The 57,671-nt window shown below is 56.6% G+C and carries 51 protein-coding genes and 1 other annotated feature (2 of these 52 running past the window's edge); of the genes, 18 read left to right on the forward strand and 33 right to left on the reverse strand.

The genetic code is table 11. The features are described from left to right. The 7 genes from carA to ribF all read right to left on the reverse strand — a co-directional run. Nucleotides 1-510: the beginning of a glutamine-hydrolyzing carbamoyl-phosphate synthase small subunit gene (carA, locus tag NP77_RS01795; RefSeq protein ID WP_039658803.1), read on the reverse strand. 639 nt of this gene lie to the left of the window's left edge; 510 of the gene's 1,149 nt are visible here — the first part of the coding sequence; its start codon is at nt 508-510; the stop codon falls past the left edge of the window. 469 nt (nt 511-979) lie between these two features. Then, nucleotides 980-1,795 (reverse strand): 4-hydroxy-tetrahydrodipicolinate reductase, encoded by an 816-nt coding sequence (gene dapB / locus NP77_RS01800; protein ID WP_039658804.1) that lies wholly within the window; start codon nt 1,793-1,795, stop codon nt 980-982. Between the two features lie 222 nt (nt 1,796-2,017). Continuing rightward, nucleotides 2,018-2,971: a 4-hydroxy-3-methylbut-2-enyl diphosphate reductase gene (ispH, locus tag NP77_RS01805; RefSeq protein WP_003854823.1), complete on the reverse strand. Its 954-nt coding sequence runs from the start codon at nt 2,969-2,971 to the stop codon at nt 2,018-2,020. Beyond that, on the reverse strand, nt 2,952-3,422 hold the full coding sequence (fkpB, locus tag NP77_RS01810) for an FKBP-type peptidyl-prolyl cis-trans isomerase (protein WP_003854824.1): 471 nt from the start codon (nt 3,420-3,422) through the stop codon (nt 2,952-2,954). Before fkpB ends, ispH begins: the two co-directional genes overlap by 20 nt. Before the next feature lie 3 nt (nt 3,423-3,425). Continuing rightward, on the reverse strand, nt 3,426-3,932 hold the full coding sequence (gene lspA, locus NP77_RS01815; RefSeq protein WP_003854827.1) for a signal peptidase II: 507 nt from the start codon (nt 3,930-3,932) through the stop codon (nt 3,426-3,428). After that, nucleotides 3,932-6,748 carry an isoleucine--tRNA ligase gene (gene ileS, locus NP77_RS01820; protein WP_039658805.1) on the reverse strand — a complete coding sequence of 939 codons (2,817 nt, stop codon included), beginning with the start codon at nt 6,746-6,748 and terminating at the stop codon, nt 3,932-3,934. Before ileS ends, lspA begins: the two co-directional genes overlap by 1 nt. Before the next feature lie 29 nt (nt 6,749-6,777). Beyond that, nucleotides 6,778-7,707 carry a bifunctional riboflavin kinase/FAD synthetase gene (gene ribF / locus NP77_RS01825; RefSeq protein ID WP_039658806.1) on the reverse strand — a complete coding sequence of 310 codons (930 nt, stop codon included), beginning with the start codon at nt 7,705-7,707 and terminating at the stop codon, nt 6,778-6,780. 306 nt (nt 7,708-8,013) lie between these two features. On the opposite strand from ribF, the gene rpsT reads away from it, so the two are divergent. Continuing rightward, nucleotides 8,014-8,277: a 30S ribosomal protein S20 gene (rpsT, locus tag NP77_RS01830; RefSeq protein ID WP_008925553.1), complete on the forward strand. Its 264-nt coding sequence runs from the start codon at nt 8,014-8,016 to the stop codon at nt 8,275-8,277. A 36-nt stretch (nt 8,278-8,313) separates the two neighbouring features. On the opposite strand, the gene nhaR is transcribed toward rpsT, so the two are convergent. The 4 genes from nhaR to dnaK form a co-directional block, all read right to left on the reverse strand. Then, nucleotides 8,314-9,231, reverse strand: coding sequence for a transcriptional activator NhaR (gene nhaR / locus NP77_RS01835; protein ID WP_003854832.1), 918 nt, complete (start codon nt 9,229-9,231; stop codon nt 8,314-8,316). Between the two features lie 31 nt (nt 9,232-9,262). Next, on the reverse strand, nt 9,263-10,441 hold the full coding sequence (gene nhaA / locus NP77_RS01840; protein WP_003854833.1) for a Na+/H+ antiporter NhaA: 1,179 nt from the start codon (nt 10,439-10,441) through the stop codon (nt 9,263-9,265). 198 nt (nt 10,442-10,639) lie between these two features. Then, nucleotides 10,640-11,785: a molecular chaperone DnaJ gene (gene dnaJ, locus NP77_RS01845; RefSeq protein ID WP_003854835.1), complete on the reverse strand. Its 1,146-nt coding sequence runs from the start codon at nt 11,783-11,785 to the stop codon at nt 10,640-10,642. Between the two features lie 104 nt (nt 11,786-11,889). Next, nucleotides 11,890-13,800, reverse strand: a complete 1,911-nt coding sequence (gene dnaK / locus NP77_RS01850; protein WP_003854836.1) for a molecular chaperone DnaK — start codon at nt 13,798-13,800, stop codon at nt 11,890-11,892. 302 nt (nt 13,801-14,102) lie between these two features. Here dnaK and satP point away from each other — a divergent pair, with 302 nt between their 5' ends. Further along, nucleotides 14,103-14,672, forward strand: coding sequence for an acetate uptake transporter (satP, locus tag NP77_RS01855; protein WP_008925552.1), 570 nt, complete (start codon nt 14,103-14,105; stop codon nt 14,670-14,672). A gap of 50 nt (nt 14,673-14,722) precedes the next feature. Here satP and NP77_RS01860 read toward each other — a convergent pair whose 3' ends face one another. The 3 genes from NP77_RS01860 to tal all read right to left on the reverse strand — a co-directional run bounded on the left by NP77_RS01860 (nt 14,723) and on the right by tal (nt 17,802). Continuing rightward, the gene (locus tag NP77_RS01860; RefSeq protein WP_039658808.1) at nt 14,723-16,030 is read right to left on the reverse strand and encodes an MFS transporter; all 1,308 of its coding nucleotides are present in this window, start codon (nt 16,028-16,030) and stop codon (nt 14,723-14,725) included. A gap of 105 nt (nt 16,031-16,135) precedes the next feature. Continuing rightward, nucleotides 16,136-16,723: a molybdopterin adenylyltransferase gene (gene mog / locus NP77_RS01865; protein ID WP_039658809.1), complete on the reverse strand. Its 588-nt coding sequence runs from the start codon at nt 16,721-16,723 to the stop codon at nt 16,136-16,138. 125 nt (nt 16,724-16,848) lie between these two features. Beyond that, nucleotides 16,849-17,802, reverse strand: coding sequence for a transaldolase (tal, locus tag NP77_RS01870; RefSeq protein WP_003854842.1), 954 nt, complete (start codon nt 17,800-17,802; stop codon nt 16,849-16,851). Between the two features lie 208 nt (nt 17,803-18,010). Between tal and yaaA the strand changes: the two genes are divergently transcribed. After that, a complete protein-coding gene (gene yaaA / locus NP77_RS01875; RefSeq protein WP_039658810.1) occupies nt 18,011-18,784 on the forward strand; it encodes a peroxide stress protein YaaA in 774 nt (257 codons plus the stop codon). 60 nt (nt 18,785-18,844) lie between these two features. Here yaaA and thrC read toward each other — a convergent pair whose 3' ends face one another. The 5 genes from thrC to NP77_RS01895 form a co-directional block, all read right to left on the reverse strand. Further along, on the reverse strand, nt 18,845-20,128 hold the full coding sequence (gene thrC / locus NP77_RS01880; protein ID WP_039658812.1) for a threonine synthase: 1,284 nt from the start codon (nt 20,126-20,128) through the stop codon (nt 18,845-18,847). 3 nt (nt 20,129-20,131) lie between these two features. After that, nucleotides 20,132-21,061 carry a homoserine kinase gene (gene thrB, locus NP77_RS01885; protein WP_039658813.1) on the reverse strand — a complete coding sequence of 310 codons (930 nt, stop codon included), beginning with the start codon at nt 21,059-21,061 and terminating at the stop codon, nt 20,132-20,134. Between the two features lie 2 nt (nt 21,062-21,063). Continuing rightward, nucleotides 21,064-23,526 (reverse strand): bifunctional aspartate kinase/homoserine dehydrogenase I, encoded by a 2,463-nt coding sequence (gene thrA, locus NP77_RS01890; RefSeq protein WP_008925548.1) that lies wholly within the window; start codon nt 23,524-23,526, stop codon nt 21,064-21,066. 26 nt (nt 23,527-23,552) lie between these two features. After that, nucleotides 23,553-23,671, reverse strand: a sequence feature (Thr leader region). Next, nucleotides 23,610-23,678 carry a thr operon leader peptide gene (gene thrL, locus NP77_RS22720; protein WP_071591720.1) on the reverse strand — a complete coding sequence of 23 codons (69 nt, stop codon included), beginning with the start codon at nt 23,676-23,678 and terminating at the stop codon, nt 23,610-23,612. It overlaps the preceding feature by 62 nt. 188 nt (nt 23,679-23,866) lie before the next feature. Beyond that, nucleotides 23,867-24,571, reverse strand: coding sequence for a tRNA/rRNA methyltransferase (locus tag NP77_RS01895; RefSeq protein WP_039658814.1), 705 nt, complete (start codon nt 24,569-24,571; stop codon nt 23,867-23,869). Nucleotides 24,572-25,180: 609 nt separating this feature from the next. On the opposite strand from NP77_RS01895, the gene arcA reads away from it, so the two are divergent. Continuing rightward, nucleotides 25,181-25,897: a two-component system response regulator ArcA gene (gene arcA / locus NP77_RS01900; protein ID WP_003854852.1), complete on the forward strand. Its 717-nt coding sequence runs from the start codon at nt 25,181-25,183 to the stop codon at nt 25,895-25,897. A gap of 88 nt (nt 25,898-25,985) precedes the next feature. Here arcA and creA read toward each other — a convergent pair whose 3' ends face one another. Beyond that, nucleotides 25,986-26,459, reverse strand: a complete 474-nt coding sequence (creA, locus tag NP77_RS01905) for a protein CreA (protein ID WP_033743110.1) — start codon at nt 26,457-26,459, stop codon at nt 25,986-25,988. 193 nt (nt 26,460-26,652) lie between these two features. Between creA and robA the strand changes: the two genes are divergently transcribed. Further along, nucleotides 26,653-27,537, forward strand: coding sequence for an MDR efflux pump AcrAB transcriptional activator RobA (robA, locus tag NP77_RS01910; RefSeq protein WP_003854854.1), 885 nt, complete (start codon nt 26,653-26,655; stop codon nt 27,535-27,537). Between the two features lie 39 nt (nt 27,538-27,576). Here robA and gpmB read toward each other — a convergent pair whose 3' ends face one another. Then, nucleotides 27,577-28,224, reverse strand: coding sequence for a 2,3-diphosphoglycerate-dependent phosphoglycerate mutase GpmB (gene gpmB / locus NP77_RS01915; RefSeq protein ID WP_003854857.1), 648 nt, complete (start codon nt 28,222-28,224; stop codon nt 27,577-27,579). 205 nt (nt 28,225-28,429) lie between these two features. On the opposite strand from gpmB, the gene yjjX reads away from it, so the two are divergent. Continuing rightward, entirely contained in the window at nt 28,430-28,948 is a 519-nt protein-coding gene (gene yjjX / locus NP77_RS01920; RefSeq protein ID WP_008925545.1) for an inosine/xanthosine triphosphatase, read from the forward strand. On the opposite strand, the gene trpR is transcribed toward yjjX, so the two are convergent. Then, nucleotides 28,949-29,269 carry a trp operon repressor gene (gene trpR, locus NP77_RS01925; RefSeq protein ID WP_003854864.1) on the reverse strand — a complete coding sequence of 107 codons (321 nt, stop codon included), beginning with the start codon at nt 29,267-29,269 and terminating at the stop codon, nt 28,949-28,951. Nucleotides 29,270-29,314: 45 nt separating this feature from the next. After that, on the reverse strand, nt 29,315-31,234 hold the full coding sequence (gene sltY / locus NP77_RS01930; protein ID WP_003854865.1) for a murein transglycosylase: 1,920 nt from the start codon (nt 31,232-31,234) through the stop codon (nt 29,315-29,317). A gap of 268 nt (nt 31,235-31,502) precedes the next feature. On the opposite strand from sltY, the gene atzF reads away from it, so the two are divergent. The 8 genes from atzF (at nt 31,503) to urtE (ending at nt 43,151) form a co-directional block, all read left to right on the forward strand. After that, nucleotides 31,503-33,299 (forward strand): allophanate hydrolase, encoded by a 1,797-nt coding sequence (gene atzF / locus NP77_RS01935; RefSeq protein ID WP_003854868.1) that lies wholly within the window; start codon nt 31,503-31,505, stop codon nt 33,297-33,299. A 2-nt stretch (nt 33,300-33,301) separates the two neighbouring features. Then, entirely contained in the window at nt 33,302-36,919 is a 3,618-nt protein-coding gene (gene uca, locus NP77_RS01940) for an urea carboxylase (RefSeq protein ID WP_039658818.1), read from the forward strand. A gap of 9 nt (nt 36,920-36,928) precedes the next feature. Further along, nucleotides 36,929-37,630, forward strand: coding sequence for a GntR family transcriptional regulator (locus NP77_RS01945; RefSeq protein WP_039658820.1), 702 nt, complete (start codon nt 36,929-36,931; stop codon nt 37,628-37,630). Between the two features lie 27 nt (nt 37,631-37,657). Further along, complete coding sequence (urtA, locus tag NP77_RS01950; RefSeq protein ID WP_033763257.1) at nt 37,658-38,926, forward strand: urea ABC transporter substrate-binding protein; 1,269 nt, start codon at nt 37,658-37,660, stop codon at nt 38,924-38,926. A 98-nt stretch (nt 38,927-39,024) separates the two neighbouring features. Then, nucleotides 39,025-40,590, forward strand: coding sequence for an urea ABC transporter permease subunit UrtB (gene urtB, locus NP77_RS01955; protein ID WP_039658822.1), 1,566 nt, complete (start codon nt 39,025-39,027; stop codon nt 40,588-40,590). Further along, nucleotides 40,590-41,663 (forward strand): urea ABC transporter permease subunit UrtC, encoded by a 1,074-nt coding sequence (gene urtC, locus NP77_RS01960; RefSeq protein WP_039658823.1) that lies wholly within the window; start codon nt 40,590-40,592, stop codon nt 41,661-41,663. The genes urtB and urtC overlap by 1 nt, the downstream gene beginning before the upstream one ends. After that, nucleotides 41,660-42,451 carry an urea ABC transporter ATP-binding protein UrtD gene (urtD, locus tag NP77_RS01965; protein ID WP_008925538.1) on the forward strand — a complete coding sequence of 264 codons (792 nt, stop codon included), beginning with the start codon at nt 41,660-41,662 and terminating at the stop codon, nt 42,449-42,451. The genes urtC and urtD overlap by 4 nt, the downstream gene beginning before the upstream one ends. A gap of 1 nt (nt 42,452) precedes the next feature. After that, the gene (gene urtE, locus NP77_RS01970; RefSeq protein WP_003854882.1) at nt 42,453-43,151 is read left to right on the forward strand and encodes an urea ABC transporter ATP-binding subunit UrtE; all 699 of its coding nucleotides are present in this window, start codon (nt 42,453-42,455) and stop codon (nt 43,149-43,151) included. A 7-nt stretch (nt 43,152-43,158) separates the two neighbouring features. On the opposite strand, the gene NP77_RS01975 is transcribed toward urtE, so the two are convergent. The 3 genes from NP77_RS01975 to rbsK are packed head-to-tail and all read right to left on the reverse strand — an operon-like array spanning nt 43,159 to nt 46,421. Further along, nucleotides 43,159-44,172, reverse strand: coding sequence for an aldose 1-epimerase family protein (locus tag NP77_RS01975; RefSeq protein WP_003854884.1), 1,014 nt, complete (start codon nt 44,170-44,172; stop codon nt 43,159-43,161). After that, nucleotides 44,169-45,494 (reverse strand): L-fucose:H+ symporter permease, encoded by a 1,326-nt coding sequence (fucP, locus tag NP77_RS01980; protein ID WP_003854887.1) that lies wholly within the window; start codon nt 45,492-45,494, stop codon nt 44,169-44,171. The genes NP77_RS01975 and fucP overlap by 4 nt, the downstream gene beginning before the upstream one ends. A gap of 9 nt (nt 45,495-45,503) precedes the next feature. Next, nucleotides 45,504-46,421: a ribokinase gene (gene rbsK, locus NP77_RS01985; protein WP_008925534.1), complete on the reverse strand. Its 918-nt coding sequence runs from the start codon at nt 46,419-46,421 to the stop codon at nt 45,504-45,506. A 379-nt stretch (nt 46,422-46,800) separates the two neighbouring features. Here rbsK and deoR point away from each other — a divergent pair, with 379 nt between their 5' ends. Then, on the forward strand, nt 46,801-47,565 hold the full coding sequence (gene deoR, locus NP77_RS01990) for a DNA-binding transcriptional repressor DeoR (RefSeq protein ID WP_033743124.1): 765 nt from the start codon (nt 46,801-46,803) through the stop codon (nt 47,563-47,565). A gap of 179 nt (nt 47,566-47,744) precedes the next feature. After that, complete coding sequence (gene ettA, locus NP77_RS01995) at nt 47,745-49,412, forward strand: energy-dependent translational throttle protein EttA (protein WP_008925533.1); 1,668 nt, start codon at nt 47,745-47,747, stop codon at nt 49,410-49,412. 45 nt (nt 49,413-49,457) lie between these two features. On the opposite strand, the gene NP77_RS02000 is transcribed toward ettA, so the two are convergent. Further along, nucleotides 49,458-50,354, reverse strand: a complete 897-nt coding sequence (locus tag NP77_RS02000) for a LysR family transcriptional regulator (RefSeq protein ID WP_003854894.1) — start codon at nt 50,352-50,354, stop codon at nt 49,458-49,460. 186 nt (nt 50,355-50,540) lie between these two features. On the opposite strand from NP77_RS02000, the gene NP77_RS02005 reads away from it, so the two are divergent. Further along, entirely contained in the window at nt 50,541-51,542 is a 1,002-nt protein-coding gene (locus NP77_RS02005; RefSeq protein ID WP_003854895.1) for a zinc-binding alcohol dehydrogenase family protein, read from the forward strand. 45 nt (nt 51,543-51,587) lie between these two features. On the opposite strand, the gene nadR is transcribed toward NP77_RS02005, so the two are convergent. From nadR to serB, 3 genes are all read right to left on the reverse strand, one after another. Further along, on the reverse strand, nt 51,588-52,829 hold the full coding sequence (nadR, locus tag NP77_RS02010) for a multifunctional transcriptional regulator/nicotinamide-nucleotide adenylyltransferase/ribosylnicotinamide kinase NadR (protein ID WP_008925532.1): 1,242 nt from the start codon (nt 52,827-52,829) through the stop codon (nt 51,588-51,590). A 75-nt stretch (nt 52,830-52,904) separates the two neighbouring features. After that, nucleotides 52,905-54,287 (reverse strand): DNA repair protein RadA, encoded by a 1,383-nt coding sequence (gene radA, locus NP77_RS02015; RefSeq protein WP_003854897.1) that lies wholly within the window; start codon nt 54,285-54,287, stop codon nt 52,905-52,907. Nucleotides 54,288-54,300: 13 nt separating this feature from the next. Next, nucleotides 54,301-55,278, reverse strand: coding sequence for a phosphoserine phosphatase (gene serB, locus NP77_RS02020; RefSeq protein WP_039658828.1), 978 nt, complete (start codon nt 55,276-55,278; stop codon nt 54,301-54,303). A 107-nt stretch (nt 55,279-55,385) separates the two neighbouring features. Between serB and NP77_RS02025 the strand changes: the two genes are divergently transcribed. Then, the gene (locus NP77_RS02025; protein ID WP_008925530.1) at nt 55,386-56,036 is read left to right on the forward strand and encodes a YtjB family periplasmic protein; all 651 of its coding nucleotides are present in this window, start codon (nt 55,386-55,388) and stop codon (nt 56,034-56,036) included. A gap of 326 nt (nt 56,037-56,362) precedes the next feature. Here NP77_RS02025 and yjjG read toward each other — a convergent pair whose 3' ends face one another. The 3 genes in view from yjjG to NP77_RS02040 are tightly spaced (at most 18 nt apart) and all read right to left on the reverse strand, a layout consistent with a single transcriptional unit that may run on beyond the window. Beyond that, nucleotides 56,363-57,043 carry a pyrimidine 5'-nucleotidase gene (yjjG, locus tag NP77_RS02030; protein ID WP_039658830.1) on the reverse strand — a complete coding sequence of 227 codons (681 nt, stop codon included), beginning with the start codon at nt 57,041-57,043 and terminating at the stop codon, nt 56,363-56,365. A gap of 18 nt (nt 57,044-57,061) precedes the next feature. Continuing rightward, entirely contained in the window at nt 57,062-57,502 is a 441-nt protein-coding gene (gene rimI, locus NP77_RS02035; RefSeq protein WP_003850861.1) for a ribosomal protein S18-alanine N-acetyltransferase, read from the reverse strand. Continuing rightward, a protein-coding gene (locus tag NP77_RS02040; RefSeq protein WP_003850863.1) for a DNA polymerase III subunit psi crosses the window boundary here: on the reverse strand, nt 57,474-57,671 show its end. The gene runs 213 nt beyond the window's last position; the window shows 198 of its 411 coding nt (coding positions 214-411); its start codon lies beyond the right edge, outside the window; it ends in the stop codon at nt 57,474-57,476. The genes rimI and NP77_RS02040 overlap by 29 nt, the downstream gene beginning before the upstream one ends.

Genomic DNA, 57,671 nt, shown 5'->3' on the forward strand with positions numbered 1-57,671 from the left:
CCAGCTGTAAGTCTCAGTGGTGCAGACCTCTTTCGCCAGATCCATTCCTTTCAGTCCCGGGAATGCCTGGGCCTTTTGCAGCGCCAGTGCGGCATCCGGATTGTCGCCGGCAATAATGCAGCCGTTCTGCGCCCCTTTCTCACGCAGCAAGCGCGTCAGCTTGCGGGTATCGATATCGGCAATCGCCACAATGTTGTTGCGCTGCAGGTAGGCCGACAGGCCTTCTTCGCTACGGAAGTTGCTGGCAATCAGCGGCAGGTCACGAATAACCAGGCCCTGCGCATGAATCTGGCTGGATTCTTCGTCGGCGGCATTGGCACCGACATTACCGATATGGGGATAAGTGAGAGTAACGATTTGGCGGGAATAGGAAGGATCAGTGAGGATTTCTTGATAGCCGGTCATTGAAGTGTTGAAAACGACTTCTCCCACTGCCGATCCTGTTGCCCCGATGGCCCGACCGTGGAATTGGGTTCCGTCTTCCAGAACCAGGATTGCTGACTTTATCAAAACATCCTCCAGGGAATAAACAGTCAATATATCTGCATATTAATTCAAAATAGCCGCCTGAATCAATGCAAAAACCGCCTGAATTGTCGATTTTTGGCAAATTGCGCGCATTCTAATGACAGCCCTGGTCATTGTCTACCCTGCAGCGGGATTTTTTCACACTTATCTGCCTTATGAGGTAAAAAACAGGTATGAGCGGCAAAAAGAGAGGAAAACCCGGCAGAATAATCGTTTGCCAGGCGACATAAAAACGAAACCGGCTTAAGCGGCCCCTTATTTTTGACCAAATGGTCAAAAACGGCGTCCATCAGGGAAAATAAATGAAGAAAAGATGGGAAAACAACAACCAGAAAGTAATTTTGAATCAGAATGGATATTTTAAGATAAAATTAAGGGCAATGAAAACATTGCCCCTTTTCAATCAAGGTATTAACGATTGAAATAACCACATCACGATGGTTCACAACACTCACAACATCGACAAATCCAGCACGTCACGCATATCAAAAAAACCAGATTTCTTATCTTTTAGCCATAAAGCTGACTTAACGGCGCCATTTGCAAAGGTCATGCGACTTGAGGCCTTGTGGGTAATCTCTACACGCTCACCGATATCTGCAAACATCGCCGTATGCTCACCCACGATGTCACCCGCGCGAACCGTAGCAAAACCAATGGTCTGTGGCTGGCGTTCACCGGTGTAGCCTTCACGCGTATAAACCGCATGCTCGTCCAGTTTCCACTGCATGGCATCGGCTATCGCCTCACCCATCGCCAGCGCGGTGCCAGACGGCGCATCCACTTTATGGCGGTGATGGGCTTCGACAATCTCAATATCCGCATATTCACCCATGACTTTGGCAGCCTTCTCCAGCAGCTTCAGCACCAGGTTAACCCCCACGCTGAAGTTAGCGGCAAAGACAATGGCGATATCTTCCGCCGCCGCGCGAATGGCTGCTTTGCCTGCCTCATCAAAACCGGTGGTGCCAATCACCATCGCTTTTCCGTGCTCACGGCAGATCGCCATATACTCCAGCGTGCCTTCCGGACGGGTGAAGTCGATCAGCACATCAAAGTCGTTAGTCACCGCGCGTAAATCGTCAGCGATGAGGATGCCATTCTTTCCGATGCCCGCTAATTCACCAGCGTCGCTGCCGATCAGCGATGAGCCTGGACGGGCCAGTGCCGCACCCAGCTCAACGCCTTCTGCCTGCTGCGTCGCCAGAATCAGATTACGGCCCATACGGCCCGGCGCGCCCACAATAGCAATCCGGATAGTGTTCATATTTATTCATTCCTAAAACAAAACTATGCATCCAAAGCGTCATCAGGTTAACGGTGAGTTAACAGTCACGCCACTAATAATCCATGATAATAAGAATTTTATGCCAGCCGCCTGTGATTATCAGTAAAAGCAATCATCGCAGTGAACAACGGCATTTCAGCCGGGCTATAAAAACAAAAAAGACCGAACAGAGTCGGCCTTTTTATCAGTCATATCGAAGCGTTACTGCACGTTACGTACGTCGACGCGCAGCTCTTTAGGCACTTCAAAAACAATATTCTCTTCACGGCCAATCAGCTCAATCGCCGCTTCGCCACCCAGCTCACGTAACCGCTGGATCACCTGCTGCACCAGAATATCGGGGGCTGAAGCACCTGCGGTAACGCCGATGCAGGCCACGCCTTTTACCCACTCTTCCTGTATATCATCGGCAGAGTCGATCAGCTTTGCCAGTTTACCGGCACGCTGTGCCAGCTCGGCCAGACGGTTAGAGTTCGAAGAGTTTTTCGAACCGACCACCAGCACCACTTCCGCATCTTTCGCCAGCGTACGAACGGCTTCCTGACGGTTGGTGGTGGCGTAGCAGATATCATCTTTACGCGGCCCGATGATCGCCGGGAAACGCTGACGCAGGGCATCAATGATGTCTGAAGTGTCATCCACAGAAAGCGTGGTCTGCGTCATGAAGCTCAGATTGTTTTCGTCTTTGACGGTCAGTCTGAAGACATCTTCCGGCGACTCCACCAGATACATGCCACCATTGGGGTTGTTGTATTGCCCCATGGTGCCTTCAACTTCCGGATGACCCGCGTGACCAATCAGAATCGCTTCCACGCCTTTACGGCTGGCGCGTGCGACTTCCATATGAACTTTGGTGACCAGCGGACAGGTAGCATCGAACAGCATGGTCAGATTGCGCGCTTTAGCTTCGGCACGCACCGCCTGTGAAACCCCGTGCGCGGAGAAGATCAGAATGGCGTTATCCGGCACTTCGCTGATCTCTTCAATAAAGATGGCACCGCGCTCACGCAGGCTGTTCACCACGTAACGGTTATGCACCACTTCGTGACGGACATAGATGGGCGCGCCATACATCTCCAGCGCGCGCTCAACAATACTGATGGCGCGATCAACGCCAGCGCAGAAGCCGCGCGGATTAGCTAACAGGATTTGCATCGTTCGTCTCCAGTGCCGGATCGATTTCCAGCACTTCTACATCAAACTGAATACGGCGACCCGCCAGCGGATGGTTGAAATCGACGGTGATAGAATCACCGGAGACTTCGCGGATCACGCCTGGCATTTCACTGCCGCCCATGCCGCTGAACAGCATGATGGCACCCACTTCCGGTTCGCCTGCATCAATAAAGTCCCGACGCGAGAAATACTGGATCAGGTCAGGGCTGACGCCACCAAAGGCATCTTCCGGTTCCAGAGTAAACTGTTTAGTCTGACCCGCTTTCAGCCCCAGCAATGCCTGCTCAAGCGCTGCAGAGAGGCTGCCATCACCGAGACGGAACAGCGCGGGCTTGCCGTTTGCACGGGTCGATTCCGCCGTCGAGCCATCTTCCAGCTTCAGCGTAAAATGCACCAACACCGCGCTTTCGCGCTGCACGAACTCAGTCATCACTTACCCTTTCTGTTTAGCCTGTTTGCCGTTCGGGCTGAAAAAGCCCTCCAGCACCACCAGTGCAGCCCCAATACAGATGCCGCAGTCAGCGATATTAAATGTAGCGAAGTGCCAGTTACCGACATAAAAATCGATAAAATCGACCACAAAGCCATGGTATGAGCGATCAAACAAATTGCCGATCGCGCCGCCAATGATCAGAGCATAGGCGATATTGGCCATCTTCTGACTGGCATGATTGCGATACATCATCACCACCAGTGAGATCACGATAGCCAGCGCGATTCCCGCAAAGAACCAGCGCTGCCAGCCCCCTTTGTCCGCCAGGAAACTGAACGCCGCGCCATAGTTGTGCGCATAGAACAGGTTCAGGTAGGGCATCAGCGGCTGGGTTTCATGCAGCATCATGTTGTTCATCACCCACTGCTTACTGGCGAAATCGACAACAATCACCACCAGCACCAGCCACAGCCAGCGCAATCCGGTTGATAAAATAGGTTTACGCATCAGGCAAATTCACGCTGTTCGCCGTCACCGGCTACGTTAGTGTAACAACGACCACAGACCTCAGCATGCTCAGGATTCTGTCCGACGTCGGTAGTGTAATGCCAGCAGCGCTGACATTTCTCGCCTTCCGCCTTGTGCAGCGCGATTTTCAGACCTTTCAGCAGTTCACTCTGCTGCGCTTCATCGTTCGCCAGCGCGTAATCCGCCACCTGTGCGCCAGAAGTCAGCAGCACAAAACGCAGCTCATTACCCAGCGCATGCAGTTTAGCGGCCAGCTCCGGATCGGCATACAGCGTGACCGTTGCTTCCAGTGCACCACCGATACGTTTATCCGCACGTGCCTGCTCGATCACCTTGTTCACTTCGCCACGCACTTTCAGCAGCTCGGCCCAGTAGGCATCATTCAGCGCTTCATCTTCCGCCAGGCCAAACAGACCCTGATACCACTCTTCGGTGAAGACATACTGCGCACGTTCGCCTGGCAGGTAGCCCCAGATCTCATCCGCTGTAAAGGACATGATCGGTGCCATCCAGCGCACCAGCGCTTCGACGATGTGCCACAGCGCGGTCTGGCAGCTGCGACGCGCCAGGCCATCACCTTTCGCGGTGTACTGACGATCCTTGATAATATCGAGATAGAAGCTGCCCATCTCAATCGAACAGAACTGCATCAGACGCTGGATCACTTCATGGAAATCGTAGTTCTCGTATGAGGCAACGATATCAGCCTGTGCCGCCTGTGCGCGACCCACTGCCCAGCGATCGACCACGACCATCTCTTCCGGTTTCACCAGATCGGTGACCGGGTTGAAGCCGCTAAGGTTAGCCAGCAAGAAACGCGCGGTGTTACGGATACGACGATAGGCATCGGCAGAGCGCTTGAGGATCTCATCGGAGACCGCCATTTCACCCGAGTAGTCGGTTGAGGCCACCCACAGACGCAGAATATCGGCGCCCAGTTTGTTCATCACATCCTGCGGCGCGACCGTGTTGCCGATTGATTTCGACATTTTACGGCCCTGACCATCCACGGTGAAACCGTGCGTCAGTACCTGACGATAAGGCGCTTGGCCCTTCATTGCCGTGGAGATCATCAGCGAGGACATAAACCAGCCGCGATGCTGATCGGATCCTTCCAGATAGAGGTCTGGCGCATGTCCGCCAAATTCCGGACGCGCATCCACTACAGAATAGCTGGTTGAGCCGGAGTCAAACCAGACATCCAGCGTATCCGGCACTTTAACGTAGTGATCGGCGTCGTCGCCCATCAGTTCACGCGGGTCAAGATCCCACCAGGCCTGAATACCCTCCTGCTCAACACGCTGCGCCACTTTCTCCATCAGCGCCAGCGTGTCAGGGTGCAGCTCTTCGCTCTCTTTGTGAACGAACAGCGCCATCGGTACGCCCCAGGTACGCTGACGAGAGATACACCAGTCAGGACGGTTCGCCACCATCGATTCGATACGCGCCTGGCCCCAGTCCGGGATCCACTGCACGCCTTTGATCTCTTTCAGCGACTGCGCACGCAATCCTTTCTGATCCATGCTGATGAACCACTGCGGCGTGGCGCGGAAGATGATCGGCGTTTTATGGCGCCAGCAGTGCGGGTAGCTGTGCAGCAGTTTCTCAACGTGCAGCAGCGCGCCTTTCTCTTTCAGCAGTTCAACGATCATGTCGTTGGCTTTAAAGACATTGACCCCATCCAGCGTCGGATACGTGCCTGGCAGATAGGCGCCATCCGGTCCTACCGGATTCGCGGTTTCGATGCCATATTTCTGGCCAATAACATAGTCATCCGGGCCGTGGCCTGGCGCGGTGTGAACGGCACCGGTACCCGCGTCCAGGGTCACGTGCTCGCCCAGTACGACCAGCGACTCAAGCGCCAGGAACGGATGCTGGAACTTCTGCAGCTCCAGCGCAGCGCCCTGACATTCGCCCAGCACCTGCCATTCGCTGACACCGGCGCGCTTCATGACGCTTTCCACCAGCTCTTTCGCCAGGATCAGGGCGCGGCCGTCGATCTGGATCAGCTGGTATTCAAATTCAGGATGCAGGGAGATCGCGCGGTTAGCCGGTAATGTCCACGGCGTCGTGGTCCAGATAACCAGTGAGATCGGGCCATTAACCTGGGATACGCCAAACGCCCCACGCACTGCGTCGGTATCGACGGCATTAAACATCACATCAATCGACGGAGAGGTTTTGTCGTAATATTCCACTTCCGCTTCTGCCAGGGCAGAACGGCAATCCAGGCACCAGTGCACCGGCTTCGCGCCTTTGTGCAGATGGCCATTACCGATGATTTTACCCAGCGCACGAATGATGTTGGCTTCGGTACCGAAATCCATGGTCAGGTAAGGACGATCCCAGTCGCCCAGCACGCCCAGACGGATAAAGTCCGCTTTCTGGCCTTCAACCTGTTCGGCAGCATATTTGCGGCATGCGGCACGAAATTCCGCGGCGGTGACTTTCTCGCCTGGCTTGCCGATCATCTGCTCAACTTTGTGTTCGATTGGCAGACCGTGGCAGTCCCAGCCGGGCACATAAGGCGAGTCATAACCCGCCATGCCTTTCGACTTAACGATAATGTCTTTCAGAATCTTGTTAACGGAGTGACCAATATGAATGCTGCCGTTCGCATAAGGAGGGCCATCATGCAGGATAAAGGTTTTTTTCCCTTTTTTGGCTTCGCGGATGATGCCGTACAGGTTGTCAGCATACCAGCGTTGCAACATTCCCGGTTCGCGTTTGGCCAGATCGCCACGCATCGGGAATCCCGTTTCCGGCAAATTCAGGGTAGATTTATAGTCACTCATCAGATTCTCGATTCCGTTTTTCGCTCAGGTTAAAGCAGCCCAAAGAACTGCCGGGCCGTTACCACATCGTTCGCAATTTGTTCTTTCAACGCCTCCAGTGAGGCAAAGCGCTGCTCGTTTCGTATTTTCTGTTTCAGCACCACATCAATGTGACGACCATAGAGATCGATATTGATGTCGAGCAGGTGAACTTCAAGCTGCTGGCGTAAACCTTTTACGGTCGGACGGGTGCCGATATTAGCAACACCCGGCAGTGGCTCGGGCGTCAGACCCTGTACCTCCACGGCATACACTCCTTTCACCGGCGTGACGCTGCGGCGTAAAGGGAGGTTCGCAGTCGGGAAACCCAGCGTGCGTCCCAGTGCATCACCGTGCACGACGCGGCCGGAAATAGTGAAGGGATGACCTAACAGCGACTGCGCCAGCGCTAAATCATCCGCAGCCAGCGCCTGACGCACGGCAGTGCTGCTGATTCGCTTACCACCGTCACAGAAGGTTTCGGTGCTGACGACCTCAAAGCCATACTCCACACCGGCTTTCTGTAATAACAGGAAATCCCCCTGGCGACCAGCGCCGAAGCGGAAATCATCACCTACCGCAAGGTACTTTACATCCAGCTTGTCGACTAACAGGTCACTGATAAAGCGCTGTGCAGACAAGGCCGCAAAGCGACGATCAAACCGCACGCACAACACTTTATCCACACCCGCTTCCGCCATATAGCGCAGTTTTTCACGCAGGCGTGTCAGGCGCGCCGGGGCTTTATCACCGGCAAACAGCTCCAGCGGCTGTGGCTCAAATACCATCACCACGACGGGCAAGTTACGCTTACGTCCCTCTTCACACAGTCGCGACAGCAGCGCCTGATGCCCGCGATGTACACCATCGAAATTACCAATGGTCAGAACGCAGCCGCGATGCTGCTCGTTAAGATTATGAATACCGCGGATAAACTTCATGGCTGGCCCAAACCGGTGGAAATCGGCGGATTATACCCTTGAAAGCGGCTCAGGTTAACCCGTCTGCACGCCTTTCATGCTTTAGCGGCTGCATTTCCTGTTGCAGATGTGCATGTTAAGAATTTTGTCGCTAAATACTGTATTCAGTGAGGGGAAGCTGGTAGAATCTTGCGCCATCAAATACGTAATCGAGTGCCGTTCTTAGAGCGACGCTTATTTGCACAAATCCATTGACAAAATCAGGTTAGAAGGGCATAGTCCTCGGCCTTTGATTTGTCTCTATAGAACACATTTGGGAGTTGGACCTTGGCTAATATCAAATCAGCTAAGAAACGCGCCGTAACATCTGAGAAACGCCGTAAGCATAACGCTAGCCGCCGCTCAATGATGCGTACCTTCGTTAAGAAAGTATACGCGGCGATCGCTTCAGGCGACAAAGCTGCTGCGCAGAACGCATTCAATGAAATGCAACCACTTGTGGATCGTCAGGCCGCTAAAGGTCTGATCCACAAAAACAAAGCTGCACGTTATAAATCTAACCTGACTGCACAGATCAACAAACTGGCTTAATCGCCTCTTGTTAATCGCTTTGTTGAAAAAGCCGGCTTACGCCGGTTTTTTTTCGTCTGTACTCTGGCGGGGAAAGAGTCCGCTGAAGTCTGCGTGACAGAGACGCTGCACCGCCGGATGCTGAATCATCCGTTCGGCAAAGATGATATGGTACTCCTCTGACACGGTATCTAGCCGACCAACCTCTGTAACCGCATCACGCTGCCCGCTATCCTGCTCATCCAGCACTGGCGCGACAAATATGGCATTCTTACGCGCACCAAACGCCTTCATCAGTGCCGCATCATCAAACTCCCCCAGAATCTCCACCTGCAGCCCCTGAGTCGTAATCCAGTTGAGGATTTTCCGGCCGAGCATTGAGCGGCGTCCTGGAATCAGCAGCGGACGCGCTTCCAGACAGGCAGGAAAAGTGAGACCGGTGAGCGGCTGAGCAGACCAGAAACTGACCGGGCACTCCCCCAGCTTCACCGAAAACAGCCCTTCCTGTTGAGTGGGGTCGATGGAGCAGTCAGAGATAATCATATCCAGCTTATGCTGACTGAGCTGCTCCAGCAGCATTTCGTGGGTCGACTCAAAACAGCGCAGATGCGTCTTCTCCTCTGCAACCACCGCCGTTTCCAGCACCTTACTGACCAGCTGCTTAGAGAGCGCATCGGCGACTCCGACATCCAGCAACAGGTGGGACTCCTTGCGGTAGTTCACGATATCCAGCATCTCCTGACCCAGCATAAACATGCGGTCAGCATAGCGGAACACGAGTTGCCCCAGTTCAGTCGGCACCAGTCCCCGGCCCTGACGACGGAACAGCTTGCCCTGCAGGCGCTCCTCAAGCGTCTTAATCTGCCCGGTAATGGTCTGGGGAGTCAGAGAGAGTACCTCTGCTGCCGCTGTCACAGAGCCGCTTTTGCAGATCTGCCAGAAGTAATAGAGATGGTTAAAATTGAGCTGATTCATCGAAAAAAAGGAGGCTTTCGCCTCCTCTCCATTAACGCAGTTTAATCCGCAGCAGGGTATAACCAATAACCGCTGACAGCACAGAACCCGTCAGGATCCCCAGTTTAGAGAAGGTCACAAGCTGCTCATGTGCCGAATCGAAGGCGAGCGAACTGATGAAAATAGACATCGTAAAACCGATGCCGCACAGCACGCCAATCGCCATGATATCGCGGATGGTGGTGCCGTGAGGTAATACCGCCAGCCGCAGTTTGACAGCCAGCCAGCAGAACAGGGTAATGCCCAAAGGTTTACCGATTAACAGGCCGAGGATGATGCCAGACGGCTCCGGTGAAAAGACATCACTCAGCGTAATACCGGTCAGTGAAATACCGGCGTTCGCGAAGGCAAACAGCGGCAGAATAAGCCAGTTCACCCACGGCATCAGACCGTGCGCCAGATGTTCTGCGGGTGAATGCCCTTCTCTCTTTTCCAGCGGTATGAAGAAGCCCACAATGACGCCCGCCAGCGTGGCATGGACGCCGGACTTCAGCACGGCGGTCCAGAGCACGATCCCAACCAGCATATAGACCGAGATTTTACGGACATTAAAGTAATTGAGCAGTGCCAGCACAACAATCGCCCCTGCCGCAACGCCCAGGGAGAGCATTGAGAGGCCACTGGTGTAGAACAGGGCGATAATAACGATAGCCCCAAGATCATCGATAATCGCCAGCGCCATCAGGAAAACTTTCAGTGCTGCAGGAACACGGCTGCCAAGCAGGGCGAGGACACCCAGAGCAAACGCGATATCGGTCGCCGTAGGGATAGCCCAGCCGTTGCGTGCTATCTCATCACCATGGTTGAAGCCGAGGAAAACAAGCGCGGGCAGTGCCATACCGCCTAATGCCGCAATGACGGGAAAGATCGCCTTGTCACGGCTTGCGAGTTCGCCGACTATCAGCTCACGCTTCACTTCCAGACCAATCAGCAGGAAAAACAGCGCCATCAGCGCATCATTGATCCATAACAGCAGATTTTTACTGATATCCAGTGCACCGAAGCGGATTTGAACGGGTTCATTGAGAAACGCCTGATAGCCGTGAGCGGTTTCGGCAGAGTTGGCGAGAATCATGGCCGCCACAGCTGCCATGATTAACACCATGCCATTACTGGCGTCACTTTCAATGAAGCTTTTAAGCAGGTTTTTGAGACTACGAGGCTTATTCAACGTTTATCTTCCTGATCAGCGATAGAAAGATAAAGAGTGTAGCGGCTCATATAGTTCGTTAAAAGCAGCTTATGCCTCGCCTTTCCTTCGGTTTAACCGAATTAAGGGCGAAAAGCCGGTTGATGCTAATAACAGATGGCGTATAGCATCCAGCAAAAAAAACGGAGCCCGCGGCTCCGTTTTTTAGTCTGATACGGTTTAGCGTGTCAGATCGTCAAAGAATTTCTTCACACCGTCGAAGAAGCTCTTTGAGCGTGGGCTGTTATGCTCGCCGCTTGGGCCGCCAAAACTCTCTTCCAGTTCACGCAACAGCGTTTTCTGTTTTTCGTTCAGGCTGACCGGTGTCTCCACCACAACACGGCACAGCAGATCGCCGACCGCGCCGCCACGGACAGATTTGACGCCACGTCCGCGCATGCGGAACAGCTTGCCGGTCTGGGTTTCTGACGGCACTTTCAGCTTCACGCGACCATCCAGTGTCGGTACTTCAATCTCACCGCCCAGCGCCGCCATTGCAAAGTTGATCGGCACTTCACAGTAAAGGTTGTTCTCTTCACGTTCGAAGATCGGGTGCTTCTTCACCGAGACCTGAACGTAGAGATCGCCCGCTGGTGCGCCCTGCTCGCCCGCTTCACCTTCGCCACTCAGACGGATGCGATCGCCGGTGTCGACCCCTGCCGGGATTTTCACTGACAGCGTTTTCGACTTCTCAACGCGGCCATGGCCATGACAGGCGTTGCACGGATCTTTAATCACCGAGCCACGACCATGACAGGTCGGACAGGCCTGCTGAACAGTGAAGAAGCCCTGGCGCATCTGCACCTGGCCTGCACCGTGACAGGTTGAACAGGTTTGTGGCTGGGTGCCCGCTTTCGCGCCGCTGCCGTGGCAGACATCACACTCTTCCAGCGTTGGAATGCGGATCTCTTTGGTCACGCCGCGTACCGCTTCTTCCAGCGACAGCTCCATGTTGTAGCGTAAATCGGCGCCACGGGATGCGCGCTGACGGCGTCCACCACCAAAGATGTCACCGAACACGTCGCCAAAGATATCGCTGAAGTCTGCACCGCCGCCACCAAAGCCGCCGCCGCCGAATCCACCGCCACCCATGCCGCCCTGTTCAAAGGCTGCATGACCATACTGATCGTAAGCCGCACGCTTCTGCGCATCGGTCAGGATTTCGTACGCTTCCTTGACCTCTTTGAATTTAGCTTCGGCTTCTTTATCACCTGGATTGCGGTCCGGGTGAAATTTCATTGCCAGGCGTTTGTAAGCCTTTTTGATTTCACGCTCGTCCGCGGATTTGGCGACGCCTAAAATCTCGTAGTAATCACTCTTCGCCATGTTTATTTAGCCCTTAACATGATCGCACGGGCGTGGAGAGATCTCCTACGCCCGTGCTGGTTTCAACGGCTGTCAGGCCAACCGTCGCGCCCGGTCAGGGGCAATTATTTCTTGTTGTCTTTCACTTCTTCGAATTCAGCATCGACAACGTCGTCATCTTTCTTCGCTGACGCGTCACCGGCATCTGCTGCACCCGCCTGAGACTGCTGTGCTGCTTCCATCAGTTTGCCAGACACTTCCATCAGCGCCTGCATTTTGGCGTCGATTTCCGCTTTGTCTTCGCCTTTCAGCGCAGTTTCCAGCGCGGCCAGTGCGGCTTCGATTGGCGCTTTGTCATCAGCTGACAGTTTGTCGCCTGCTTCTTCCAGCTGCTTACGCGTGCTGTGGGCAATCTGGTCACCCTGGTTACGCGTCTGAACCAGCTCTTCGAACTTACGGTCAGATTCAGCATTCGCTTCCGCATCACGCACCATTTTCTGGATCTCATCATCGCTCAGACCTGAAGAGGCTTTGATGGTGATTTTCTGCTCTTTACCGCTGTTCTTGTCTTTCGCTGATACGTGCAGGATACCGTCGGCATCGATGTCGAAGGTCACTTCGATCTGCGGCATACCGCGTGGCGCATTCTGGATACCGTCGAGGTTGAACTGGCCCAGTGACTTGTTGTCATTGGCACGCTTACGCTCACCCTGCAGCACGTGAATGGTCACGGCTGACTGGTTATCTTCAGCCGTCGAGAAGACCTGGCTGTGCTTGGTTGGGATGGTGGTGTTCTTGCTGATCAGCGAGGTCATCACGCCACCCATCGTTTCGATACCCAGTGACAGCGGGGTAACGTCCAGCAGCAGCACGTCTTTCACGTCGCCACCCAGTACACCACCCTGAACCGCAGCACCCACAGCAACCGCTTCGTCCGGGTTCACGTCTTTACGTGGCTCTTTACCGAAGAACTCAGTCACTTTGGCCTGAACCAGTGGCATACGTGTCTGACCACCGACCAGGATAACGTCGTTGATGTCTGAAACAGACAGGCCGGCATCCTGCAGCGCAACTTTCAGAGGCGCGATTGAGCGTGCAACCAGATCTTCAACCAGTGATTCCAGTTTAGAACGGGTCACTTTGATGTTCAGGTGCTTAGGACCGGTCGCATCTGCCGTGATGTATGGCAGGTTAACGTCGGTCTGCTGTGCAGAAGAAAGCTCGATTTTTGCTTTCTCTGCGGCTTCTTTCAGACGCTGCATCGCCAGTGGATCGTTGTGCAGATCAATACCCTGGTCTTTTTTGAATTCAGCAACCAGATAGTTAATCAGGCGGCTATCGAAGTCTTCACCACCCAGGTGGGTATCACCGTTGGTCGCCAGAACTTCAAAGGTTTTTTCGCCGTCAACTTCGTCGATCTCGATGATTGAGATATCGAAGGTACCGCCACCCAGGTCATAAACCGCGATGGTGCGGTTGCCCTGGCCTTTATCCAGACCGTATGCCAGTGCTGCAGCAGTCGGTTCGTTAATGATACGTTTGACTTCCAGACCTGCGATACGGCCGGCATCTTTGGTCGCCTGACGCTGCGCATCGTTGAAGTAGGCCGGTACGGTAATAACCGCTTCAGTCACTGGCTCACCGAGGTAATCTTCGGCGGTCTTTTTCATTTTCTTCAGCACTTCAGCAGAGATCTGCGGAGGTGCCATTCTCTGACCTTTTACTTCCAGCCATGCGTCGCCGTTGTCAGCGCCGGTGATTTTGTACGGCATGATTTTAATGTCACGCTGTACTTCTTCGTCCTGGAAGCGACGACCGATCAGACGCTTAATTGCGAACAGGGTATTCTGCGGGTTGGTCACTGCCTGACGTTTAGCCGGTTGACCGACCAGAATTTCGCCATCCTGTGTATACGCAATAATTGAAGGCGTGGTGCGATCGCCCTCGGCATTTTCCAGCACGCGTGCTTTGGTGCCATCCATGATCGCAACACAAGAGTTGGTTGTACCCAGGTCAATACCAATAATCTTACCCATCTAAACATCTCCCACTTAAATTCGTTGCCAATTTGGGTTGTGAACCTTTTATGTGGGCGAGTTGTTTGCATTCAACCTGCCAGCACATGCTTTTTTTCCAACGTTCACAACGCTCGATGACAAGTAAATGGGGCCGCTTCGATGCGCATCAAGGGTTAAACCAAAAAAAATTTTTTATCGCTGGCCCTGCCGGGATCAAAGAACGCTGACACAACGCTGAATATGATGCGTCCCCTTGCTCCTCCCGGGGAGCAGGATGGAATCCGTTTATGTAATCAACACTCTTTCACTGCCGAGGAATTATGGCGAATTCAACGCTGGCTAACCCTGCCCCGCTGGGATTGATGGGTTTTGGCATGACAACCATTTTGCTGAACCTGCACAACACGGGCCTGTTTGCCCTGGATGTCGCAATTTTAGCGATGGGGATTTTTTATGGCGGGATCGCGCAGGTGCTGGCCGGTCTGCTGGAGTTTAAGAAGAACAATACCTTTGGGCTGACGGCTTTTACCTCATACGGCATGTTCTGGTTAAGCTTCGTGGCGATCCTGCTGTTACCGCAAATGGGTCTGGCAAACGCGCCTGATGAACGCTTCCTGGGTGTCTGGCTGGCACTGTGGGGCATCTTCACGCTGTTCATGTTTATCGGCACCCTAAAAGGTACGCGGATGCTGCAGTTTGTTTTCGGCTCGCTTACGCTGCTGTTTCTGCTGCTGGCCGTGGCTCATCTCATGCACCTGCCTGCGCTGGTGGTCTCTGCGGGCTGGGTCGGGATCATCTGTGGTGCCAGCGCCTGCTATCTGGCGATGGGCGAGGTGCTGAATGAAACCTTTGGCCGCACCCTTTTGCCGATTGGCGCAAAAATACGTTAAGCATATTTTCAGCCATAAAAAAACGCGGATCCTGGCTCCGCGTTCTTACTTTACAACGACTTAATCCCCTGATTCAGTCCCGGCTCATGGCTGACATCACGCCGCAGCCAGATCCCTGTCAGCAATCCCACCAGCGCCAGCGCCATCACATACCAGCACGGTGCCATCACGGAGACATTCATCAGCAGCGACACCAGGATCGGTGTCAGGCCGCCAAAGATCGCGTAGGAAAGATTGTAGGAGAATGAGAGTCCGGTAAAACGCACCTCTGCCGGAAAGGCGCGCACCATCACAAACGGCACCACGCCGACGATACCGACGCTGAGCCCCGCCACGCCATAGAGCAGGAAGAGCTGCTGCGGATAGAGGGCGCTCAGGTGATAAAACTGCCAGCTACAGATCGCCAGCAGCAGGCTGCCGACACACAGGGTACGACTGGCACCAAAGCGATCCGCAGCGAGTCCGGCAATAATGCAGCCAATGCAGAGCATTACGGTGGCAATGCTGTTGGCCTGCAGAGTCAGTGCGGGCGCGATGCCCTGCTGCTTCTGCAGCCAGACCGGCGACATCAGGATCACCACGACGATGCAGGCGGAGAGCAGCCAGGTCAGCAGCATGGAGATCACAATCGATTTTTTGTGCTCCGCCAGCACGGTTTTCAGCGGCAGGGTTTCAGCCAGCGCTTTGCGCTGCTGCATCTCAATGAAGACCGGTGTTTCATGCAGCCAGCGGCGCAGGAACATCGCGAGCAACCCAAATACGCCGCCCAGGAAGAATGGAATACGCCAGCCGCCGTCATGAATGGCCTGCTGCGACATCGAGGTATTGATCAGTGTCGCCACCAGCGACCCCAGTAAAATGCCGATGGTCAGCCCGGCCGTCAGTGTGCCACAGGCGATGCCGATACGTTTATAAGGCACGTGTTCAGCGACAAACACCCACGCGCCGGGCACCTCTCCGCCAATCGCCGCGCCCTGTAACATTCGCATCAGCAACATCAGCAGTGGCGCTGCAATCCCAATCGTCTGCCAGGTGGGTAAAGCGCCCATCATTAAGGTTGGCAGCGCCATCAGCAGAATACTCAGGCTGAACATCTTCTTGCGCCCGAGTTTATCGCCAAAATGCGCCATCACAATGCCGCCCAGCGGACGTGCCAGATAGCCTGCGGCAAAAATGGCAAACGTCTGCAGCTGTCGCAGCCACTCCGGAATATCTGCGGGGAAGAAGAGTTCGCCAATCACCGTGGCGAAGAAGACAAAAATGATGAAGTCGTAGAATTCCAGCGCGCCGCCGAGCGCGGCCAGCGCCAGGGTTTTGTAATCCTTACCGGTCAGACGCTGTGTGTGAGTCGGATTCATAATATTCCAGAGGCAAAGAGAGAACGTTGTAAAGATAGCCTTACTATACCGTCAATCTTTTGCCACACCAGCCAGGCTGTAGCTTATGCCTGAAATGGGGAATATTTAGTTATTTATCTCACGTATCGCGCTTTTAGGGCGAAATGCTGCTACGACCTCGCGATGCGTTTCGACATAAGGCCCTTCCAGCAGCTGTAAACAATAGGGTACGGAAGCAAAAATGCCGTGCACTTTTACGTTGCCCTGCTCATCCTTCAGCCCTTCCAGCGTCTCTTTGATCGACTTCGGCTGACCCGGAAGGTTGAGGATCAGCGACTGTTTGCGAATTACCCCAACCTGACGCGACAGAATCGCGGTCGGCACAAACTGCAGGCTGATCTGGCGCATCTGCTCACCAAAACCCGGCATTTCCCGATCGGCAACGGCTAAGGTGGCATCCGGCGTCACATCGCGCCGGGCCGGACCGGTGCCGCCAGTGGTTAATACCAGGTGGCAAAAGCGCTCATCGACCAGCTCGCAGATCGCGTGCTCAATCATCGGCTGCTCGTCAGGCACCAGGCGGGACTCAATCTCAAACGGGCTGCTGAGTGCGCGACTCAGCCAGCTCTCCAGCGCGGGAATCCCCTCATCCTGATAGATGCCGTTCGCGGCGCGATCGGAGACCGAGATCAGGCCAATGCGTAATGTATTCATGATTAGCTTCGCTGTGATTTACCGCGGTGCGGTGGAGTAAAAGGGGAATAGCAGAGAGGATAATATAAAGTGAAAGGGTCGGAAAAGGGAAAACCGTGGCAGCCTGCGCCGCCACGGTCAGCCGGTTACAGCAGTTCTGCCAGCATCTTCTCAAGTTTGCCCTGATCAACGGCAAAGTTGCGGATACCTTCTGCCAGCTTCGCAACGGCCATAGGATCCTGGTTGTGCTGCCACAGGAACTCAGACTCGGTCATGCGGGCCGGACGCGCTTTCACTTCGCCGCTGTAGCTCAGTTTACGCTCCAGGGTGCCTTCGCTCTCTGCCAGCTCTTTCAGCAGCGCAGGAGAAATGGTCAGACGGTCACAGCCAGCCAGCTCAATGATTTCGCCGACGTTACGGAAGCTCGCGCCCATCACGACGGTTTCATAGCCGTGCTGCTTGTAGTAGTTGTAGATTTCAGAAACTGAAACCACGCCTGGATCTTCGTGCGCGGCATACTCTTTCTTATCGGTGTTCGCTTTATACCAGTCGAGGATACGGCCAACAAACGGAGAGATCAGGAACACGCCCGCTTCGGCACAGGCACGCGCCTGAGCAAAGGAGAACAGCAGAGTCAGGTTACAGTTGATACCCTCTTTTTCCAGCTGCTCTGCAGCACGGATGCCCTGCCAGGTAGACGCCAGTTTGATCAGGATGCGGTCATTGCTGATACCGGCATCATTGTAGAGTTTGATCAGGCTGCGGGCTTTCGCGATGCTGCCTTCTGTGTCGTAAGAGAGACGCGCATCGACTTCAGTCGAGATGCGGCCTGGGATCAGTTTCAGAATTTCCAGACCAATGTTAACGGCCAGCTTGTCAGAAACCAGCTGCAGCTGCTCTTCTTTGTTGCTGCTCTGCTCACGCGCCCAGCTAATCGCTTCATCGATCAGTTTACGGTATTCAGGGATTTGTGCGGCGTTGAGAATCAGAGAAGGGTTGGTGGTGGCGTCTTGTGGCTGATACAGCTTCATGGCTGCAATGTCACCGGTGTCGGCGACTACGGTAGTAAGCTGACGCAGGGAGGTAAGTTTGTCCGTCATGTTCTTTTCTCTTAGTTAACTGTCAGTGTGAAAAAAGCTGTTGCGATAATATCACGCGTCAACGGTGGCGCAAGGTCAGGGAATGCCGTTTACGATAGCGCGAACAAATAGGAGTGATTCGTCATTCTTTGCGGCTTTTTTGGTACACTGCGAAGCCTGATAAGCCGCCAATGCCCTGTTAAACCAGGCATTAACCGAGGAAGCAACTATGTTGATGGTGATCTCTCCTGCCAAGACGCTGGATTATGAAAGCCCGCTGGCGACAACGCGTTTCACCCAGCCTGCGCTGTTAGAAAAGTCACAACAGCTGATTGAGATTGCGCGCGATCTGTCACCCGCCAGCATCGCCTCGTTAATGGGCATCAGTGACAAACTGGCGCACCTCAATGCCGATCGCTTTAACAGCTGGCACCCCGACTTCTCACCTCAGAATGCCCGTCAGGCTATCCTGGCGTTTAAAGGTGATGTCTATACCGGTTTGCAGGCCGACACCTTCAGCGAACAGGATTTCGATTTTGCTCAGCAGCATCTGCGCATGTTGTCGGGCCTGTATGGCGTGCTGCGTCCGCTCGATCTCATGCAGCCTTACCGGCTGGAGATGGGCATTCGTCTGGCGAATCCGGCGGGTAAAGATCTCTACACCTTCTGGGGCGATCTCATCACTGAAACATTGAATGCCGCACTGGTGGAACAGGGTGATAAGGTACTGATCAACCTCGCGTCAGACGAATATTTCAGGGCGGTTAAGCCGAAGAAACTGCAGGCACAGATGATTAAGCCGGTGTTCCTCGACGAGAAAAATGGCAGCTACAAAGTCATTAGCTTCTATGCTAAAAAGGCGCGTGGATTGATGAGTCGCTATGTGATTCAGCAGCGTCTGACAACGCCGGAACAGCTTAAGGCGTTTGATGTGGATGGCTATCGTTTTGATGCGATCAGCAGCAGCGAGAGCGAACTGGTCTTTAAGCGCGCAGAGCAGTAACACCCACGCACTCTACCTGCCATAAACAGGCTTCCCGCAACCGGGAAGCCTTTCACCGCATTACTTCAGCAGGAACGCCCGCAGCGAGGCGAAGTCACCTTTCATCTGATGTGACAGCAGCGGCAGATCGGCGCGCTCTGCTAACTCCGGCGGCAGCGTCAGGGTCTGCTCAAGAATCGCTTCCACGCTTTCGCGGAATTTCGCCGGATGCGCAGTGCCGAGGAACAGACCGTATTCGCCTTCCTGCAGCTGATCGCGCAGCAGACGCCAGGCGATGGCAGCATGTGGCTCGGAAACGTAGCCAATCTCCGCCAGTTCACGCATGGCAGCACGCGTGGTCTCATCAGAAACCGCACCACAGGCGAGATCGGTTAAGCGCCAGGTTTTACGGCGGAATAGCTCTTCCACACGTGGCCAGTTGTTAGGCTGGCTGACATCCATGGCGTTCGACAGCGTAGAGACCGTCTGGTTAGGCTGCCACTCGCCGTTGCCGAGGAAGCGCGGCACCGTATCGTTAGCATTCGTGGCAGCGATAAAGCGTTTGATGGGCAGGCCCAGTGATTTCGCCAGCAGACCGGCCGTCAAATCACCAAAGTTGCCGCTCGGCACAGAGACCACCAGCTGATTGCGTTTTTCCTGTGGCAGCTGTGCGACCGCCTCAAAGTAGTAGCAAATCTGCGCCAGCAGGCGGCTGATGTTGATGGAGTTAGCCGAGTTCAGGCCAATCGCCCGCTTCAGCGCTTCATCATCGAACGCCTGTTTGACCAGCGACTGGCAGGCATCAAAGTCGCCGTCGATAGCGATGGTTTCGATGTTGCCGCCCAGCGTACAGAAGAGTTTCTCCTGCAGCGGACTGATTTTGCCCTGCGGATAGAGGATCACCACACGCACGTTCTTCATGCCGTAGAACGCGTGCGCCACAGCCGCACCGGTATCACCAGAGGTGGCGGTCAGAATCGTGATCTGCTCATCAGAGCCTGAAACATACGACAGCATCTGCGCCATAAAACGGCCGCCGAAATCTTTAAATGCCAGTGTCGGGCCGTGGAACAGCTCCAGACAGGCGATATCTTCGCTGACAGCTTTTACCGGGGCCGGGAAGGCAAAAGCGGCTTTAACACGCTCCTGCAGCTGCTGGGCTGGAATCTCGTCACCAATGAAAGCCGAGAGAATTTTGCTGCTGCGGCTGACAAAATCCATCTCCAGCATCGCGTCGATGTCGGTCAGTTCAAACTCTGGCAGTTCCAGCGGAAAGAACAGACCCTGCTGCGAACCCAGCCCCTGTTTCACCGCCTGGGCGAAGCTGACCTGCTCGTTGTGATCCTTAAGATTGTAGAGTTTCATGCGTTATCCCAATTGTCGTGCGCCAGCCGTGTCGAGACGGCAGATATGGACGAAGCCTTCATCATTCTGCAGATAGTGCTGGCTCAGCCAGTTAGCCATCCGCTGTGCCGTTTCCATCTGATTGCAAACGGCGAAAAGTGTCGGACCAGAGCCTGAGATACCGCACGCCAGTGCGCCAATATCTTTCGCGGCCTGCCGCGCCTCGGCGAAGCCAGGCAGCAGTCGGGTCCGGTAGGGTTCTGCAATCACATCCTGCATCAGTTTAGCTGCCAGCTGCGGCTGACGCGTATGACAGGCGTGAATGAAGCCGGCCAGCAAACGGCCATGTTTGATACAGTCCTCTTTACGGTATTGCGCCGGTAAAATAGCGCGCGCTTCTGCGGTTGAAACTTTGATGCCCGGATAGGCCATCACCCACAGCCAGTCGTCAAAGCCCGGCACCGCCTGGCTGATAATCTCATTTTCCTGCAGCATCAGCTGAATGCCACCGAGGAAGCAGGGAGCAACATTATCATAATGCACGCTGCCGGAGATCCGCCCTTCCAGCTCGCCCATCAGCGTCAGCAATGTGCTGTCGCTGAGTGGCTTGCCGCAGAATTCGTTCATCGCCATTAAACCGGCCACTACCGAGCAGGCGCTGGAACCCAGACCGGAGCCGATGGGCATATTCTTCTCCAGAGTCATCGCCACCGGGATCGCTTTGCCCACCGTCTCGCAGAAAAGCTGCCAGCACTGATAGACAATATTCTCTTTCGGATCGGCGGGCAGCTTGCTGACAAAACGTCCGGCGTTGGTCAGAGAAAACTGCTCAGCTGCTTCCACAGAGACACAGTCACCCAGCAGGGAGCCATCGACCGGCGACACCGCCGCGCCCAGCACATCGAAGCCGACGCTGACGTTGCCAATCGAGGCCGGTGCGTAAATTTTTACCATGATTAAACTCCCAACTTCCATGACAGCGTACGCAGCAGATCGGCAAAAACACCGGCCGCTGTGACATCATTTCCTGCACCGTATCCACGCAGCACCAGCGGAATCGGTTGATAGTAACGGCTGTAAAACGCCAGGGCATTCTCGCCGTTTTTCACTTTATAGAGCGGATCGTTGCCGTCAACGGCGTCGACCTTCACTTTACAGACGCCACCCTCTTCGATCACGCCCACGTAGCGCAGGACTTTGCCCTCATTCTGCGCTTGTGCAACGCGATCGGCAAAGGCGTTATCCAGCTCGGGCAGACGCTGCATAAACTGCTCAACATCCTGAATTTCGGTCAGACTGGCGGGCAGCAGCGGCTCGATCTCAATATCACTCATCTCAAGCTGATGACCCGCTTCACGCGCCAGGATCAGCAGCTTACGCGCCACATCAGTGCCAGCCAGATCGTCACGCGGATCGGGCTCGGTGAAGCCCATCTCACGCGCCATGTTTGTCGCCTGCGACAGCGAAACGCCTTCATCCAGCTTGCCGAAGATAAACGACAGTGAGCCAGAGAGGATGCCGGAGAAACGCAGCAGTTCATCACCCGCGTTCATCAGGTTCTGCAGGTTTTCGATCACCGGCAGTCCGGCACCGACGTTGGTATCGTAAAGGAATTTTCGACGCGATTTGGCGGCGGCGGCACGCATCTGCTGATAGTAATTCCAGGATGACGTGTTGGCCTTTTTGTTCGGCGTCACCACATGGAAGCCTTCGCTGAGGAAGTCAGCATACTGATCGGCAACGGCCTGGCTGGAGGTGCAATCCACAATCACCGGATTGAGCAGATGATACTCTTTTACCAGACGGGTCAGACGGCCCAGGTTAAAGGGCTCTTTGGCTTCGGCTAATGCCGACTGCCAGTTGCTTAAATCAATACCGTGAACGTGGGTTAACAACGCCTGCGAGTTAGCGATACCGCACACACGCAGGTCGATATGCTTTTTCTTCAGCCACGCCTGCTGGCGATGCAACTGATCCAGCAGCGCACCACCGACTCCGCCGACACCCACCACAAACACTTCGATTACCTGATCGGTGGCGAACAGCATCTGATGCACCACGCGCACGCCGGTGATCACTTCGTCATTGTTCACCACGACCGAGATAGAACGCTCAGAGGAGCCCTGCGCAATCGCCACGATATTGATGTTGGCGCGTGCCAGTGCCGAGAAAAATTTTGCTGAGATGCCGCGCAGGGTGCGCATGCCATCACCCACTACCGAGATCACCGCCAGGTTTTCAATGATATCCAGCGGATCGAGCAGGCCATCTTTCAGCTCCAGATAGAACTCTTCTTCCAGCACATGACGCGCCCGCGCCAGCTCGCTCTGCGGCACGCAGAAACTGATGCTGTATTCGGAAGAGGATTGGGTGATCAGCACGACAGAGATGCCGGTACGCGACATGGCCGCAAAGACTCTGGCCGCCATTCCGACCATCCCTTTCATGCCGGGACCGGAGACGTTCACCATCGCCATATTATTCAGGTTAGTGATGCCTTTTACCGGGCTTTCATCCGGCTCGCCTTCGGCACCAATCAGGGTGCCGGGTGCCTGTGGATTGGCGGTATTTTTGATCAGGCAAGGGATCTGGAACTGGGCAATCGGCGCGATGGTGCGGGGATGCAGCACTTTGGCACCGAAGTAGGAGAGCTCCATCGCCTCCTGATAGGACATCGACTTCAGCAGACGCGCATCCGGCACCTGACGCGGATCGCAGGTATAGACGCCATCTACATCGGTCCAGATTTCACAGCAGTCGGCGCGCAGACAGGCGGCCAGCACAGCGGCTGAATAGTCTGAACCGTTGCGGCCCAGCACCACCAGCTCGCCACGCTCATTACCGGCCGTAAAACCCGCCATCAGGATCATGTTTTGCGGTGGAATTTGACTGGCTTCGATGCGGCGGGTCGACTCGGCAATATCAACTGTGGATTCCAGGTAGTGGCCAATTGCCAGCAATTTCTCCACCGGGTCGATCACGCTGACCTCATGGCCGCGTGCCTGCAGCAGCGCTTCCATGATCGCAATCGAGAGTTTTTCTCCGCGACAGATAATCGCTGCGTTCACGCTGTCCGGGCACTGTCCCAGCAGGCTGATACCGTGCAGAACCTGTTTTAACTGCGCAAACTCAAGGTCAACGCGGGTTTTGAGTCGATCAAACTCAAAGCCCGGTTGTGCATCAGCCAGTCCCTGCAGCAGCTCGCTGAAAATGCGTTCGGCGTCGCTGATATTCGGCAGAGCGTCCTGACCACTGATGGTTTTTTCAATCATCGCCACCAGATGGTTAGTGATCTTTGCTGGCGCAGAGAGCACGGTTGCAACCTGTCCTTGTTGCGCATTACTTTCCAGAATGTCAGCGACGCGAAGAAAACGTTCCGCATTCGCTACCGAGGTCCCGCCGAATTTCAGCACTCGCATGATATAAACTCTCCTGAATTTAAGCCGAAAAAAAAGCCCGCACTGGTTAGGTGCGGGCTTTTTTTCTGTTTTTCCTGTATGCGTCAGCCCGCACCGTTACCTGTGGTAATGGTGGTGGTAATAATTGTGGTGTTCAGGCTGATTTTACGCATTTAGATTTATGGTCTGTCTGTTTTTGTCTGTCCGTCTTGCGTCCAGAAGTAAAGCAAAGCGCACGTTAAGTCAACCCGATTTGTCCGGTGGACAGATTTCAACCACTGCGCACAGCCACCGCTGAAACCGTAAAACGCTATGCGATCGTTTGCCATGCAGAAATCCTCTGCGATCTGTTGCTGTAAAATCAGCTTTTTGCCGAGGATTTATCTGTGAGTTTTTTTTCAATATCGTGCAGCAGACGGTGCAGCATCGCACTGTCGCGCTGTTCCAGCAGACCTACCCGCTGATCGATCCAGTCTGACAGCTTCTCATCATCACTGACCTCCAGTTGCGCCAGCAGCTGATGGAATCGCTGGCGCAGCGCCTGTAACTGCTGACCATCGGCGGCAGACGCAACAGGCGCCTCAACCTGATTCAGCGTCGAGAGTTGATAGCAATAGACCATCACCGCCTGACCGAGATTCAGTGAAGGATAGTCATTCGCCATCGGGATGCCCGTCAGCAGGTCGACCTGTTCCAGCTCTTCGTTAGTCAGCCCGCTGTCTTCGCGGCCAAATACCAGCGCCATACTGTTGACCCACTGACGCTTCTCCAGCAGTTGCGTTTCAACCTGTTCAGGTGTGGCGTAGTAACGAAACTTTGCCCGGCTGCGCGCAGTGGTTGCGACAGAAAAATCGATATCCGCTAACGCGTCAGCCAGGGTAGCAAAGGTCTGAATGTTATCAAGAATGTCGCCAGCACCATGTGCCACACGCCGCGCAGCAGGATCCTGCCAGGCGTCGCTGGCCACGATGCGCAGCTGGCTGAACCCCATGGTTTTCATGGCACGCGCCGCAGCGCCGATGTTTTCTGACCGCGCAGGCGAGACGAGAATCAGTGGGAAAAGCATATTTAATCCATTGGTCAATTTATCTAACGTCATATTAACATGGCTCTTAAAGATTCAGGTGCCAGAAGGTAATAAGAAAATTGTGGATTAATGATGTTAAAACTGGTTAAAACTGATGGCCTGAACCTTTTTATGGGCAGAAGGCGTTTTATTAAAAAAAACGTTATTTATCCATTTAAATTCAATAAGATAAAATGTGATTTCCAGCCGGTTCAATTCTGGCCTGCATGAGTTAAAAATGTAACGAAAATGATGCTTTTTGTGAGCTAAACAGGCATTCTGCGAGAAGTTTTTCACAAAAGTGTTAACGTGCTACAATTGCATTTGATATAAGTCAACGAAGCGTTGTTTTTATGCTTATCGGTTGTAGTTGGTGCTGTTAGGTTGCTGTTAATACAGTTAGGATATGCGCCATTATCATTAACGCCCGGGGCATGCAATTTTCATCCTGACTGGCTGAGCTAATACTGTTGTTGACGTTGATAGATGGCTTATCAAAATATGATTTCGTACAACGGTTCTGCGCGGCCCGCCGCTCTCGATGATGGAGAACGCCATACCGCTGTACGCCCTGTTTTCAATTTGTTGGCAAATTTTAGGTAGCTAAACATGCAGACCCCGCACATTCTTATCGTTGAAGACGAACTGGTCACGCGTAATACCCTCAAGAGTATTTTTGAGGCGGAAGGTTATGTGGTGTATGAGGCGACTGATGGTGCTGAAATGCATCAGGTGCTGACCGACAATGACGTTAACCTGGTCATCATGGACATCAACCTGCCTGGCAAAAACGGTCTGTTGCTGGCCCGTGAACTGCGTGAGCAGGCCAATGTCGCCCTGATGTTTCTGACCGGCCGTGACAACGAAGTCGATAAAATCCTCGGTCTGGAAATTGGCGCTGATGATTACATCACCAAACCGTTTAACCCGCGTGAGCTGACTATTCGTGCCCGTAACCTGCTGTCGCGCACCATGAATCTGGCTATGCCAGGGGAAGAGCGCCGTCAGGTAGAAAGCTATAAATTCAATGGCTGGGAGCTGGATATTAATAGCCGCTCTCTGATCAATCCAAACGGCGAGCAGTATAAACTGCCACGTAGTGAGTTTCGCGCCATGCTGCACTTCTGCGAAAATCCGGGCAAAATTCAGACCCGTGCCGACCTGCTGAAGAAAATGACCGGCCGCGACCTCAAGCCGCACGATCGCACCGTCGATGTCACCATTCGTCGCATCCGTAAGCATTTCGAATCCACGCCGGATACGCCAGAGATCATCGCCACCATTCATGGTGAAGGTTATCGCTTCTGCGGCGACCTGCACGAGTAAGTGGTTGTCAGATGCAGCAAATAAAAAAACGCCTCCTGGGGCGTTTTTTTATGTTCAGTGCCACGGCATTATGAATGCCACAACATTATCAGTGCCACGGCATAATCGGCACGGCGCTGAGCGCATTTTTCGGTGAGCCATCAACCACTTTATCGGAATAGGTCAGATAGACCAGCGCATTGCGCTTTTTGTCGTAGAAGCGGACAACCTGCAGCTTCTTAAAGATTAAAGAGGTGCGCTGGCGAAATACCACTTCCCCCTCTGCTTTGCCCTGTGCAATTTTATCACTCACTTCAACCGGACCGACCTGCTGACAGGAAATGGCGGCATCAGAGGTATCCTCTGCCAGCCCCAATCCGCCTTTGATTCCCCCGGTTTTTGCCCGGCTGATATAGCAGGTTACATTTTTAACGTCCGGGTCATCGAAAGCTTCAACAATAATCTTGTGGTCAGGCCCGAATATCTTGAAGACCGTATCAACAGAGCCAATCTGTTCGGCAAAAAGCGGGCTGGAAAAGGTCAGCGTAGTCAGCGCAGCGATCATAAGTCGGGATATTGTCATGGAGTTACCATTGCAAATGGAATAGATGAGAATGTAATGTACTGTTAATCGATACAATGACCAAACCAAAACGGGTTTTAGCCCGTACTGATTTAGCACAACCTTCCCCGAGAAACGTCCCACGTCTTTTGAGCAATGAGTGCTAATATTCTTCGAATGCGTTTAGCTGCACCACCAGAGTAGAGGATGTTTTATGGACCAAGCCGGTATCATTCGCGATTTGCTTGTCTGGCTGGAGAGCCATCTGGATCAACCCCTTTCACTGGACAATGTTGCCCAGAAAGCGGGTTACTCTAAGTGGCATCTGCAAAGGATGTTCAAAGACGTGACCGGGCACGCAATCGGCGCCTATATCCGTGCCCGTCGTTTGTCTAAAGCCGCCGTGGCGCTGCGCCTGACCAGTCGCCCGATCCTGGACATCGCACTGCAGTATCGTTTTGATTCACAACAGACTTTTACGCGTGCATTCAAAAAACAGTTTGCACAGACACCGGCCTGGTATCGTCGCTCTTCCGAATGGAATTCATTCGGTATCCGTCCCCCGATTCGCCTGGATGATGAGACGCAGCCGGAACCGGCTTTCGTCAGCCTGCCGGAAACGGTGCTGGTGGGACAAACCCAGAACTACACCTGTATTCTGGAGCAGATTTCCAGCTACCGCGATGAAATGCGAATGCACTTCTGGAAGCAGTTCCTGCTGGAAACGGACACGATTCCGCCGGTGCTGTATGGCCTGCATCAGGTGCGTGCCAGCCAGGACAAAGATGACGAGCAGGAGATTCTTTATACCACTGCGGTGCCTGCTGACAGCGCGGTGAACCTGCATTCTGGCCAGAAGGTTATTCTGGAAGGTGGCGACTATGTGCAGTTCACCTTTAACGGTCCGCGTGTCAATTTGCAGGAATTTATCCTGCTGCTTTACGGTACCTGCATGCCAACGCTGGGGCTGACCCGCCGTGAAGGGCAGGATATCGAACGCTTTTATACCCATGGCGGTAAAAAGCGCAGTGAGCCACCGACTGAGATCCGTTGCGAATATCTGATTCCGATTCGCCGCCAGCAGGCTGAAGCCAGCTAAGTTTAAGGCTGTCGTCATCGTGACGGCAGCCTTAAGCAATCAGCGTTGCAGCTCGTCGAGCGCAGGCGCATCCAGATGGGAAATATCCCCCGCCGTCTCTACAATCCAGCCTTCTGCCAGCCAGGCGCTCTGCTGATAATCCACACGTGAAATAGAGCAGTTACGCAGGCGCAGGCGACGTTCCGCATAGGCGGGCAAACCCAGAATTGTACTGACCAGAGACCCGAGCGCCATACCGTGGCTGACCAGCAGCGGACGGCTTCCGGCAGGCAGATCGAGACAGGCATTCAGCGCGGCGTGCATGCGCGTCGCCATCTCCGTCATCGACTCTCCTTCAGGGATACGGCCACCTTCGGTCCCGTTGACCAGTGCAGCGCGCCACTGCTCCTCTTCCGTCGTTAAGCCATCCAGCGGACGCTTCTCCAGCACACCCATATTCAGTTCACGCAAGCGCGCATCAAGCGTCACTGAGCAACCGCAGGCATCTGCGATAATCTCGGCGGTGCGACGCGTGCGCCCCAGATCGCTGGCAATAATGTGCGTGATGCCCAAATGCTTCACGCGCTCACCCACCTGCCAGGCTTGTTGCTCACCTTTTTCCGTCAGCGGACTGTCGGACTGACCCTGAATACGGCGTTCCGCATTCCATACCGTTTCACCGTGACGAACAAGATAGACCTGTAGCATGTTAGTTTCCGTTATACTGCGACAAAAATCGCTTTAGACCCTGTTCCATCAAACGTCATTGTTGCAGACATTCCAGACACAGGCAGCGCGGAACAATCCGGCGTACACGCAGTACGTGAGGGTTGTCAGCACAGCCCGGGTTCAGAATGACAACGAAAACAGCCGGATGGGTCAGGCGCTTAATCATCTGAGGGTTTAATCAATTATGTACCATGTTGTCGCAGCCACAACCAACCCAGCGAAGATTCACGCGATTGCTCAGGCTTTCAGCGACGTTTTCGGCGAGGGATCCTGCCATATTGAAGGGGTCGAGGTCGATAGCGGCGTTGCTGCACAACCGTTAACCCATCTCGAAACGCGAACTGGCGCACGTCAGCGCGTGATGAATGCCCGGCAGGTCCGACCAGAAGCGGCATTCTGGGTCGCCATTGAGGCGGGCATCGAAGATGACAGCGCATTTGCCTGGATGGTGGTGGAAAATCAGAAACAGCGTGGCGAGTCGCGCTCGGCCAGTTTCACCCTGCCTCCGGTGGTGCTGGCGGGTCTGCGTGAAGGCCGTGAACTCGGCGAAGAGATGGCGCGATTAACCGGCATCGACAATATCAAACACAAGGGTGGCGCAATCGGGGCGTTTACGAACGGCCTGCTCAGCCGATCAAGTGTCTATCATCAGGCACTGATTCTGGCGCTCTGCCCGTTCGTTCATCCGCTCTATCAACAGTAATCAGGCGCGTCCCAGACGCGCTTCCAGCCAGCGTTTCAGCTCGGGCGGCGCCTCTTTCAGGCTATTAGACCCACGGGTAATCGTCGCGATGCCGACGCCGAGCTCATTTTTCAGCTCGCGCTGGCTCATCTCGCCATTCATTAACTCTTCGATAATCCGCAGACGGGTGCCGAACGCTTCCCGCTCATCGGGCGTCATCATCAGTTGCATCAGAGGCAGTGCATGGCCATCAGCAAAGGCCTGCTGCATCAGCACGACAAAGCGCTGCCAGCTATCTTCTGCCGGATGTGCATCGGTAGAGAGGGAATCAGAATGGGTCATGAAGAGGCTTCCGTACTCGCTAAAGAGTACGGAAGCTTAGCACAGCTAGTAACGACGATTCCACTCAGCATCTGACAGGATCTTGTCAGGCTTGCCCATGAAGTAACGATAGTAGGCGTCATACGCCAGCACACTCTTCACGTAGCCGCGCGTTTCAGAGAACGGAATGGTCTCAATAAATGCTACGGCGTCGAGATTGCCCGCGCTGGTTTTCAGCCAGCTTCGCACCCGGCCCGGCCCGGCGTTATAGGCCGCTGAGGCGAAAATCCGGTTCTGGTCGAACTGCTGATAGACATACTCCAGATACTGCGTACCAATCTGGATATTGGTTTCCGGATCAAGCAGCTGGCTGGTGTTGCTGTAGCCAGGTATATCGTACATCTTCACGGTATGCGCCGCCGTGGCAGGCATAATTTGCATCAGACCACTGGCGCCGACCGGCGAACGCGCTTTCGGGTTCCAGGCGCTCTCCTGACGCGAAATCGCCATCGCATAGCTCGGTGGGATCTGCTTCACCTCGGTATTTCGCTCATAGACACTCCGCCACGCCAGCGGGAAACGCTCTTTCAGGCTGTCCCACATTTTGGCGGTGATAGTCGCCTGCACGCTGAGATCCCACCAGTCCTGCTCGTTGGCGTAGCGCGCCAGCATCTGCTGCTGCGTATGCGTCCGGCTGCCGATCAGATTGCTCCATTCGCTACGGGCCAGGTTATCCAGCCCCCAGTACATCAGCTCGCGAACGCGGGCCAGCTCGGGTCCCTGGAGGGTGGCGCTGTCAGGCTTCGGCGCTTCATCAATCTGCAACGGATAGTCTACGCCCAGCCGCTGAGCAGCCACCATCGGATAGAAGCCGCGTTCTTTCATCAGCTTGCGCAGGATCTCTTCCGCTTCCTCTTTACGATCTTTCTCAAACAGCAGATCGGCCTGCCAGTACTGCCACTCATCTTTCTCTTTGGCTTCCAGCGGCAGACGAGCAATCCAGGTGTTCAGGCCGCGTCGGTCATGCTGAGAGAGCGCCAGCCGCACCCGGCGTTCCACCAGCGCGGTAGACTCGCTGTTCATCACTACTGCATCGCGCCAGCGTGCCTGCTCAGAGGTGAGATCGCTGCCCATCATGCGCCAGACCACAATCTCCTTCAGCGCCTGCTCATCTTCCGGCCCCATTTTCTGGGCCCGGACCAGAATCGGAATCAGGCTGCGGGCATTTTCCATGTCCTGCCGCGCCACACGCGTAAAGGCGTAAATGGTGGCCTGACGGGTAAAGTCGGTTGGCCCCACGGCACTGGCGAAGGTGCTGACGGTTAAAGGATCCTTTTGCAGGGCCTGTATCGCGTCAGACATGGTCTGATAATCGGCAGGCAGCGTCTTCGCCAGATAGCTCACCAGGTTGTCATTACCGGCTTTCATCGCCAGCCGGATACGTTCCAGGATAGTAATCGGCGAAATCTGACCGGACGCCTGCCAGACCGAGAAGAGCTTATCGCAATCCGCAGGCAGCGCCGTGCCACGCAGCCAGATCTGCTTCGCGCCATCAAACGCGGCCTGCTGCTGCCCGGTGGCCCATTTGGCGTAATACCAGTTGCAACGCGCCTGCACCGGCTTGGGTTCGGTCGGGCTGAAGTTCAGCACGCCCTGCCAGTCCTGTCGGTAAGCCAGCACGTTGATAAAGCGGGTGCTGAGCGATCGCGCGGGAGGCAATGTCGGGTACTGGCGAATAAAGTTCTGCACGGCCAGGGTGGTCTCCTGATCGAGATCCTGAGCCAGCAGGCGATATTGCAGATAAGGATAGAGCGGATAGTCCTGTAGCGTAGGCAACAGCTGATCCACGGTGGCCATCTGGTTACTGTCCCAGGCCTGTTTAATTTGTTGATAACGTTGCCGTTGTTGATCAAGCGAATCGGCCCATGCGCTGCTGGCCGAACCGACCAGGCAGATCCCTATCATCCAGTTACGCCACTTCACCACGTAAATCTCCTCTGTTGCTGGGGCCGGCAACTTGCCAGACAGTCTTCATGCTAACCGGGCCACCGCACTCTTGCCATGTTCTTCACAAAATTTACGCATACAGACAGTTAACGCACCGTCATCGCTCAGCGTACGCGCCGTGATTGTGCAAATTATCATCAGTAAATCTTATTACCCAGCGATTTAAACTGTTGAATCATTGCGTTAAAAACTGGCACACGCTTTGCTCTGTTGAATTCCATCTTGTATACCAGCTGGAATTCTTCGTATGACTTCTACCTTCGGCCTGACGCTTCCCGCCTGGCAGCAGCGCACTCAGCAGGCACCACAACAGATCCGTTCGCTGCTGAGTGCGCACCTGGCAGCGCTCGACACACACGATAATGCCTGGATCTATCTGGCGACACCTGACCAGTTAGCGGCACAGATTGAACCGCTGCTGGCAGACTATGAACGCGATCCCGCGTCGCTGCCGCTGTTTGGTGTGCCCTTCGCCGTAAAAGATAACATTGATGTCGCAGGCTGGCCGACCAGCGCCGCCTGCCCTGCGTTTACCTATACCGCCAGCGAAGATGCGGTCGCCGTCGCCCGGCTGAAAGCCGCTGGCGCAGTCGTCATCGGTAAAACCAACCTCGATCAGTTCGCAACCGGCCTGGTCGGCACCCGCTCGCCCTATGGCGCGGTCAGTAATACCTTTGACGCTGATTACGTCAGCGGTGGCTCCAGCTCTGGCTCGGCATCGGTGCTGGCGCGCGGACTGGTCGCTTTTTCACTGGGCACCGATACCGCAGGATCGGGCCGCGTGCCGGCGGGCTTTAATAATATCGTCGGACTCAAGCCGACCAAGGGCTGGTTCTCTGCACGCGGCGTGGTGCCCGCCTGTCGCCTTAACGACACCATTTCGGTATTTGCGCTGACGGCAGAAGATGCGTTTAGCGTCGCCAGTATCATGGGTGGCTACGATGCCGGTGATGCCTATTCGCGTATTAATCCGCGCACCGCCCCAGCCAGCCTGCCGCGTCATCCCCGTTTCGCTATTCCGGCGCACCCGGCGTTTTTTGATGATGCTGCCGCTGAAGCGGCCTGGGATCAGGCACTGGAAGCGTTGCAGGCGGGCGGCGCGACGCTGCACCCCATCGACTTCACGCCGTTCCGGACGCTCGCTGAACAGCTCTACTACGGTCCCTGGGTTGCCGAACGCACAGCGGCGGTGGGTGAGATGCTTGACCGTCCGGCGGAGATGGACCCGGTAGTGCATGAGATCGTCACCAGCGGCCTGAAATACAGCGCGGTGGACGCCTACAAGGCGGAGTATCTGCGGGCCGAACTGACGCGTCAGATTCAGGAGACGCTGGCACAGTTTGATGCGCTGGTGGTGCCGACCTCACCCACCATTCACACCCTGGAGGAGATGAAACAGGAGCCGATTTACTTCAACTCACAGTTCGGCACCTACACCAACTTCACCAATCTCGCCGACCTCTCTGCCCTGGCGCTGCCCGCACCGTTCCGCAACGACGATCTTCCGGCAGGCATCACGCTGATTGCACCCGCCTGGCACGATCGGGCGCTGGCGGAATTCGGCCTTCGCTGGCAGCAGCAGCTCGCCCTGCCGCTGGGCGCGACCGGTCAGCCGTGGCCGACCCGATCCACAACCTTACCTGTCTCACCTGACCACGTCCGGCTGGCGGTAGTGGGCGCGCATCTCACCGGCATGCCGCTCAATTTCCAGCTCACCGAACGCAATGCCGTCTGGGTGGAAGAGACGAAGACCGCGCCACACTACCGCCTCTTTGCCCTGCTGGAAGGTGCAATCAAAAAACCGGGCCTGATGCGTGACGAACAGGGAGCGGCGATCACCGTTGAGCTGTGGGATATCCCGCTGGCCCGTTTTGGCGAGTTTGTGGCGGAGATTCCGGCCCCACTGGGGATCGGCAGCCTGACGCTGGCCGATGGCCGCGTTGTTAAAGGCTTTATCTGCGAAGGCTCAGCGCTGAAGAGTGCGCTGGAAATCACTGAGACGGGCGGCTGGCGCAACTGGCTGGCATCACAGGGGAGTCACTGATCATGTTCACTACCGTACTGATTGCCAACCGCGGCGAAATTGCCTGCCGCGCCATTCGGACCCTGAAACGCCTCGGCGTGAAAAGCGTCGCGGTCTATTCAGACGCTGACCGTAATGCGCAGCACGTTAAGCAGGCGGATATCGCCATCGCCCTGGGCGGCGAGAAGGCCAGCGACAGCTATCTGCGCATCGACAAAATTCTGGCGGCGGCGCAGCAGAGCGGCGCGCAGGCGATCTGGCCCGGCTACGGATTTCTTTCCGAAAGCCAGCCGTTTGCCGACGCCTGCGATGCGGCAGGTATCGCCTTTGTCGGCCCCACCGCACAGCAGATTGGGGAGTTCGGCCTGAAGCACCGCGCTCGTGAACTGGCCGCCAGCGCGGGTGTGCCGATGACGCCCGGCACACCCCTGCTCGCCTCGCTGGAAGAGGCAATGCAGGCAGCTGATAAGATTGGCTATCCGGTGATGCTGAAAAGCACGGCGGGCGGCGGCGGCATTGGCCTGACGCGCTGCGCCGACGCCGATGCGCTCGCCAGCGCCTGGGAGAGCGTGCGCCGTCTTGGTGAGCAGTTTTTCAGTGATGCAGGCGTATTTCTGGAACGCTGTATCGATCGCGCCCGGCACGTTGAAGTGCAGATTTTTGGAGACGGCAAAGGCAACGTGGTAGCGCTGGGCGAACGCGACTGCTCACTGCAGCGCCGCAATCAGAAGGTGGTGGAAGAAACACCGGCGCCCGGCCTGTCGCAGGCCACGCGTGACGCCCTGCTCGCCTCGGCGGTGCGGCTTGGCGAGCAGGTCAACTACCGCAGCGCAGGCACCGTGGAGTATATCTACGACGTCAGCCAGCAGGCCTTTTACTTTCTCGAAGTGAACACCCGCCTGCAGGTGGAGCATCCGGTCACCGAATGCGTCACCGGCCTCGATCTGGTGGAGTGCATGTTGCAGGTGGCGGCGGGCGATGCAGTGGACTGGTCACGTCTGCAGCAGGCGCCGCAGGGCGCAGCGATTGAAGTGCGGCTCTACGCGGAAGATCCGCTGAAGAACTTTCAGCCCAGCCCCGGCCTGTTAACCGGTGTCACCTTTCCTGACGGCGTGCGGGTCGACAGCGGCATCGAAACCGGCAGCGAGGTCTCCAGCTTCTACGACCCGATGATCGCCAAGCTGATTGTGCATGCCGACACGCGCGAGGCGGCACTGGAAAAACTTCATCATGCGCTGGATGCGACTCAGCTGCATGGCATCGCCACCAACCTCGACTATCTGCGCCAGATCACCCGCAGCGACGCGTTTCGCAGCGGCAACGTCTGGACGCGCTATCTCGACAGCGTTGTGCCTGCCGCCTCCGTGGTGGAAGTGCTGCAACCCGGCACCTTCAGTTCGGTGCAGGACTATCCCGGCCGCCTCGGCTACTGGGATATCGGCGTGCCGCCGTCCGGCCCGATGGATGACTTCGCGTTCCGGCTGGCAAACCGCATCGTGGGTAACCACGAGGCAGCAGCAGGCCTGGAGTTCACCCTGCAGGGGCCGACGCTGCGTTTCCACTGTGATGCTATTCTGGCGCTGACCGGTGCGGACTGCGACGCCCGGCTTGATGGCGAACCGGTCAGCGCCTGGCAGCCGCTGGCGGTGAAAGCGGGACAGACCCTGGCACTGGGACGCGCCCGGCAGGGCTGCCGCAGCTATCTGGCGGTGCGCAACGGCTTCGACGTGCCGGAATATCTGGGCAGCCGCAGCACCTTTTCACTGGGCCAGTTTGGCGGTCACGCCGGACGCACCCTGCGGGTGGCCGATATGCTGGCAATCTCCCGGCCTGAACGGGCAGCCTGCACTACACCGGCCCCGGTCAGCGATCCGCAGCCGCTTGATGCGACGCTGATTCCCCACTACGGCAGCGAATGGCGCATCGGCGTGCTTTATGGCCCGCACGGCGCACCGGACTTCTTCACCCAGGCCGCCATCGACGAATTCTTTGCCAGCGACTGGCAGGTGCACTACAACTCCAACCGCCTCGGCGTTCGGCTGGTGGGTCCGAAACCGACCTGGACCCGCGCCAACGGTGGCGAAGCAGGCCTGCATCCCTCCAACGTTCACGACTGTGAATATGCCATCGGCGCGGTCAATTTCACCGGCGACTTCCCGGTGATCCTGACACACGACGGCCCGAGCCTGGGCGGCTTCGTCTGTCCGGTGACCATCGCCAAAGCCGAGCTGTGGAAAGTGGGCCAGGTCAAACCGGGCGACACCATCCGCTTTCACCCGATTACCGCAGACGATGCACTGGCGCGGGAAAAAGCGCAGATGCACCTGATCGACACCCTGCGGCCGGAACATCCCCCGACCTTTGCCGTGCCGTCACTGGCTGAAACTGCCCACGGCTCCGCCACGATTCTGTCCGCCATTGAGGCCACCGTCAGCACGCCGAAAGTGGTCTATCGTCAGGCCGGCGACAAATATGTGTTGATTGAGTATGGCGACAACGTGCTGGATCTGGCGCTGCGTCTGCGCGTGCACCTGCTGATGAATGCGCTGACGGCGCAGGCGGAGCCAGGCGTTGAGGAGCTATCGCCAGGCGTGCGCTCACTGCAGGTACGCTACGACAGCCGCATCATTTCACAGTCCGCCCTGATGTCGCTGCTGCTGGCGCTGGAAGCGACGCTGGGCGATGTCAGCACGCTGAAAGTCCCGTCGCGCGTGGTGTGGATGCCGATGGCATTTGAAGACAGCGCCACGCTGGGTGCGGTCAGCCGCTATCAGGAGACGGTGCGTGCCAGTGCGCCCTGGCTGCCCAACAACGTGGACTTTATCCAGCGCATTAATGGCTTAAGCAGCCGCGATGAGGTGCGCGACACCCTGTTCAACGCCAGCTATCTGGTGCTGGGGCTGGGCGATGTTTACCTCGGCGCGCCCTGCGCCGTGCCGATCGATCCGCGCCATCGCCTGCTGAGTTCCAAATACAGTCCGGCACGTACCTTTACCGCCGAAGGCACGGTCGGCATTGGCGGCATGTACATGTGCATCTACGGCATGGATTCGCCCGGCGGCTATCAACTGGTAGGCCGCACGCTGCCCATCTGGAACACCTTCCTGAAGAATCCGCAGTTCACAGCCGATGCGCCGTGGCTGCTGCGCTTCTTCGATCAGGTGCGCTTCTATCCGGTGAGTGAAACCGAGCTCAACCAGCTGCGCGAAGATTTCCGTGAAGGCCGCGCCAGCCTGCGCATCGAAGAGACGCAGTTTGATTTTGCCGCGCACCAGCAGTTCCTCGCCGACCATGCCGCTGAGATTGCGGACTTCCGTCAGCGCCAGGCGACCGCCTTTGAACAGGAAGTGCAGTTATGGGCGCAGGAAGAACAGAACGCACCGGCGGCAGATGAAGTGCCTGACAGCGTGGGTGAAGTGGATGAAGGCGGACTCGCGGTGCAGGCCGACCTCAATGGCAACATCTGGAAAGTGCTGGTGCAGCCGGGCGACGAGGTCAGCGCCGGACAGACGCTGATTATCGTCGAGGCGATGAAGATGGAGCTGGCGATAGTCGCGCCGCAGGCCGGTCGGGTGACGCGGATCGCCTGCCAGGCGGGCCGCCCGGTCAGCCCTGGCGATACCCTGCTGTGGCTGGAATAAGGAGCGCCGATGACAACCCAACCTCAATCCCCTAAAGCGCGCCCTGAAGCGCTGGCCGAACGGGTCTATCAGGCGCTGAAGGCCGATATTTTCGCCTTTCGCCTGATGCCGGGTGATCGCTTCAGCGAAAGCGAAATCGCCGGCCGGATGGCGGTCAGCCGCACGCCGGTTCGCCAGGCGCTATTCCGGCTGGAGCGCGAAGGCTTTGTCGAAGTCTGGTTCCGCAGCGGCTGGCAGATCAAAAACTTCGATTTTGCCTGGTTCGAATCGCTGTATGACCTGCGCACCGTGCTGGAGTGCGAGGCGGTAAAACGCCTCTGCGCCCTGCCCGCGCCTCAGTGTGCCGCGCTGTTACACGAACTCAACCAGTTCTGGTGTGAAGCGGAGGCGCTCACCGAAGGTCTGGTGGTGTCGCAGCATGACGAAGCGTTTCACATGGCGCTGGTCGCGGCCGCGGGTAACCCGGAGATGGCGCGCATACACGCCGAACTCACCGAGAAGATCCGCATCATCCGTCGGCTCGACTTCACCCGCGATGATCGCATCTGTGCGACTTATCAGGAACATGCTCAGATTTTACAGGCGATTTTTGCGCAGCAGACAGGCGAGGCGCAACGCATCCTGACCGATCACATCGCTGTCAGTAAGGCGGAGGTCAGGAAGATCACACTGCACCGCCTCCAGCAGGCCCGGCTCCAGCTCACCGAATAACATAACAACCACTCAGGGGTTTAAATGATGAAAAGACGTTCGTTGATCAAGGCTTTCGCCCTCTCCGCTACCGTTGTCAGTATGGGTTTCGCCTGGAGTGCGCAGGCGGCTGACACCATCAAAGTGGGGATCATGCATTCGCTCTCCGGCACCATGGCGATCTCTGAAACGCCGCTGAAAGATGTGGCGCTGATGACCATTGATGAGATCAACGCCAAAGGGGGCGTGCTGGGGAAAAAGCTGGAGCCGGTGGTGGTCGATCCCGCCTCTAACTGGCCGCTGTTTGCCGAGAAAGCGCGGCAGTTGCTGACTCAGGATAAAGCGGCGGTGGTGTTTGGCTGCTGGACCTCGGTATCACGCAAATCGGTGCTGCCGGTGTTTGAAGAGCTGAACGGCCTGCTCTTCTATCCGGTGCAGTATGAAGGGGAAGAGATGTCACCTAACGTCTTCTACACCGGCGCGGCGCCTAACCAGCAGGCGATTCCGGCAGTGGAATACCTGATGAGCGAAGATGGCGGCAGTGCAAAACGCTTCTTCCTGCTGGGCACCGACTACGTCTATCCGCGCACCACCAACAAGATCCTGCGTGCCTTCCTGCACAGCAAAGGCGTGGCAGATAAAGATATCGAAGAGGTCTACACGCCGTTTGGTTACAGCGACTATCAGACCATTGTCTCCAACATTAAAAAATTCGCGGCAGGCGGTAAAACGGCGGTGGTCTCCACCATCAACGGCGACTCCAATGTGCCGTTCTACAAAGAGCTGGCTAACCAGGGCATCAAAGCCACTGACATTCCGGTGGTCGCCTTCTCAGTGGGAGAGGAAGAGCTCCGCGGCATCGACACCAAACCGCTGGTGGGTCAGTTAGCGGCCTGGAACTATTTCGAGTCGATCGATAATCCGACCAACGCGAAATTTGTTGCCGATTACCGCGCTTACGCCAAAGCACATAACCTGCCGAACGCCGCCACCGTGGTGACCAACGACCCGATGGAAGCGACTTATGTCGGCATCCATATGTGGGCGCAGGCGGTGGAAAAAGCGGGCACGACGGACCCGGACAAAGTGCGGGCGGCAATGGCCGGTCAGACCTTTAAAGCGCCGGATGGCTTTACCCTGACCATGGACCAGACCAACCACCATCTGCATAAGCCCGTCATGATTGGTGAAGTGGAAGAGAACGGCCAGTTCAGCGTGGTGTGGCAGACCGATAAACCCGTGCGTGCCCAGCCCTGGAGCCCGTACATTGCCGGTAACGACAAGAAGCCCGATTACCCGGTGAAGACTGCGCAGTAATTTTCGTTGCTGATAAGAAAGCGTCACCCGCTGTAAAGCGGCAGCACGGCAGTGGTCATTCGACTGCCGTGCTGACCTCCCCAAACGAGGCTCCTTTTATGAATCTATGTTGCTGTTTTTTCAGCCTGCTTCTGTTGCTGCCGCTGTTTGCCAGCGCCGGACCGGCGGCTGACTTTGCCGCCGCCAGCCACAGCCAGCAGGCCACGCTGCTGCAACAATGGGCTGCCGCGCCGGACAGTCAGCGTCTGCCGCTGCTGGAAGCGTTAAAAGCAGAAACCGTGGTCATCGACCAGAACAAACAGCCATTCAGCCAGCAGGGATCGACGCTGCAGCCGCTGGATGCGGTGGCACAGCCCACGGGTAACCTGAAAAAGCTATTTATGAACAATCGCCTGCGCGTGCTGGTAAACAACGCGCTGGCTGCGCACCAGCTGGTGAGCAGTGATGCGGCCCTGCGTTTGCGCGCAGCGCAGCAGCTGCAAAATGAGGGTGCCGCAGACCAGTTGCCGCTGCTGGAACAGCGGCTGGCCGCTGAACAGGACAGCCGGGTACATGCTGCATTAGCGCTGGCACTGGCGAATCTGCAACTGGCGGATGGCGAACCGATGGTGCGCCTGCGGGCGGTGAAACTGCTGGGTGAGTCCAGCGATCCTAATACGCAGGCCAGCCTGCAACGCCTGACCCAGCCCGCGAATGAGCCCGATGTCACGGTACGGGCGGCAGCGGCCGAAAGCCTGCAACAGATTCAGAAACGGCTGATGTGGGGCGATCTGCTGGGGCAGGCCTTTAGCGGCCTGTCGCTGGGCTCTATCCTGCTGCTGGCCGCGCTCGGCCTGGCGATCACTTATGGATTGCTGGGAGTGATCAACATGGCGCACGGTGAAATGCTGATGCTCGGCGCGTACGCCACCTGGTGGGTGCAGAGCCTGTTTCAGCAGTTTGCACCGGACTATTTAGCCTGGTATCCACTGCTGGCGTTGCCGGTCGCCTTTATGGTCACCGCCGCCATCGGCATGGCGCTGGAACGCACCATCATCCGCCATCTCTATGGCCGTCCGCTGGAGACGCTGCTCGCCACCTGGGGAATCAGCCTGATGCTGATCCAGCTGGTACGCGTGCTGTTCGGGGCGCAAAACCTGGAAGTGGCGAATCCGTCGTGGCTCTCAGGTGGCCTGCAGCTGCTGCCCAACCTGGTGCTGCCGTGGAACCGCATCGCAGTGATCCTGTTTGTGGTGTTTGTGCTGGCGCTCACCTGGCTGCTGCTGAACCGGACCCGCCTTGGCATGAACGTGCGCGCCGTGACCCAGAACCGCGCCATGGCGGAGTGCTGCGGCGTGCCAACGGGTCGCGTCGATATGCTGGCGTTTGGCCTCGGTTCGGGCATTGCCGGGTTGGGAGGCGTGGCGCTGTCGCAGCTTGGTAACGTCGGACCGGAGCTGGGTCAGGGCTATATCATTGACTCATTCCTGGTGGTGGTGCTGGGTGGTGTCGGCCAGCTGGCAGGCACCGTGGTTGCCGCGTTCAGCCTGGGCATTCTGAACAAAGTGCTGGAGCCGCAGATTGGCGCGGTGCTGGGTAAGATCCTGATTCTGTTAATTATCGTGCTGTTTATTCAGAAACGTCCGCAGGGACTGTTTGCGGTTAAAGGAAGGGTGACTGACTGATGACGCAACCCATCACACTTCGCGTGGCGCGCACCGCGCCGCGCCTGACGATCAGCATCGGCGTGGCGATCACTCTGGCGTTACTGGTGATGCCGTTTCTGGTGCTGCTGCCCGCCGCCCATCCGCTGGCGATCTCCACGTATACCCTGACGCTGGTCGGCAAAATCCTCTGCTATGCGGTGGTCGCCGTGGCGCTGGATCTGGTGTGGGGTTACGCCGGACTGCTGTCGCTGGGCCACGGGCTGTTCTTTGCCCTCGGCGGTTATGCCATGGGCATGTACCTGATGCGCCAGGCCGCAGGCGAAGGCTTGCCCGCCTTTATGTCCTTTCTCTCCTGGCGAGAGCTGCCCTGGTTCTGGACCGGCACCGAATACTTCGCCTGGGCGCTCTGCCTGAGCATGCTGGTGCCGGGCCTGCTGGCGCTGCTGTTTGGCTTCTTCGCCTTTCGCTCAAAGATCAAAGGCGTCTACTTCTCCATCATGACCCAGGCGCTGACCTACGCCGGTATGCTGCTGTTCTTCCGTAATGAAACCGGATTTGGCGGCAACAACGGCTTCACCGGCTTTACTACCCTGCTCGGCTTTTCGGTGACGGCGACCGGAACCCGCATCGGGCTGTTTATCGCCACGGTGCTGCTGCTGTTGCTGAGCCTGGTGATTGGCTTCGCCCTGGCGCGCAGCAAGTTTGGCCGGGTGCTGACCGCAGTGCGGGATGCCGAAAACCGTCTGATGTTTTGTGGTTACGATCCGCGCGGCTTCAAGCTATTAGTCTGGACGCTCTCCGCCGTGCTGTGCGGTCTTGCCGGGGCGCTCTATGTGCCGCAGGTCGGCATTATCAATCCGGGAGAGATGTCACCAGCCAACTCAATAGAAGCCGCGATCTGGGTGGCGCTGGGTGGACGCGGTACGCTGATTGGCCCGCTGCTGGGCGCAGCAATTGTTAACGGCGCACGCAGCTTCTTCACCGTCGCCTTCCCTGAATACTGGCTGTTTTTCCTGGGACTGATGTTCATCCTGGTGACACTGTTTCTGCCGCACGGCGTGATTGGCCTGCTGCGCCGGAGGAAAAAATGAGTGATGCCCTGTTTACCCAGCCTCAGCTCGCGGATCGCCATCGGGCGCAGCGCGATCCCGTCCTGCAACTGGAGAAGATCAGCGTCTCGTTTGACGGCTTCCGGGCGCTGACCGATCTTTCGCTGCAGATCGGCATCGGGGAACTGCGCTGCGTGATCGGCCCCAACGGCGCAGGCAAAACTACGCTGATGGATGTGATCACCGGCAAAACCCGCCCCGACGCCGGCCGGGTGATCTACGACCAGGACAGCGATCTGACCCGTCTGTCGCCGGTAGAGATCGCCCGCGCCGGCATTGGCCGTAAGTTCCAGAAGCCTACTGTGTTTGAGGCATTAACCGTATTTGAGAATCTTGAGATCGCGCTTAAAGCCAATAAATCGGTCTGGGCCAGCCTGCGCGCTCGTCTCAGCAGCGAACAGCGCGACAGAATTGATGAGGTGCTGAAACTGCTGCGGCTGGGTGGCGAACGCCAGCGCCGTGCGGGCCTGCTATCGCACGGCCAGAAGCAATTTCTGGAGATTGGCATGCTGCTGGTTCAGGAGCCGCATCTGCTGCTGCTGGATGAACCGGCGGCAGGCATGACTGACGCAGAGACGGCCTACACCGCCGAGTTGTTCCGCAGCCTGGCGGGCAAACACTCCCTGATGGTAGTGGAGCATGACATGGGCTTTGTCGAGACCATCGCCGACCATGTCACGGTGCTGCATCAGGGGCAGGTGCTGGCCGAGGGTTCGCTGCGCGAGGTTCAGGCCAGTGAGCAGGTTATCGACGTTTATCTGGGGCGCTAAAATGTTACAGGTTACTGAACTGAATCAATATTATGGCGGCAGTCATATTCTGCGCGGCCTGTCGTTTGAGGTAAAAATTGGCGAAATCACCTGTCTGCTTGGGCGCAATGGCGTGGGAAAAACCACGCTGCTGAAGTGCCTGATGGGGCTGATCCCGGCGAAGTCAGGCGAGATTCAGTGGCAGCAGCAGCGGATGAATGGCCGCAAGCCGCACCAGCGGGTGCAGGCGGGCATCGCCTATGTGCCGCAGGGACGGGAAATCTTTCCGCGTCTGACGGTCGAAGAGAACCTGCTGATGGGCCTGTCGCGCTTTCCGGCGGCGCAGGCGCGTGAAGTGCCGGAGGAGATCTATCAGCTCTTTCCGGTGCTGCTGGCGATGAAGTCACGCCGGGGCGGCGATCTCTCGGGTGGTCAGCAGCAGCAGCTGGCGATCGGCCGGGCGCTGGCCTGTCGGCCACAGCTGCTGATCCTTGATGAGCCGACCGAAGGGATCCAGCCCTCGGTGATCAAAGAGATCGGCGCGGTAATCCGCCAGCTGGCGCAACGGGGAGATATGGCGATCCTGCTGGTTGAGCAGTTTTATGACTTCGCGGCAGAACTGGCGGACAGCTATCTGGTGATGTCGCGCGGTGAAATTGTGCAGCGTGGCCGCGGCGACACCATGGAAGCAGAAGGTGTGCGCGGCCTGGTGGCGATTTAAACCCGACTCAGAGCAGGCCGGTCTCCACAGAGAAGTGACGCTGCTCGCCGCTCGCCAGGGTGATCAGCGTGCCGGCCTGCTGCGCGGCAAGAAAACCCTCTGGCCGACAGGTGGCGGGCAGAATATAGGCCGCCACCTGCTGGTCATGGTTGTGCAGCAGCCAGCGGGTTGCGTGCGGGAACTGCGCGGTAGAGAAGCGCGTCATCAGCGCGTAGCCCTGCGGCGCATGTAACTCAAACTGTACCTCATCACCATACTGCGGCAGATCGTCCGCAAAGAAGACGATCTCGGGATCGCAGAGCTGCGGTTGATCGAGCTGCTGTAACGCCTGCGGATCGCGCGCCAGTTGATCCGTGTAATCCCGCCAGGCGGGCGTTGGTCGCAGGTGCGCCGGGATCGAGCGACGCAGCTGAAATGCCCCTTCGGGGATCGACTGCCGGAAGCGCCCCTGATCGATCCACGCGCTGTTGAGGTGACACATGTATTGCAACGGCATCGGTGCACCCGCCAGATTGGTCACCGTCATCTCTATCGTCAGACGGGGCCTGTCGGCCTGAATGCGAACGGCGGGTGCCGCAAGGTAATGATGGCCGAAGCCTTTAACATATTCACACTCCCCTTCCAGCGACAGTGTCTGATCGTCCAGCACCAGCCAGGCACTATCCATGCGGGCGCAGGCCATTTCCCCGTGCAGCGGATGATTGTCCTCTGGCGCGGGACAGCCGTTAGCCAGCAGCCCCGAATGAAAGGCAAAACAGCCATAGGTATCTATGATCGAATTCGCGGGCAGCGGCTGCTTAAAGCTGTGGCCCATGGTCAGGTTATGATCGTCAAACTGCACGTCCCAGATCATCTGCCCGAGAAACGGCAGCACGGTCACGCTGCCGCGCCGGTTATGAATGCGCACTGCCTCGATTCCTGCCGGATAGCGAAACACCTCAACCCGGAAGTCATCGCTTTCCAGCAGCAGCGAGGGCGTGGTGTGAAACTGGTCACGCGCTAAGGGTAAACGGGTTCTCATGGTAACTCCTCCACCAGACGACCGGCCGCAACCGGCTGTTTTTTATGGCGCAGTTCGCCGTAGAAGTAGAATCCGACCCAGGCGAAGCAGAGCAGCGAGACGCCAAACGCCAGCTGCATTGATCCCAGCGTGTCAGACACCAGGCCCTGTAGCGCCGGGACAAAGGCCGCGCCGACAATCGCCATCACGATAAACGCGCCCGCCACTTCAGTGTATTTATTATCGACCGTCGCCAGCGTACCGGCGTAGATCGTTGCCCAGCAGGGCCCAAACAGCACGCTGACAAAAACGGCGGCGTAGACGGCGGTAAAGTTCGGCACCAGCATCACATAAGCCAGCGTCAGCACGCCCAGCACCGAATAGGCGATCAGCACTTTCTCGGCACGGAAGCGGGTCATCAGGAAGTTCGCCACGAACTTGCCGATAAAGAAGCAGACGAAGCTGTAGATCATAAAGTTAGAGGCGTGACGTTCATTGGCCGCCCCCAGCGTCAGCGCCAGACGAATGGTAAATGACCAGACCGCCACCTGCATGCCGACATACAGGAACTGGGTCACAATGCCGCGTTTAAAGTGACGGTTAGCCGCCAGATAGCGGAAGGTCTCGCCCAGTGACGGCCGGGATTTCTCATTACTCTCTGGTTTGCAGCGCGGATAGCGGGTGAACATAAACAGCAGCATCACGACCACCAGCACCATCACCAGATATTTGTAAGGCTCCAGCGTGTGCTCCAGCATTGTCAGGCGGAAAGCATGCGCCTGCTCTGCCGTCATGGCTGCCATCTGACTCTCCAGACTGTCGCCATCCTGGAACACCAGATATTTACCCAGCACAATCCCCATCAGCGCACCGATCGGATAGAAGGTCTGGCTGACGTTGAGGCGCAGCGTCGCATGATCACGATGACCAATCATCGAGCTGTAGGTGTTGGCCGCCGTTTCCAGGAAACTCAGGCCAATGGCAATCGCAAAGATCGCCGCGAGGAACATGGTGTAGGTCGCCATGTGCGAAGCAGGATAAAAGGCGATACAGCCGGCAATGTAGAGCGCCAGACCGATCATAATCGCCATCTTGTAACTGGTTTTGCGGATCACCAGCGAGGCGGGGATCGCAATCAGAAAATAGCCGCCATAAAAGGCGCTCTGCACCAGCGCACTGGCGAAGTCGCTCAGGGCAAACACACTTTTAAACTGGGTAATCAGGATATCGTTGAGACTCGCTGCACAGCCCCAGAGCGGGAAGAGGCACGACAGCAGAATGAACTGGAACAGCGGCGTTTTATTCAGATAGCCATCAGATTGCTGAACAATTTTCTGTTGCATAGCAGAACCTCAGTTACGGTTGAGAAAACGCTGGAAAGTCTCTGCGTCGGGATAAGCGCGCTGCGTGCCGCGCCCGGTGACGCTGCAGGCGGCATAGGCCGACGCCTGTGTCATGGCGGCGGCCACATCGCCGGTTTTCACCAGCAGATAGGCAAAGCAGCCGATAAAGGCATCACCTGCGCCGCTGGTATCGACCGCCTGAACCGGCGTCGCGGCCACGCGATGCACCTTGTCGCCGCTCATCCAGACCGAGCCCCGGCTGCCCAGAGTAATGATCAGATTTTTAAGGCCGCGCTTCAGCAGCGACTGCCCCGCCAGGATCACCTCGTCATCGGTGCTGACGGGCAGGCCGGTGAGGATCTCCAGTTCGGTTTCGTTCGGCATAAAGAAGTCGCATTTGCAGGCGTAGTGAATATCCAGCGAAGCGACGGCCGGTGCCGGATTCAGGATCACGTTGATCTGATGCTGGCGGGCAAAATCGATGGCGTAATAGACCGTCTCCAGCGGGATCTCCAGCTGCAGGATGATCAGCTCACAGGCTTTCAGCGCCTCTGCCGCGTCGTCGATATCAGCCGGTTTCAGCTGCTGGTTGGCACCTTTGATAATCAGAATGCGGTTTTGCGACTGGTCATCGACAAAAATCGGTGCCACACCGCTGGAGTTGCCTGGTGCAGTGGTGACAAATCGCGTGTCCACGCCCTGCTGCTGCAGGTTCGCGACGGTGTTGGGCGCAAAGAGATCGTCGCCAACTTTGCTGACCATCATCACGCTGCCGCCCATTTTCGCCGCCGCAACCGCCTGGTTAGCGCCCTTACCGCCGCAGCCAATCGCAAAGTCAGGCGCTTCAAGGGTTTCGCCCGCTTTCGGCAGGCTGTTGGTATAGGTAATCAAATCGACCATGTTTGAGCCGATGACCGCAATTGTCATGACCATTTCTCCTGGATATTTTGCAAACTTCAAATGTTATTAAAGTCACAATAACCTTTCTTAAAAGTTAAATATGTGACAAAAACCACAACATGAGTGCGCAAAATCGACAATATGCGACAGGGAGCGGGATTTTAAGTGTTACTATTATAACAAAATAACATCATTGAGCCTGCTGGCTGAGCAATGTGAACGCCTGCGGCGATGAGCGGTAGTCACCGCACAGCGGAGGTTTGCGGGCCTTTCAGAATGCGGGTAAGATTGGTTGCCAGCCTGGCGGATGAGACGCAACTCATTAAAATCTGTGAGGTTTGTCGCGTATTGACGTCGGTTCCGGCGTCTTTCCTCCGCATTGCAGGATAGGTAAACAGAGATGACCATGGAAACCCGGCGCGACGAACGCATTCACAAGCTGACACAGGCGCTTAAACGCACCGATAAACTGCATCTCAAAGACGCGGCCCAGCTGCTGGGTGTCTCAGAGATGACGGTTCGCCGCGATTTAACCGAACCGGGCTCCAGCGTGGTGTTACTGGGCGGCTACATTGTCAGCGACCCAAAAAGTCATACCGGCCACTATTTTGTCAGCGATCAGCATGGGCAGAATGCGGCCAGAAAGCAGCGACTGGCGCAGGCGGCGGCCAGCCTGATTAACGAAAACGATACGGTCTTTTTCGATTGCGGCACTACCCTGCCCTATATCGTTGATGCGATTCCCGACACGCTGTCGTTCACTGCCATCTGCTGTGCTATGAACACCTTTCTGACGCTGAAAGAGAAACCTGGCTGTAACGTTATTCTCAGCGGCGGTGAATTTCATGCTGACAACGCTCTGTTTACACCGATTGGCGTACACACCATCCTGGACGATCTTTGTCCGACGCTGGCTTTGATCTCTGCGGCGGGTATCGACAAAGATCAGGGGGCGACCTGCTACAACACCAATGAACTGATGATGAAACATCACGCCATGCTACGTGCCCGAACGTCGGTACTGGTGGCTGACAGCAGTAAATATGGCAAGGTGCTGCCTGCCCGCATTGCCGGGCTGCAGCGTTTTGACCTGCTGGTGAGTGACAGCGCACCCGATCAGGCGTTACAGAACTGGCTGGCGCAGCAGGCGATACCGCTTCGCCTGCCCTGAGCCTGCCTCTGCCGTCATTTCAGCGATTACGCGCGGAAATCAGACAGTTATTTCATACGTTGTCCGGCATCACCGCCCTCAGGGCATTATTCGCCGCCCCCCGGCTGGGATTAAACGGTGAAAAAGGCTAAACTTCGACATCATTCCAACGACCAACAGACCCAGAGGCTCAATCCAACGTGGCTCAATTCGTCTATAGCATGCATCGCGTCGGCAAAGTGGTTCCGCCGAAGCGACATATCCTGAAAAACATCTCGCTCAGCTTCTTCCCCGGCGCAAAAATCGGCGTACTCGGCCTGAATGGCGCGGGTAAATCTACCCTGCTGCGCATCATGGCCGGCATCGATAAAGATATCGAAGGGGAAGCGCGTCCGCAGCCAGGCATCAAGATTGGCTACCTGCCGCAGGAGCCGCAGCTTAACCTTGAACACACCGTGCGCGAGTCGGTTGAAGAAGCGCTGTCAGAAGTAGTTGGCGCACTGAAACGTCTCGACGAAGTTTATGCGCTCTATGCCGAAGAGGATGCAGACTTCGACAAGCTGGCCGCTGAGCAGGGCCGTCTTGAAGAGATCATCCAGGCGCACGATGGTCACAACCTGAATACCCAACTGGAACGTGCTGCCGATGCGCTGCGCCTGCCAGACTGGGACGCGAAGATCGCCACCCTTTCCGGTGGTGAACGTCGCCGCGTCGCCCTCTGCCGCCTGCTGCTGGAAAAACCAGACATGCTGCTGCTGGACGAACCGACGAACCACCTGGACGCCGAATCTGTCGCCTGGCTGGAGCGCTTCCTGCATGACTTCGAAGGCACTGTGGTCGCGATTACGCATGACCGTTACTTCCTGGATAACGTGGCAGGCTGGATTCTGGAACTTGACCGCGGTGAAGGTATTCCGTGGGAAGGCAACTACTCCTCCTGGCTGGAGCAGAAAGATGCGCGTCTGGCGCAGGAAGCTTCTTCTGAAGCCGCGCGTCGTAAGTCGATTGAGAAAGAGCTGGAGTGGGTGCGCAAAGGGCCAAAAGGCCAGCAGTCTAAAGGCAAAGCCCGTCTGGCTCGCTTTGAAGAGCTGAACAACACGGACTACCAGAAGCGTAACGAAACAAACGAACTGTTTATTCCGCCTGGTGCCCGTCTGGGTGACAAAGTGCTGGAAGTCAGCAATCTGCGTAAGTCCTATGGCGACCGTGTGCTGATTGACGATCTTTCGTTCTCCGTGCCAAAAGGGGCAATTGTCGGGATTATCGGTCCTAACGGCGCGGGTAAATCGACGCTGTTCCGCATGATGTCCGGTCAGGAACAGCCTGATTCCGGCAGCATTGTGCTGGGCGAGACGGTGAAACTGGCGTCCGTCGATCAGTTCCGCGACAGCATGGATAACTCCAAAACCGTCTGGGAAGAAGTTTCCGGTGGTCAGGACATCATGCGTATCGGTAACACCGAGATGCCAAGCCGCGCCTATGTTGGCCGCTTTAACTTTAAAGGCGTCGATCAGGGCAAACGCGTTGGCGAACTGTCGGGTGGTGAGCGTGGTCGTCTGCACCTCGCGAAACTGCTGCAGGTTGGCGGCAACATGTTGCTGCTCGATGAACCGACCAACGACCTGGATATCGAAACCCTGCGCGCGCTGGAAAACGCCCTGCTGGAGTTCCCGGGCTGTGCCATGGTCATCTCGCATGACCGCTGGTTCCTGGACCGTATCGCGACGCACATCCTGGATTACCAGGATGAGGGTAATATCGAATTCTTCGAAGGTAACTTTACCGAATATGAAGAGTACAAGAAGCGTACTCTCGGCGCCGACGCACTGGAGCCGAAGCGCATCAAGTACAAGCGTATGACGAAGTAATCGAATAAACGGGCGGCAGCGATGCCGCCCTTTTTGATGGTTCACTCAGCGATAAAACTCCCTGAACACCGGAGACTGCAGCGCAAACTCTATAAAGCGTGCCAGCGCAGGCGAATTCAGTTTACGGCCCGGATAGACCAGCCACAGCTCATTTCCCTCGACTTCCCATTCCGGCAGCACCGGCACCAGCCGGGGATCCGCCATCGCTCCATCGGTCAGAAAGTGCGGCAGCAGCGTAATGCCTGCATCGCCCAGCGCCGATTCGCGCGCATAGAGTAAATTGTCGGTGAGATGGCCAGGCGGCAGCAGCCAGCGGTAGAACGCACCATCGCGCTGCAATACCCATTCATTCCATGCGCGATGCGCGATACAGCGGTGAGCTGACAGCTGCTGCGGGTGAAGCAGCGGCGGGTGCTGATTAAGATAGTGCTGCGAAGCCACCAGCAGTCGTGGGCAGTTGCCTATCCGGCGGCCAATCAGCGAGGACTCCTGCGGCTGACCGGTGCGCAGCGCCACATCAAAGCCCTCCTGTACCAGATCCCGCATCTCATCGGAAATCGAGACATCCAGCGTCACATCAGGATAGAGACGCAAAAATGCCGCGTTACAGCGCGCCAGCAGTGTGGCACCAATGCCCGCCGGACTGGTGATGCGCAGACGCCCGCTGGGGTTTTCACGCAGGCTGGCGATAGCCTGATCGGCGCGTTCACTGGCCTGCATCATCTCCTGACAATGCAGCAGATAGCGCTCACCGGCAAAAGTCAGATTGAGCTGGCGGGTGGTGCGATTCAGCAAACGAATCCCCAGCCGCTGCTCCAGCTGGCTGATACGCTGACTGACACTGGATTTAGGCAGGCCTGCGCGTTCTGCCGCGCCGGTAAAGCTGCCGCACTCCGCCACCAGCGCAAACAGCGCCATGTCCTGCCACTGACGAAATGCCATTGTTCACCTCAGACGAACACTCTATGAAAGATTGTCCATCTTATCACCGTTAAAATCAGGTTCTACACTTAAGGCCTGTCTTCATCATTACAGCTGGTCTTGCCATAGAGAGTATGTACACCGACTCCCGACCAGGCTGTCAGAGAAAAGAGCCAGACTCTTTGCTTAACTACACAGGAAAACGTTATGTCTATTCGCGCTATCGCAATTAATCCCGAAAATCCTGAACACTTTACTGAAATTTTCCCTGAAACCCCCACGCCAGGCGAGTATGACCTGCGTGTCGAGGTCAAAGCCGCCTCGGTCAACCCGGTTGATACCAAGGTGCACAAAGGGGCGAAGAAGAACGGCTTACAGCAGCCACGTATCCTGGGCTGGGATGCCAGCGGCGTTGTGCTGGAAGTGGGCAGCTCAGTCAGCAACTTTAAGCCTGGCGATGAAGTCTTCTACGCCGGCGATCTGACCCGTCCAGGCAGCAACAGCACTGAGCAGCTGGTGGACTCACGCATCACCGGCCATAAGCCAGAGAGTCTGGACTGGGCACAGTCTGCCGCGATCCCACTGACGGCCCTGACCGCATGGGAAGGTTTATTTGAACGACTGAACCTGGAGACGGCATCGGAAGATCAGACTCTGCTGATCGTTGGCGGCGCAGGTGGTGTTGGATCACTGGCGATCCCCCTGGCGAAGCTGCGCAGCAAAGTGAAGATCATTGCGACTGCCTCGCGTGAAGATTCCGCCCAGTGGTGCCGCGATCGCGGAGCCGATGTGGTGATCAATTACAAAGATATGATCGGTGAGCTGGAGAAACAGGGCATTAAGCAGGTTGATTATATTTTCTGCCTGAACGATACCGACGGTCACTGGGAGACGATGGCGAAGCTGATCGCACCACAGGGTCATATCTGCACCATCGTGGAAAACGAACATCCGCTGTCGATGGATCAACTGAAGCTGAAGAGTGCGGCACTGCACTTCGAGCTGATGTACACCCGCAGCATGTTTAATACCCCGGATATGGCGCGTCAGGGCGAGATTCTGGATGCGGTATCGGCATTGCTGGATGAAGGTAAACTGCAAACCACGCTGAGCGAAACGCTGCACGGCTTAAGCGTTGAGACGTTAACTGCCGCCCATCAGCGCGTGCTGGAAGGCCACATGCGCGGCAAAGTGGTCATGGTCTATTAATGCGCTGACCCGGCTGCCGTGCGGCAGACCGGGTCACAGCTGGCGTTACGGCTGGGCGTTTTTCTCGCCCAGCATCGCTTTGACCAGCTCAATGCAGCGCAGGAACCGCGCGTCATAATCATCTTCCTGCACGTGCAGGAATTCGATGTTGTTTTCACGCAGCATCGTCACCAGCATCGACTGAAACTCCCGCCGATCCACGGAACTGCCCAGGCTGCGCAATCCGTCTGCGACCCAGGGCACGTTATTCTCTAACAGAATCACCAGATCAAAACGGTATTCATCGATCAGTGCCTGCACAAAGGGATGTTCGCGCCCTTCATACTTCAGACAGAATGCCTGCGTGGTCACAAAATCGGTGTCGATAAACGCCACTTTGTTGGCGTATTTAACGGCAAAATCGATGTACTGTGCCTGACCCAGCGCGATCTTGTCGTAATCGGAATATTGCAGCGCCATTTCGTCACCGCCCAGATGGGAGAAGACATAGTCGCGGCCATATTCCCAGGCGCTGGTGGTGTTAAAGATGTTGGCGAGCTTATTCACCAGCGTCGATTTACCGCTCGACTCGCCGCCGAGAATCGCCACGGTGCGCACAAAGAACGGTTTTACTTCCGTAGGAATGTAATCCCAGAAGCGGAAAGGATCCTGACGAATCTGCGCGCCACTGATGCTCATAAAGGATCGGTTGGGATCGACCAGCACGGTCTGAATGCCAAGGTGCTGCTGATACATCTCCGCATCAGGCGCTTCACTGGTGTAGATGCAATCCGGCGCAATGCCGTGCTCGCTCAGAAACGCGCTGACGCCCTTGCTCCAGACATCCCAGCCATGCGGATAGGGTTCAATCCCCTCCTCATCAAAAGCGTGAATGCGGATATTTTTCTGATACTTAAAGGTCTGCAGCAGCCAGCGCAGGCGATCGCTTACCGTAGGCTGCTGTGACATCGCGCTGTTCTCAAACAGTTCACGGTCGCGCGGCTCGTCATAACCCATAATGATATGCAGCTCATCCACCTGACTGCAGGCGCGCTGAATCAGATAGATATGGCCGGTATGCAGCGGATAAAACTTACCAAATACCACGCCCACCGTTTTATCGCGGCGCGGAAATTCAAGGCCCAGGAATCGGTGAAGCGCCTCCAGTTTTTGCGCGCTGGGGCTTTTGATTTTGGCATTGAGCAACTGGCTCAGATAGCCTTTGGTCATGCCGCTGGCATCAGCGACCTGTTGCAGCGTATGGCCCTGCTGGCGAATAGCCGTTTTCAGATAATCAAACGACGACATGTCGTGCCTCCTGCATCAATGCGGTTAAGGTGGGAGCGGCCTGCCCGCGACGCCGGCTGGCAGGCCGCAGGCGCATTACAGATCGTCCAGAATCGCCAGCGCATCGGCCAGCTTCTTCGCGCTGAAAACCTGCATCCCGGCAATCGGTTTTTTCGGTGCATTCCCTGCCGGTACAATGGCGCGTTTGAACCCATGCTTCGCCGCTTCAGAGATGCGCTCCTGACCGCTGGGCACCGGACGGATCTCACCGGCCAGTCCCACTTCGCCGAAGATCACCAGATCCTGCGGCAACGGACGATCGCGCAGGCTCGACACCATCGACAGCATCAGCGCCAGGTCCGCACTGGTTTCGGTGACTTTAACACCACCAACCACGTTGACGAATACATCCTGATCCGCCATCTGCAATCCGCCATGACGATGTAAAACGGCCAGCAGTATCGCCAGGCGGTTCTGCTCCAGACCCACCGCAACGCGGCGTGGGTTGCCCATCATAGAGTGATCGACCAGCGCCTGAATCTCCACCAGCAGTGGACGTGTACCTTCCCACAGCACCATCACCGAGCTGCCAGAGGTAACCTCTTCGCCCCGTGACAGGAAGATAGCGGACGGGTTGCTGACTTCACGCATGCCCTGCTCTGTCATGGCAAACACCCCCAGCTCATTGACCGCACCGAAGCGGTTTTTATGGCTGCGAAGGGTGCGGAAACGGGAGTCGGCATCGCCATCCAGCAGCACCGAACAGTCGATACAGTGCTCCAGCACTTTCGGCCCGGCCAGTGAGCCATCTTTGGTGACGTGACCGACCATGATGATCGCGACGCCGCGCGTTTTAGCGAAGCGCGTCAGGTAGGCGGCGGTTTCGCGCACCTGCGCGACGCTGCCGGGTGATGACTGGATCTCCGCCATGTGCATCACCTGGATCGAGTCGATCACCATCAGTTGCGGCTGCTCCTGTTCGGCGATGAGGCAGATCTGCTCAATGCTGGTTTCCGACAGCATATTGACATTTTCGGTGGGTAATCCCAGACGATGGGCGCGCATCGCAACCTGTTGCAGTGACTCTTCACCGGTGACGTACAGGGTTTTCATCCCCTCAGACAACCGGCACATCACCTGCAGCAGCAGCGTGGATTTCCCCGCACCAGGACTGCCGCCAATCAGAATGGCGCTGCCCGGCACCACCCCGCCGCCCAGCACCCGGTCAAACTCTTTGAAGCTGGTCGAGAAGCGCGGTAACGCCTCCAGGCTGATTTCAGAGAGCTTCTGCACCCGGCTGGTTCCGGCGCTGCCGGCATAGCCACTCAGGCGCTCGTTACGCGCAGCAGCAGGCGAGGCAGCAATGCGCACCTCGGTGATGGTGTTCCAGGCGTGACAGGCGCTGCATTGCCCCTGCCAGCGTGGGTAATCTGCGCCACATTCGTTACAGACAAATGCGCGTTTTGCCGCTTTGGCCAAATCAATACCTCAGTTAACGCTCTTCGTGGATCAGGCTGCCGGTGAGGATGCAGAACACCCCCATTAAATCGGCATGGCGAATGGTGACCGCGGTCTGCTCATTCACCTTAGGTTTAGCATGGAACGCAATGCCCAGCGCTGAGGCTTTGATCATCAGCAGGTCATTGGCACCATCGCCGATCGCCACCGTCTGTTCCGGCGCGATATTAAAACGCTCCGCCAGCTTCTTCAGGGTATCGGCTTTGTATTGTGCGTCGACAATCGGACCCAGCACGTTGCCGGTCAGTTTGCCGTCGCGAATTTCGAGTTCATTGGCCACCACCGCCGACAGATGGAGCTTGTCGCGCAGGTATTCGGCGTAATAGGTAAAGCCGCCGGAGGCGATAGCAATCTGCCAGCCCAGCGCCTGCAGCTTCTGCGTCAGCGTCGTTAAGCCTGGCATTAATGGCAGAGCATCACGTACCTGTTTCAGAATATTGGCATCTGCGCCCTGCAGCGTGGCGACGCGCTGACGCAGGCTGGCGGTGAAGTCGAGTTCGCCGCGCATCGCGCGTTCCGTGACTTCCGCCACCTGCTCGCCGCAGCCCGCCAGTTTTGCAATCTCATCGATGCACTCGATCTGAATCGCGGTGGAGTCCATATCCATCACCAGCAGGCCTGGCGTCTTGAGATGCGGGATTTTGCCCAGCGGCGCAACATCCAGCCCGGCATCGTGTGCCAGCTTGCTGGCAAACGGCGTCAGCGATCCTGCCAGACGAATCACCTGATACTCATCGACGTTCCAGGCGCTGACGATCACCATCGCGGCCCCCAGCTGGTGCTGGTAATCGGTGAGCCGTTGCTTGTCCAGCCCGCGGCCATACAGCAGCCAGCCGGTGCGGCCAGCGCGATAATCCAGCGGCATCACTTCATCACCGCTAAGAGAAAGGGGCAAACCCGGCCAGTGGGAAACATCGGCGGGAAGATCGCACCAGGTTAAACGATTTGGCATCAGAGCTCCTGTAGGGACAACAAAACCACGCAAGAGGCTACCTTGTCTGCGCCGCTTCTGGCAACATAATCTCCAGGCTTTCTGTTGTGATATGACCCGGATGAGTAATGGCTAAAACCGCACTGAAATTTCGCTTACATCGGACCGTGATCGTTCTGATCTCCATGGCGCTGCTGGTTGTGCTGATGCAGGGCGCATCCTGGTTCAGTCTTGGTCATCAGGCGGCGCGTTCTGAACAGGTCGAGGAGCTGGCACATACACTGACCAGCCAGGTGGCGTTTAGTCTTAAGCCGTTGATGGACAACAGTGAAAATAACCGCACTCAGATAGAAGCCATTCTTAATCAGATGACGGCTAACAGTCGTATTCTGGATGCGTCGGTGTATGACGGCGACGGCAGTCTGGTGGCGCACAGCGGTGAAAATATTAATGTGCGTGATCGGCTGGCGCTCGATGGTCAGCGCGCAGGCAGCTATTTCAACCATCAGATTGTGCAGCCGCTGGCCGGGAGCGATGGCCCGCTGGGCTTCCTGCGCGTGACGCTGGATACCCACGTGCTGGTCACCGACTCGCATCAGGTCGATAACACCACCAATATTCTGCGTCTGATGATGCTGCTGGCACTGGCGATCGGCATTATTCTCTCCCGTACCCTGCTGCGCCATCGCCGCACCCGCTGGCAGCAGTCGCCGTTCCTGCTCACCGCCAGCACCCCGGTGAAAGAGGATCGGGATGAGGACGACGAGAAGAAAGAGTAGTGTTCTGCGCTGCGGTAAAGATAAAACGAGAAAGGCCCGCTGTGTGGGCCTCAGACTGCTGACAAACCCAAATAAGGGTGCATCTGGCAGCAATGAATTCGCTTAACGCGCAGGGTACACAGTCAGAGGAGGAAAGCGTCCCGCGCCAGGGACGGCGCGGGCCGAGCGTGCCATGGATGGCGGTTTTGCGTCTTTCCGATCTGACCGTGTTCCCTTCGCAGGCTCGATATCACCACTGCCCCGGACTGAGTTTGTCAAAAACGAAAAAAGGCCCGCTGAGCGGGCCTTTTTTATGGGAAAGTTGCAAATTTGCGAGACAGCTTCCATCAGCCGATGAGCAGCGCTTCCAGCTCACCCAGCGATTTGACCTGCCAGGTGGGTTTAATATGTTCTGGCAGCGGCCGGGTGCCATGATCGAGCCAGCAGGTTTTCACTCCCGCGTTCATGCCGCCCAGAATGTCTGACTCTGGCGTATCCCCTACCATCAGCACCCGCTCACGATCCGGATTGCCCATCAGCTCCAGCGCGAAGTCAAAAATCGCGGCCGCCGGTTTTGGCACGCCAACCTGCTCAGAGATTACCAGCGCCGAGAAGTAATCACGGAAGCCGGTGCGCTCCAGACGCGTCTGCTGCAGCGCGGTAAAGCCGTTGGTGATGATCCCCATCTTTACCTTGCCATGCAGCTGGTTCATCAGGCTGACCGCGCCCGGCAGCGGCGTGCAGATCTCGCCCATCGCGCTGAGGAAGCCGCTGTTGAGGATCTCTGGTGCCACGCTGAGCTTTTCGCTCCAGTGGTTGAAACGCTGAGTCTGCAACTGTAACGCTGAGATGGCGCCGTTCTGATAATCGACCCACAGCGGCTTGTTGATCGCCTGATAATCGCTGTAATCCTGGTCGGTGAACTGCACGTCATAGCCGGCGAACAGGCGCTGCAAACCGGCATAGGCGTCGAAATGGAAAAGGGTATCGTCCGCATCAAACAGGATGCAGTCCCAGTTATCTGTCATTAAAGCTCCTTAACACCACTACGGCGTCAGGGCCATGAGAATGGCATCTTCACGGCCGCTGGCGGTGGGATAATAGTTGGGGCGACGACTGACCTGATTGAATCCAAGCTGCTCATAGAGCGCAATGGCGGGCAGGTTCGAGGCCCGCACTTCCAGCCACAGCGTCAGCACGTTGCGTTTGATCAGCTCATCGATCAGATGCTGCAACAGCTGGCGGCCATATCCCCGGCGCTGAAAGTCAGGATCGACCGCGATGTTAAACAGCGAGGCTTCGTCCAGCACCACCTGAGTAATGGCAAAGGCGACCATTTTGCCGTCGGCGTCGAGACGTAAATTAATAAAGCGCTCGCCCTGATTGCTGGCAAACGTCTTTTCACTCCAGGGAAACGCGTGGCTACGACGCTCAATGGCAAAGGCCTGCGCCAGGTCGTCAGGGGTGAGTAAAGAGATGGCTGTCATGGTTACACATCTGTTGCCAGAGCGCGCGTTTGGCGACGCCGCTGCTGATCAGTTCATTGAAAGAGGCGCTGGTTAATGCCACGCCATTAAAAGTCTGTTCGCTCTCTACGCCGAGCAGCCAGCCCGCGCAGTTCAGCGTTTCCGGCAGCATCTGCAGCTGATCCGGCGT

This window comes from Pantoea sp. MBLJ3 (assembly GCF_000816655.1).
In the GTDB taxonomy this organism is placed as follows: domain Bacteria; phylum Pseudomonadota; class Gammaproteobacteria; order Enterobacterales; family Enterobacteriaceae; genus Pantoea; species Pantoea eucalypti.

What these genes read in the sequence shown, in the direction of transcription:
- uca (WP_039658818.1), top strand. Translation starts at nt 33,302, where the DNA reads ATGTTCACTACCGTACTGATTGCCAACCGCGGCGAAATTGCCTGCCGC.
- NP77_RS02025 (WP_008925530.1), top strand. Translation starts at nt 55,386, where the DNA reads ATGGCTAAAACCGCACTGAAATTTCGCTTACATCGGACCGTGATCGTT.
- dnaJ (WP_003854835.1), bottom strand. Translation starts at nt 11,785, where the DNA reads ATGGCGAAGAGTGATTACTACGAGATTTTAGGCGTCGCCAAATCCGCG.
- nadR (WP_008925532.1), bottom strand. Translation starts at nt 52,829, where the DNA reads ATGTCGTCGTTTGATTATCTGAAAACGGCTATTCGCCAGCAGGGCCAT.
- dnaK (WP_003854836.1), bottom strand. Translation starts at nt 13,800, where the DNA reads ATGGGTAAGATTATTGGTATTGACCTGGGTACAACCAACTCTTGTGTT.
- atzF (WP_003854868.1), top strand. Translation starts at nt 31,503, where the DNA reads ATGACTTCTACCTTCGGCCTGACGCTTCCCGCCTGGCAGCAGCGCACT.
- urtA (WP_033763257.1), top strand. Translation starts at nt 37,658, where the DNA reads ATGAAAAGACGTTCGTTGATCAAGGCTTTCGCCCTCTCCGCTACCGTT.
- satP (WP_008925552.1), top strand. Translation starts at nt 14,103, where the DNA reads ATGGCGAATTCAACGCTGGCTAACCCTGCCCCGCTGGGATTGATGGGT.
- thrA (WP_008925548.1), bottom strand. Translation starts at nt 23,526, where the DNA reads ATGCGAGTGCTGAAATTCGGCGGGACCTCGGTAGCGAATGCGGAACGT.
- serB (WP_039658828.1), bottom strand. Translation starts at nt 55,278, where the DNA reads ATGCCAAATCGTTTAACCTGGTGCGATCTTCCCGCCGATGTTTCCCAC.
- yaaA (WP_039658810.1), top strand. Translation starts at nt 18,011, where the DNA reads ATGTTGATGGTGATCTCTCCTGCCAAGACGCTGGATTATGAAAGCCCG.
- rimI (WP_003850861.1), bottom strand. Translation starts at nt 57,502, where the DNA reads ATGACAGCCATCTCTTTACTCACCCCTGACGACCTGGCGCAGGCCTTT.
- mog (WP_039658809.1), bottom strand. Translation starts at nt 16,723, where the DNA reads ATGAATACATTACGCATTGGCCTGATCTCGGTCTCCGATCGCGCCGCG.
- robA (WP_003854854.1), top strand. Translation starts at nt 26,653, where the DNA reads ATGGACCAAGCCGGTATCATTCGCGATTTGCTTGTCTGGCTGGAGAGC.
- trpR (WP_003854864.1), bottom strand. Translation starts at nt 29,269, where the DNA reads ATGACCCATTCTGATTCCCTCTCTACCGATGCACATCCGGCAGAAGAT.
- rbsK (WP_008925534.1), bottom strand. Translation starts at nt 46,421, where the DNA reads ATGACAATTGCGGTCATCGGCTCAAACATGGTCGATTTGATTACCTAT.
- urtC (WP_039658823.1), top strand. Translation starts at nt 40,590, where the DNA reads ATGACGCAACCCATCACACTTCGCGTGGCGCGCACCGCGCCGCGCCTG.
- urtD (WP_008925538.1), top strand. Translation starts at nt 41,660, where the DNA reads ATGAGTGATGCCCTGTTTACCCAGCCTCAGCTCGCGGATCGCCATCGG.
- dapB (WP_039658804.1), bottom strand. Translation starts at nt 1,795, where the DNA reads ATGAACACTATCCGGATTGCTATTGTGGGCGCGCCGGGCCGTATGGGC.
- yjjG (WP_039658830.1), bottom strand. Translation starts at nt 57,043, where the DNA reads ATGACAGATAACTGGGACTGCATCCTGTTTGATGCGGACGATACCCTT.
- ileS (WP_039658805.1), bottom strand. Translation starts at nt 6,748, where the DNA reads ATGAGTGACTATAAATCTACCCTGAATTTGCCGGAAACGGGATTCCCG.
- gpmB (WP_003854857.1), bottom strand. Translation starts at nt 28,224, where the DNA reads ATGCTACAGGTCTATCTTGTTCGTCACGGTGAAACGGTATGGAATGCG.
- urtE (WP_003854882.1), top strand. Translation starts at nt 42,453, where the DNA reads ATGTTACAGGTTACTGAACTGAATCAATATTATGGCGGCAGTCATATT.
- creA (WP_033743110.1), bottom strand. Translation starts at nt 26,459, where the DNA reads ATGACAATATCCCGACTTATGATCGCTGCGCTGACTACGCTGACCTTT.
- NP77_RS02005 (WP_003854895.1), top strand. Translation starts at nt 50,541, where the DNA reads ATGTCTATTCGCGCTATCGCAATTAATCCCGAAAATCCTGAACACTTT.
- NP77_RS01860 (WP_039658808.1), bottom strand. Translation starts at nt 16,030, where the DNA reads ATGAATCCGACTCACACACAGCGTCTGACCGGTAAGGATTACAAAACC.
- thrB (WP_039658813.1), bottom strand. Translation starts at nt 21,061, where the DNA reads ATGGTAAAAATTTACGCACCGGCCTCGATTGGCAACGTCAGCGTCGGC.
- arcA (WP_003854852.1), top strand. Translation starts at nt 25,181, where the DNA reads ATGCAGACCCCGCACATTCTTATCGTTGAAGACGAACTGGTCACGCGT.
- nhaR (WP_003854832.1), bottom strand. Translation starts at nt 9,231, where the DNA reads ATGAATCAGCTCAATTTTAACCATCTCTATTACTTCTGGCAGATCTGC.
- urtB (WP_039658822.1), top strand. Translation starts at nt 39,025, where the DNA reads ATGAATCTATGTTGCTGTTTTTTCAGCCTGCTTCTGTTGCTGCCGCTG.
- ispH (WP_003854823.1), bottom strand. Translation starts at nt 2,971, where the DNA reads ATGCAAATCCTGTTAGCTAATCCGCGCGGCTTCTGCGCTGGCGTTGAT.
- NP77_RS01975 (WP_003854884.1), bottom strand. Translation starts at nt 44,172, where the DNA reads ATGAGAACCCGTTTACCCTTAGCGCGTGACCAGTTTCACACCACGCCC.
- ribF (WP_039658806.1), bottom strand. Translation starts at nt 7,707, where the DNA reads ATGAAGTTTATCCGCGGTATTCATAATCTTAACGAGCAGCATCGCGGC.
- tal (WP_003854842.1), bottom strand. Translation starts at nt 17,802, where the DNA reads ATGACGGACAAACTTACCTCCCTGCGTCAGCTTACTACCGTAGTCGCC.
- deoR (WP_033743124.1), top strand. Translation starts at nt 46,801, where the DNA reads ATGGAAACCCGGCGCGACGAACGCATTCACAAGCTGACACAGGCGCTT.
- lspA (WP_003854827.1), bottom strand. Translation starts at nt 3,932, where the DNA reads ATGCGTAAACCTATTTTATCAACCGGATTGCGCTGGCTGTGGCTGGTG.
- NP77_RS01945 (WP_039658820.1), top strand. Translation starts at nt 36,929, where the DNA reads ATGACAACCCAACCTCAATCCCCTAAAGCGCGCCCTGAAGCGCTGGCC.
- NP77_RS01895 (WP_039658814.1), bottom strand. Translation starts at nt 24,571, where the DNA reads ATGCTTTTCCCACTGATTCTCGTCTCGCCTGCGCGGTCAGAAAACATC.
- NP77_RS02000 (WP_003854894.1), bottom strand. Translation starts at nt 50,354, where the DNA reads ATGGCATTTCGTCAGTGGCAGGACATGGCGCTGTTTGCGCTGGTGGCG.
- fucP (WP_003854887.1), bottom strand. Translation starts at nt 45,494, where the DNA reads ATGCAACAGAAAATTGTTCAGCAATCTGATGGCTATCTGAATAAAACG.
- thrC (WP_039658812.1), bottom strand. Translation starts at nt 20,128, where the DNA reads ATGAAACTCTACAATCTTAAGGATCACAACGAGCAGGTCAGCTTCGCC.
- fkpB (WP_003854824.1), bottom strand. Translation starts at nt 3,422, where the DNA reads ATGACTGAGTTCGTGCAGCGCGAAAGCGCGGTGTTGGTGCATTTTACG.
- yjjX (WP_008925545.1), top strand. Translation starts at nt 28,430, where the DNA reads ATGTACCATGTTGTCGCAGCCACAACCAACCCAGCGAAGATTCACGCG.